The following is a 57671-nucleotide window of genomic DNA, read 5'->3' on the forward strand; positions in this document are numbered from 1 at the left end:
AAATACAAACAGCCATAGTCAAAGGTGATGTGCCATTGATTCAAAGAATTAAAGGTATCGGACCCAAATCTGCACAACGTATGATCCTTGAACTCCAGGATAAACTGAAAAAAGAGGGTCCTGATTCGCTCATCTCCGTTCCCCAGCATACAACGGCCAAAGACGAAGCGCTCTCAGCGTTAGTTATGCTTGGCTTCAACAAGGCTGTTGCGGAAAAAACTTTGAGTCAGGCAATTAATAATTCATCAGAAAATATATCGGTAGAACAATTGATAAAAATTGCCTTGAAAAGCTTATAATTACTCTTCAAGAAAATCTGCAGATTGAAAAACGCTTTTGCTTTTATATTACTGAAAGTATGTTTTTTCTTGGCTTTATCGGTGGGAACGATTAAAGCTCAGAATACTTCCTCTCAACCTGATTCGACCAGGCTCGCTTACCCCTTTAGGGATTATCGGTTGATTCCTTTTCAGCGGACGCCTGGGATTTATATGCCAAATCCTTCCAACGTTCGCCGCAGTGTTGAATTTGACCCTTTAAGCAAACAATACATTATTCGCGAACGCATAGGCGAGCGCCTTTATCGTCCTCCGCAGTATCTAAGCATTGAAGAATACCAGCGGCTGGAAAACCAGATCATTAAAAGAAACTACTGGCGTGAGTTATCAGACCTACCACTCGCGGAGGCGCGGGCGCCTGGTTTTATTCCTCCGGTTAAGGTAAACAGTAAAACTTTCGAAAAAATATTTGGTGGGTCCACAATTGATATTCGTCCGCAGGGATCAGCTGAACTGACATTTGCGGGTCGGTTGAACCGTAATGAAAACCCGCTCTTCAACGAACGTCAGCGTAATCAGGGTAATTTTGATTTCAACCAGCGTATACAAATGAACGTAGTTGGTCAGATAGGTGAGAAATTACGGATTACTACTAATTACAACACAGAAGCTCAGTTCGACTTTGAGAACCAGGTTAAATTAGATTACACCGGTAAGGAGGACGAGATTATTCAGAAAATTGAGGCTGGGAATGTTAGTCTTCCACTTAGTTCGACATTAATTACGGGTAGCCAGGCATTATTTGGTTTAAAGACTCAACTTCAGTTTGGCCGCCTGAATGTGACGAGTGTTTTTTCACAGCAAAAGTCCCAATCTAAAGAGATTACTATCACCAATGGGTCGCAGCAAAATGAATTTCGTATTTCGGCCGATAATTACGAAGCAAACAAACATTATTTTCTAGCGCAGTATTTCAGGAATAATTATAACCGTTCCCTTTCCAACATTCCTATAATCACATCCAATGTAAACATTACCAAAATAGAGGTTTGGGTAACCAATCGCTCCAGCAGTACTGCAGATTCACGCGATGTTTTAGGTCTTTTGGATCTCGCTGAAAATCAACCATATAATACGGCGCAGGTTCAGGGAGGCAATGGCTTTTCAATACTGCCTGCCGGATTTAACGGTCCCGGATTTGCACAGCAGTCAAATAATCTTTTACAGAATCTTCCACCCGGAGTTAGGCTGACTAACACCAATGATGTAAGTGCTTATTTCCAGGCAACCGGCGGGACAGATAACTTTTCCAAGCTTACCTACGCGCGTAAGCTTACCGAGAGGGAATTTACCCTTCATAATCAACTTGGTTATATTTCTTTGAATTCATCATTAAATGCTGACGAGGTTTTAGCGGTCGCCTATCGCTATACTGTAAATGGTGTCGAGTACCAGGTTGGAGAGCTTTCAACGGATGTTCCTGTAGATAATAGTACACCCAGAGTTCTATTCACCAAACTCCTCAAGAACGAAACTTTGAAAACCAATTTGCCTACGTGGGATCTGATGATGAAAAACATCTATTCACTAGGTGCTTACCAGGTAAGTCGCAACGATTTCCGGTTAAATATTTTCAGGTTGGATGAAAATTCTGGTGTCGAGAAGCCGCAAATTACTGAAGGACAGAATACCACGGGCCAATTATGGCTCCAGCTCACCAACCTTGACAACCTAAACCAGCAAAGCGACAGAAAGCCTGACGGCTTTTTTGATTTTATTGAAGGAGTAACCATTGATCCTTTGAATGGGCGGATTACATTTCCTCTCGTCGAACCCTTTGGATCTGACCTATCCGCTAAGTTTAACCCGATAACTGAGCAAAATCTTATCGAGAAATATGTTTTCCAACCACTTTATGATTCAACGAAAGTTGATGCGCAGCAACTTTTTCAAAAACTGAATCGCTATTATATACGCGGAACATACCAGTCGGAAGCGGGATCTGAATTTCAGCTCAACGCGATCAATATTCCTCAAGGCTCTGTCCAGGTTATTGCCGGTACTCTGCCATTGCAGGAAGGGGCAGATTTTACTGTGGATTATAATATTGGTCGGGTCCGGATCTTGAACCAGGCGCTTTTAAATTCGGGCCAACCAATTCGAATTAAATTGGAAAACAACGAGCTTTTCGGGATCCAGCAACGGTCCCTGATGGGGTCAAGGTTTGACTATCGGGTCAGCAATAAATTAAACCTTGGTGGTACACTGATGAATCTTACCGAGAAGCCATTGACGCAGAAGATGAATATCGGTGAGGAGGCTATCTCGAATACGATTTGGGGGCTTGATATGAACTACAGCTCCAATTCACGCTGGCTGACTCGAATGGTCGACAAGCTCCCGTTTATAAGTACAAAGGAAACTTCTTCAATCACTTTTAGCGGTGAATATGCAAATCTTATACCCGGGCACCCCCGGGCACTAAACTTTGCCGGAAGTCGTAATGGGGCCAGTTATCTTGATGACTTTGAAGCCAGCCGTTCGGTAATTGATATTAAGAGTGCCACTCCATGGCAGATCTCAGGAACGCCCCAGCTCTTCCCGGAATCCCAGTTAGTTAATGATTTGGCGTACAATTTTAACCGTGCACGTCTTGCATTTTATAACATTGATCCGATCTTCTTTAGAACGCAAAGTTCAACTACCCCCGATAATATTAAAAGCGATAAATCCGAACTCTCAAACCACTATGTTCGGGAAATATTTGAACGGGAAGTATTTCCATTCAAACAGTCGGTTACGGGCCAACCATTAACTTTGCCGACGTTTGACCTCAGTTACTATCCCGGTTTGCGCGGCCCTTACAACTTTACGGCCACTGGCCTTAATCCGGATGGCAGTCTTGTAAATCCCCGAAGCCGTTGGGGCGGTATTTTCCGGAAGCTTGAAACGAATGACTTTGAAGCACTCAATATTGAATTTGTTGAAATGTGGGTCCTTGACCCTTTTATTTATAATCCGAATAGCCAGGGTGGAGATTTATATTTTAACCTTGGAAATATCTCTGAGGATATCCTGAAGGACGGTCGCAAGTCTTTAGAAAACGGCTTACCTGTTGATGGAGATCTGTCAAAGACTGACCAAACTATCTGGGGTCGGGTGCCTAGATTGCAGCCTGTTATCCAGGCTTTTGACAATAATGTGGATGCAAGGCAGTTTCAGGATATTGGATTAGATGGATTGAGCAGCAGCGATGAAAGACAACAGTTTTCTGCTTTCCTGAACCAGGTAAGGACTCAGGTTAATGCGCAAGCTGCCCAAGCTCTGGAGTCGGATCCCGCATCGGATGACTATCAATATTACAGGGGCGGCAACCTGGATGATTTGAATGCAGGGATTTTGAAACGATATGAGCGATATAATGGTACGGAGGGGAACTCAAAAACTACCCAGCAGTCTTTAGACCAAACTGGAATTGAAAATTCGGCTGCCACACCGTTGCCTGATGGTGAAGATATAAACCGGGATAATAACTCCACCCAGGCTGATGAATATTTTCAATACCGGGTATCAATTCGCCCTCAGGACCTGATGACAGTTGGAAATAATTTCGTTTCAGATATTGTTCCGGTAACTGTAAAGCTCGCAAACGGCAAGCAGGAAAATGTACGGTGGATACAGTTTAAAATTCCCCTAGCGGAATTTCAGCAAAAAGTAGGCAGTATCCAGGATTTTAAATCGATTCGCTTTATTCGGATGTTTATGACGGATTTTGCAGATACAACTATTATGCGATTCGCGAAGCTCCAATTGGTACGAGGCGAGTGGCGTCGGTTCAATGCTGAGAATAGTCCCGCCAAGGTAATAGCTGATCCCGCTTTGATTAATCCCGGACTTGATAACTCCCAGATGGATGTCACAACGATTAACATTGAAGAAAACGGTAAACGCACACCCATACCTTACGTTGTTCCTCCAGGAATTGAAAGAGAACGTGATTTTAGTAATTTCAGGGGTGAAACACGTCAGAATGAGCAATCGCTGGCGGTCAATGTCAGAAATTTACGCGACGGCTATGGGAGAGCTGCCTTCAGGACTACCTTCAATGACTTCAGGTCGTATCGAAGAATGGAAATGTTTATCCATGCCGAGGGTGATCTGCTTCGTGACAATGACGTAAGCGCGTTTATAAGAATAGGTACTGATAACCAGGATAACTATTATGAGTACGATCTTCCACTGAAGGTTACCAATTCTGGGTCGCGTGACCCTAGCGCAATCTGGCCGGAACAGAATCGGCTGGATATTGAGATCCAATTATTTCAGATAGCGAAGACAGCCCGGAATAATGCATTGCTGAACGGGCAGCCATGGCCAATTAATATTCCGTTCATTTACCGGGAAGGGTTAAACACCATAACTGTTGTCGGGCAGCCTGACCTTAGTAAGGTTAGGGTTTATATGCTCGGGGTCCGGAACCCGTTACGCAACCTGGCCAATCCATCACTCGATGACGGGCTGGATAAGACCGCTCAAATTTGGTTTAATGAATTGAGGCTTACGGACTTTGATGAGCGGGGAGGTTGGGCGGCTACCGCACGTCTAAATGCCAAGCTTGCAGACTTTGCAGATATAACACTTTCCGGAAGTAAAAGTACAGTTGGTTTTGGTTCTATTGATAAGCGTGTTAGCGAACGTAATAGGGCCGATGATATACTATTTGACGTTTCCTCAAGTGTAGAACTTGGAAAGTTTTTTTCTGAACGTTCAGGTATTAAAATTCCAATGTTTGTAAACTTTTCCTCACAGATAGGTACGCCGCAGTATGATCCCCGAACTCCGGATCTGGAGCTGAAAACAGCATTAAGAAATTCACCAAAGAATGTGCGCGATTCGATTCGATTTAATACTGAAGATTATACTGCCCGCAGAAGTATTAACTTCACTAATGTTCGAAAAATTCGGACTGATACGGAGGATAGAGTACGATTATGGGATATTGAAAATTGGAGTGCAACATATGCCTTCAACGAATACAATCACCGGGATTTTATAAACGAGAAAACTTTACAGAAGTCGTACCGTGCGGGACTGGCTTATAATTATTCGAATCAACCCAAATCAATAACGCCTTTCGAAAAGCTGATTAAATCCAAAAGCCTCGGTTTAATACGGGATTTCAATTTCAGTTTACTGCCTTCCGTGTTAAACTTCCGCATTGATGTTGACCGCCTTTATTCAGAGAATACTTTGCGGAACAACGATCCGAATAACTTTTTACCGGTTACAAGCAATTTTAACAAGAATTTCTTAATGACTCGTCTATACGGCATTAGCTGGAATCTGACAAAGTCAATGCAACTGGACTTTAACGCAACTAACTATTCTATCATTGACGAGCCCGCTGGCCGCATCGATGCCAGCGCCCGTGATACCATATGGAATAACCTAAAAAGACTTGGCAGGACCACTGATTACGGTCATACAATCAATCTTACTTACAATGTTCCTATCAACAAAATACCAGGCTTAGATTGGGTAAGCTTAGCCGCACGTTATGGTTCGGGATTTAACTGGAAAAGCGAACCTTTATTAACTTTGCGTGATCCTCAGATTGACTTTGGAAATGCTATTCAAAACTCGCGTGTCATCCAGTTAAATCCTACGCTGAGTATGGCAGCCCTTTATAACAAATTCGGTTTTTTAAGAAATGCAAGCGATCCGAATACCAAGGGTTTTGGGAGTTTTTTCTTAAATATTGTTACCAGTTTGAAAAATATTACGGGTGCCTACACTAAAACTGAAGGTACTTTTTTGCCCGGATACCTGCCTGAGACGGATGCTTTCGGGCAGGATTTCGATGCAGGGGCACCAGGCTATGATTTTCTTTTTGGCAGTCAGCGGGACATTCGTGGACGGGCATTAGCAAATGGTTGGATAACTCGTGATTCGCTGCAGAGTCAGCTTTATATCACCAACTACAAGGAAGATATCAATCTGCGGGGTATCCTCGAACCATTCAAAGATCTGCGCATCGAGTTGACCGCTTTACGGGGACGTAGCTTTAATTATTCAACAAATTTCAAGTTTTTACCTTCGCGAAATGGCTTCGAGAATTTAAGTCCGGTTACAACCGGTGATTACAGCGTATCTTACTTCACATTACGAACTGCTTTCAGTAAGGAAGATAAGCTAAACAATTCATCAAAACTCTTCAGACAATTTGAAGCTAACAGAGCGATTATCTCAGCACGGCTGGGAGCAATTAATCCGAATTCAGCAGGCGGAACCGGCGGCTTTGCAGAAGGTTATGGCAAGAATTCGCAGGATGTGGTAATTGCCGCATTCTTGGCAGCCTATACCGGAAAAGACGCCAGTGATGTCAGGTTGGGAGGATTTCCGAAAATACCAATTCCAAACTGGAATTTAACCTACAACGGTCTCACCAAATTCGATTTTTTCAACCAGCTATTTGCATCCTTTGACCTTAATCATGCATACAGATCAACCTATAATGTTAACGGCTTTAACTCACTTGTGCGATATCAGGAAGCTAACGGTGGCGTAAGTGTCAGGGATGCGAATGGAGATTTCTTACCTCGTTATCAATTCTCACAGGTTACTTTGTTCGAGCAGTTCATACCACTTCTAGGCTTAGATATGAGGCTGAAAAATAATATGACCACTAATTTTGAATATCGCAAATCGAGGGCCCTTAGCTTCAGTTTGGCAAACAGCCAGCTTGCACAACTTAAAGAAGAAGCTATTGTGGTTGGTTTCGGCTTTCGTACAACCAAGTTCAGATTTCCATTTGGTTTGTTCAGCGGGTTAAAAATGGACAACGATATGAACTTCAAGCTAGATTTCTCTTTGCGCGACCGGAAAACTGTAATTTACCGCGCTGATGTAGAGGATGCTGAAGTTTCGTCCGGATCTCAAAATATAACTATTAACCCGTCAATAGATTATGTGTTAAATCAGCGCTTTAATATCAGTATGTTCTATGATGGAAATATAACCAAGCCATATACTTCGCAAACATTCAACACCTCGTTCAGCAACTTCGGGGTAAGTTTGAGGTTTACGTTGCAATAGAGCATAGGTGTCAGGTATGAGATAGGTTTTTGAATTAATCAGTTCAAGTTTTCTTCTTAATTTGCAATACGGTTCACTTATTCTATTTTTGAGCAACTAAAAAACTAGCGAAATGAATTTCCCATCAGAATTAAAGTATACAAAGGATCACGAATGGATTCGTGTCGAGGGTGAACTGGCAATTGTTGGTATCACCGAGTTTGCCCAGCGTGAACTGGGTGATATTGTATATGTTGATATTAATACCGTTGGCGAAGATGTCAAAAAGGAAGACGTATTTGGAACTGTAGAAGCCGTTAAAACCGTATCTGATCTTTTTATGCCACTTAGCGGTCGTATAGCTGAGTTTAATAAGAAACTGGATACTAACCCTGAGCTTGTAAATAGTGATCCGTATGGCGAAGGCTGGATGGTGAAGATTGAGATTTCTGAGAAAGGTGATCTTGACGGGTTATTATCTGCCGATGAATATCAAGCTCAAGTAGGCGCTTAATGATTAATACTCTTAAACATCAATATCTGGCCATTATATGGGCGGTATTGGTGTTAATTTTGTGTGATATCCCCGTTAGTACACCGGGAAAGCTTCCCCTTTTTGATGGTTTTGATAAACTCGTCCATACAGGTTTTTTCTTCGTGCTAACTGTTCTGCTATTTTATGGTAAAATAAGGCAACAACTAAGCTACAGCTATCGTATGATGACCGTACTTAAAATTCTTTTGATCACCGTAATATTAGGCGGTGGTATTGAGTTGCTTCAATTGACAGTATTTACATACCGGTCGGCTGAATGGTGGGATTTTATTTGCGATATGATTGGAGTAGGGATGGGTATATTCAGTTACATATTTTTACATAGGTTCCGATTCAATGAAAAACTCGTTTAAGATATTCTTGCTCACATTAATTTGTGTAAGCCTGGCCTCTTGCGGGATCTTTAAAAAGGGTTGTGATTGTCCACATTTCAATAAGACAACGAATACTTCTTTTTCTCTCAAAAAATAAAGTCATTTTTATTTGACAACTTATCCGCTGTTCTTATTTGGATTTATTATAAATAAGACATATTTTTGGCTCAACAATACAGGATATGAAGCTATCGCAACTTGAGCCAGGGCAAACCGGCGTTATTAAAGAATTTACAGATTTAGAAATGTCAGTTAAGTTAATGGAGATGGGTTGTTTACCTGGCGAATCGATTGTTGTTGAACGTTTTGCTCCTTTTGGCGATCCCATGGCTATTACTGTTTCCGGTTATCAGTTAAGCCTTCGCAAGCTGGAAGCTTCGACAATAATATTGCAATAGATTGGTGAACGGCGATTTGAAAATTGCTCTCATTGGTAATCCCAATGCCGGAAAATCTACTCTTTTTAATGTCTTAACCGGGTTAAATCAAAAGATCGGAAATTTCCCCGGTGTTACTGTCGATAAAAAAACCGGCTTCTGTATACTTCCCGATGGCCGTACCTCCCAAATAATTGACCTTCCTGGTACATACAGTCTTTATCCCAAAAGTAAAGATGAATTGATTGTAATGGAGGCGTTGGCTGATAAAAAAAGCCAGGTGCATCCAGACCTGATCATTTTTGTGGCTGATGCTTCTAATTTAAAAAGGAACTTATTACTATATACGCAAATAGCCGATCTGAAAATTCCGGTGATTATTGCGTTAAATATGATGGACCTGGCCAAACGCTCAGGGTTAGAGATTTCGGTTGACATCCTATCAGAAAAACTGGGTGTGCAGGTAGTTCCAATATCCGCCCGCAATAAGCACGGTATTGATAAGCTGAAAGAGGCAATAAGCTATGCAAATAAAATTCCGTTGCAAGTTGATTCAATTGAAGTTGAAGCCCTGGCACCGGAGTTAGTTAGAAAGATCCAGTCTGAAATGCTTGTTGATCTTCCTTATGTGGCTCTACAATTCGCGCACCAGCATGAACAGCTTCACTTTCTAACTTCAGACCAAAGTGATAGAATAGAAGAGATTGAGCAAGAGTTTTCATTTCATTCACAGAAAGCTCAGGCCGCCGAAACAATAGCCCGATATAATTTTATCAATGAGGTGTTATTTGATGCCATCACGAAAAAGGCTGATGCCAGGCAGGAAACATTTAGCAATAAGATCGACAGGGTATTAACTCATAGAGTCTTTGGCTTCGCAATTTTCTTCCTGATTCTTTTTCTTATTTTCCAGTCAATTTTCGCATGGTCGGAATACCCGATGGCCCTAATTGAGCAATTGTTTGTCTGGCTAGCAGAAGCAGGGCATAACTATCTTCCTGCCGGGGTCTTTACCGATCTGCTTATTGATGGAATCCTGGCTGGCTTGAGTGGTGTTTTAGTATTTATTCCACAAATCGCCATTTTATTTGCCTTTATCGCAATTCTTGAAGATACCGGATACATGTCTCGCGTTACGTTCATGATGGATAAAATTATGCGTAAGGTTGGACTCAGCGGCAAATCCGTCATTCCGATGATTGGAGGATTTGCCTGTGCGGTGCCTTCTATCATGAGTACACGTAACATTGAGAGCTGGAAAGATCGCATGATCACCATTATGGTTACGCCACTCATAGCCTGTTCTGCCAGGCTTCCGGTATATACGCTGCTTATCTCGCTGGTTGTCCCTGACCGTAAGATCTGGGGTTTCATTAACATGCAGGGCATGGCGTTAATGTCTATGTACATGCTCAGTATTGTAAGCGCAATTGTGGTGGCCTTGGCGATGAAATATATCATCAAGTCAAGGGAGCGTGGATACTTTATTATGGAGCTGCCGGTTTACCGCATGCCTCGCTGGAATAACGTACTATACACTATGTACGAAAAGGTAAAAACCTTTATTACCGAAGCTGGAAAAGTCATCGTGGCAGTTTCAATCGTGCTGTGGGTACTTGCTTCTTATGGTCCCCCGGGCCGGTTTGATGTCATTGATAAAAAATTTTCGTCGTCTGAAGTTTTACAAAAATATAAACCTGACGAATTAAGAAGGGTAAAAGCTTCAGCCAAACTGGAGAATTCCTTTGCCGGGATATTGGGTAAATCGATTGAACCGGCTATCAGACCTTTAGGTTTCGACTGGAAAATCGGGATTGCTTTGATTACTTCTTTTGCTGCCCGTGAAGTTTTTGTCGGAACCATGGCAACAATATACAGTGTAGATGGCGATGACAGCAACATGAAGTCTGTGACTGAAAAAATGCAGTCGGCACGTGACCCTGAGACGGGCCAGCCTGTCTTTACTTTCGCTGTCGCTTTTTCTCTGATGATATTTTATGCTTTTGCTATGCAGTGCATTAGTACTATAGCAGTAGTTTACAGGGAGACTAAACATTGGAAATGGCCAGCCATCCAGTTTGCTTACATGACCGGAATGGCTTATGTTGCCAGCTTCATCGTTTATCAGGCATTGAAATAGAAAAAGAGAACAAGGAACTGTCAATTAAGGAGTCAGGATTTAAGGTCACAACGGCCCAAGAGCATTCTTAATAGTTTATCTTTGCCAAACTTAAAAGCATCCTCATTTCTGCCCTCTGAGAAAATGGATAAAATTAAAATTCTCGAAAAATATCTTCCCGAAGGAACTGCACCACTAGTGGGGCGCTGGATAGATTACTTTCAATGTGAGTTCAAGATATCCCGGAACCGGGATACGAAGTACGGCGATTATAGGGCACCTTTCAAAGATAGCGGACACCGGATTTCGGTAAACTATGATCTAAATCCTTACGCTTTTCTGGTCACTACGGTTCATGAGTTCGCTCATCTCCTAACCTGGAACGAGCATAAGCGAAAAGCGAAGCCCCACGGAACAGAATGGAAAGCCAACTTCAGGAGAATGATGCGACCATTCTTCGATGCTCATTCCTTCCCTGACGATGTGCAACGAGCTATAGTAACTTATCTTCAGAATCCGTCAGCGTCCAGCTGTACCGACCTTAATTTATTCAGGGTTTTAAGATCCTATGATTCAAAACCTGCGGGTGATCTCAGTGTCAGCGTAGAGAAATTACCCGAGAGCAGCTTGTTCTCAATGAAGAATGGAAGGATATTTAGAAAAGAGGTTCGGATTAGGAAACGTTATCGCTGTGTAGAAGTAAAAAGCGGCGCCGTATATCTGTTTAGTCCACTAGCAGAGGTAACACCTTTGCCTGAGGCGGTTTAGCCCTCCAATTAATACTCGATCAGTCTATTGATATCATTGTGTAGACGCGATTTTGCCAAAAAGGTATCTTCTAATGCTTTATTCATAGGAATAGCGGTGTCCATACTTGCACAGCGTATTACCGGTGCATCCAGGTATTTGAAGCAATGCTCAGCGATATGAGCACTTATTTCGCCGCCAAAACCACTTGTAAGAGTATCTTCATGCAATATTAACACCCTGCCGGTTTTCTTAACTGTAGATTCAACTGCCCGTTTGTCCCATGGCTGAAGGCTCCTGAGGTCGATAAGATCGGCTGAAAGTTCAGGATGCTGGTCCAGGTATTCAATCGCCCAATGAACCCCAAGCCCGTAAGTGATAATGCTAAGCTGTTTACCTTCTCTAACCAGATTTGCTTTCCCTATTTCGATGGTATAAGACTCATCAAAAACGGGTTCGGTGATGTTCCTATATAAATACTTGTGCTCAAAAAAGATTACCGGGTTTGGATCGTTAATAGCAGCTAAAAGCAAGCCTTTTGCATCAGAAGGAAAGGCTGGATAAACCACCTTAAGCCCCGGAGTTTTAGTGAACCAGGCTTCATTACTTTGAGAATGGAATGGACCCGCACCCGTTCCTGCTCCGGTTGGCATCCGTATAACTACGTCAGCCTTTTCAGACCAGCGATAATGCGTCTTGGCAAGGTTGTTAATAATTTGATTGAATCCGCAGGTTACAAAATCAGCAAACTGCATCTCCATTACTGCCTTGTAGCCGTTGATTGACAGGCCAAGCGCGGCTCCTACAATAGCCGATTCACATATGGGTGTATTGCGCACTCTTCCTTTTCCAAACTCTTCCACGAAGCCCTGGGTGATCTTAAATGCACCACCGTACTCCGCAATGTCCTGCCCCATAATAACGAGGTTCGAATGTTTTTGCATGCCCTGTCTTAAGCCATCACTAATAGCATCCAGGTAGCGTATATCTGTTTTTGAAGATGATGCGGGTAACTTAGTTTCCGACTTGAAAGGGTAGTACATATCAGCAACTTCCTTCTCCGGGTTAGCCAGGATATCCCGCTCACTAAAAACTATTTCAATATCCTTTTCAATCTCAAGCTTAATTTCGCTTCGTATCTTATCAATTATCTCTTTAGTAAGAATGTGCTCCTCTAAAAGATATCGTTCAAAATTGTCTACAGGATCTTTTTCTGCCCATTGCTTAAACAATTCGGCAGGAACGTACTTTGTACCGGATGCTTCTTCGTGCCCCCGCATTCTAAATGTCATACACTCAACAAGCACTGGCCGGGGTCTTATCCGGATATCTTCAGCTATATCATTGATGGTGTGGTAAACCTCCAGGATATTATTCCCGTCTATTCGATGGCCTTCCATGCCATATCCCGTTGCCCTGTCAACCAGCCGTTCGCAACGATACTGCTCGTTGGTAGGAGTGGAAAGACCATATCCATTATTCTCAATGATAAAAATCACCGGCAAATCCCAGACGGCTGCCACATTTAGTGCTTCGTGGAAATCACCTTCGCTCGTAGCTCCTTCTCCGGTAAATACAAGGGTAGCTTTCTTGTCACCATTTAAAACGTCAGCCAATGCAATTCCGTCAGCAAGGGCCAGTTGCGGCCCCAGATGCGAAATCATTCCGACGATCTTATAATCCTGAGTTCCGAAATGAAATGAACGGTCACGACCCTGGGTAAACCCTGACATTTTCCCCTGCCACTGCGCCATTAGCCTTGCAAGCGGAATACCGCGACATGTAAATACGCCCAGGTTTCTATGCATAGGAAGAATATACTCTTCAGGTTGCATGGCTAAAGTGCACCCCACCGCAATTGCTTCCTGACCAATCCCGGAGAACCATTTGCCGATACGCCCCTGGCGGAGAAGAATAAGCATTTTCTCTTCGATCATTCTCGGCTTCAGCACTTGCCTGTAAAAGGTCAGAAGGGTTTCTGAGCTGAGATGCTTAGGGTCAAAATTCATATGGGCAGAGTACAGAAAATCGAAGGATCAGTGTAAGGGTCGATAAAATTGGTTAATAAACTTAAATGAAAATTATATCTCAGTTGAGTTCTCTGACCCAGATATTCCGAAAACTGATCGGGGCACTCGGATCACCGTGAGACTGCAATTTTATAGGAGATGGTCCATGTGGTTTATTGTAAGAAGCCTTCCCGGTATATCTGGTAGGTCCCATCAATTCGGTGTTATTTTGAATCAGAACTCCATTGTGAAGAACCGTCACGTGAGCTGGAGTTTTCAAGGTTCCATCACTATTAAAAGCCGGCGCTTTCCAAACAATATCGTAGGTCTGCCATTCGCCAGGTTTTTTAGAAGAATTAACCAGCGGCGGCGACTGCTTGTAGATACTGCCTGCCTGACCATTCACATAGGTCTTATTCTTATAAGAATCCAGGATCTGCAATTCATAACCATCATCGCCGGGACCGGTGGACGCTAAAAATATCCCGCTGTTGCCTTTAGACTGGCCCTCTTCCTTTATATTTTCAGGAATCTTCCATTCAATATGCAACTGGTAACTCTCGAAAGATCTTTTCGTTTGAATATTTCCGGCGCTTTTGTTCACGGTCATTACATTATTTGACACCGTCCAATCCGCAGGAGCATCTGGATTTTTAACTGAAGCCCATTCATCGAGATTCGTTCCGTCGAAAAGAATTACAGCGTCAGAAGGTCGATCATTATTGACTTTGCCTGGCGCAACAGCTACCGGAATAGGAGTCCAGACTTCAGTGTCTTCAGGTTTAGCCTTTTGTGCTTCAGCGAAATTGTGTAATCCGAAAGAAAGTGCAGCTATTAATAGGAGTGATTTATTCATTTGCTTTTGCGATTCGTATAATTAATTATGATTATGCTAAGATTTTCTTGTTGGGGTGCTTACTCTGGATTCTGTTCTTTCCAAAGTTTGCTGAAAGACTTGGGAGCCACTTCAGGCAAACTACGGGTATCTCCCCAGCTTTTCTTAAAGAACATTTTAAGCAGACGGTTCTTCCAGCCTCCTGAAAGCATATCCATCATGCTTCGTTTCATCATTCCCGATTTCCAGCCTTTCCATCCAAATTTCTCGGCTTTCCCAACCATTCCTTCTTCAACCGCATCCCGGCGGTTCAGCAATAGCAATTTATGGATGTCAATTTTAACCGGACACACTTCAGTACATTTACCACACAAAGAAGATGCATAACTCAGGTGCTTAAAATCTTCCATTCCCTGCATGTGAGGTGTAATCACCGACCCAATGGGACCGCTATACGTACTTTCATAAGTATGGCCGCCAATGTTTTTATAAACCGGGCAAGCATTTAGACAAGCACCACAGCGGATACAATACAGCCCCTGCCGTTGTTCTTTTTGAGCAAGTAAATTTGTTCGGCCGTTATCTAAAAGTACCACGTACATCTCCTCCGGGCCGTCAGTTTCGCCTTCCTGGCGTGGACCACCAAGAATAGTGTTATATACGGTCAAATTTTGACCAGTACCATGTGAAGCCAGCAATGGCCAGAAAAGATCCAGATCCGTAATAGATGGTACAATCTTTTCAATCCCGACAACTGCAATATGGATCTTGGGGAATGTAGTAGTTAAGCGCGCATTACCTTCATTCTCGGTTAGAGCAATGCTTCCGGATTCGGATATTAGAAAATTGCCTCCGGTGATACCTACATCAGCATTCGTATATTTTTCGCGAAGGAGTTCCCTCGCTTTTAAAGTAAGTTGTTCTGGTGTTGCATCAATCGGAGTTCCAAATTTTTCATTGAACAGCCTGGCAATGTCCTCCTTGCTGAGGTGCATCGCAGGAGTTACAATATGATAAGGCTTTTGACCAAGAAGTTGAACAATATATTCGCCTAAATCGCTTTCAAGAGTCTCGATCTGATGATGCTCCAGGAATTCATTCAGCTCTATCTCCTCTGTCACCATAGATTTAGACTTGATGACGGTCTTTGCGCCCGCTTTTTTAATAATATTTAAAATTTCCCGGTTAGCTTCCTCGGCATCATTTGCCCAGATGACCTTACCTCCTTTACGCTGAAAATTAGACTCGAATTCCGGTAAAAGCTTATCAAGATTTTCCATTACCTTCCACTTGACTACATGAGCTCTGCGTTTGGAATTTTCAAGATTGTGAAATTTTGTGAGGCTGCGTTCAACAGCGGTATCATACTTGCCGATATTGTAATTGATGATCTTTCGATGATCCAAATCAAAAGATTTGCTTTGCGAAGCAATTGTAAAATCGGCGGCGTATTTAGTCATTAATGCGAATTTAGCTATTTGTTCCTAATCTTGTGAATCGTGCTGTCTTTTTACTGATTTCCGATCTCATGTACTTAAACAATATTGCGCTGGTCTTATTATTTACAACGGGTTGTTATTTATAATCAACAGTTAAGTTCCTTCTCATCTTCGAACTCAAGGGGAAAACTCAAGCTAGTCACGTTATCATCAAAATTGTTTAAAAATCGAGTCGTTCATCTTTAAAAGGCACTATAACTTTATATTAGCAAATATTATTTCCCACCTTAATTTTTCGAATGAAAATTCTACGTTCATTTTTAATCACGGTTTTTCTTCTCAATGCTGGTTTGATATATGCTCAGGATACACTGAGCCTGAATACCATCATAGAAAAAACACAAAAGTTAGCGCATACTTATCCTACAGAAAAAGTATATCTGCATTTTGATAAACCGTATTATGCGCTTGGCGACACCATGTGGTTTAAAGGATACCTTGCTTTAGAGCAAAATCAACCATCCGATCTAAGTAAGGTACTTTATGTAGATATAATTACTGACAATGATTCTCTGGTAAGGTCATTGAAGCTTCAGGTTATTAACACGTCCGCATACGGTAGTATCACACTCGATCCGTTGGTTTACAAAGCGGGTAATTACAGGGTCAGGGCATATACCTATTGGATGATCAATGCCGATAAAGCTTACTTCTTTCATAAAAATATTAAGATTGGTGATGCAATTGATAAAAAGATCATAACCAATATCTCTCTTAAAGGTCACAATGCCGGAAATTCGCCGACAATAGCTGCGAATATTTCATTTAAGGACCCCGACGGTAAACCTCTTACAAACCGAAAGGTTAGCTGGAAAGTTGTTTCCCGATTTGAGGAAGTTGCAAAAGGCAAAGGATCGACTGATGCAGCGGGAAGGTTATCGTTAACATTAACTGCAAACCAGAAAGCATCGCTCGATTCTGGAGTTCTTGAAACAGTGATTGAAGCAACCGATACAAAGACAATTAAATCTAATTTTCCATTAAAGAACTCCTTTGACGGGGCAGATATTCAATTTTTCCCGGAAGGCGGCGAACTTATAAATAATGTTGCCGGCAGAGTGGCCTTCAAGGCGGTTCAGGAGAAAGGACTAGGGGTGGGTGTTAAAGGCGAGATAACAGATAATACGGGCTCGGTTATTAACAAGTTTCAGTCACAGCATTTCGGCATGGGCTCTTTCTCACTCACACCCGAGCCAGGCAACACTTATACAGCAAGCCTTGTTTTCGATAATGGAATCAAGAAATCAGTTTCATTACCTGCTGCCAAATCTACCGGAATTGCATTATCCGCAAATATTGCTAATGCCGAAAACCTGTTGCTCGAGATAGCGGCTGACCCATCATATTATTCTCAGAACCAGAATAAGAGCTATTACATCATTGCGCGCAGTAAAGGAGTTATCTGTTATGCGGCACAAACCAAATTAAATTCACCGTCTATTAAGGCTGCGATTCCTAAAAACAAATTCCCCGAGGGCATAGTGCAGCTTACCCTCTTTTCTGCTTCTGGCGAACCGCTGACCGAGCGTCTGATCTTTCACAAGCAAACAGACGGTTTAACCTTATCTGTCAGTACGGACAAGAAAGCTTACGGAATCCGGAAACCAGTGAAAATGAGTGTGATCGCAAAAACCCTCAACACGCCGGTTGAAGGTAACTTTTCAGTATCAGTTATTAATGAAACCAAAGTGCCTTCCAACGAGGATCAGGAAACAACTATCCTTAGCTCATTTTTACTTTCATCGGAATTGAAGGGATACATCGAGAAACCTAATTATTATTTCAATAAGGCCAATGAAACACGACTTGCAGATCTTGATCTTTTGATGCTTACCCAGGGTTACAGAAAATTTTTATATAAGGACATATTGAGTGATAAAGATCCGGTTATCACCTATTTGCCGGAGCAGGGTATCAGTTATACCGGTACGTTAAGATCTTCTAATGGCATGCCGGTTTCCAAAGGGAGATTAAGACTCGCTGTTCCAGAGAACCGGTTTTACGCAGAAGCTATTACAAACACCAAAGGAGAATTTAAATTTGAGAAGGTTTCAGTTCCCGACTCATCCGAAGTTACTATCAGTGCACGAAGTACCACAGCCGCCCGAAATATGATGATCATGCTGGACGGAAGTGCTTTTCCCGGGATAGATAAAAATCTGAATGCTCCGGATGAAGTCTTAAATATTGACAGCGTTTTAAGCCCGTATCTGCAAAATAGCAAACGGCAATACCAATCGAGTCAAATGCTCGAAGAAGTGGTTATTAAGTCTACGTCAATTGCCAAAACGACTCACAAGGATTATCCAGCATTGTCAGGATTAGGTATGGTAGCTGATCATTTGATTGATGGTAGCAGGTTGCAGGGCTGTACCATGCTCCTGAATTGTCTCAAGACAGCAGCAATGGGTCTAACGTATGCAGAAGAAAACTTTTTTGTAACAAGGGTTTACAACAGCGGCCTTAAAGTTCCGGTGCAAATATTTTATAATGGAATGCCTGTTGACCCCACTTATTTGAACAGCATAAGACCCGCAGATGTTGAAAACATTGAAATCTTTCTCAAAGACGAACTAGGTACAGTAAATCGTACCTACAATACTAATGGCGTTTTAGTTATTAATGGTAAAAAGACCCCTGCAGGTAAACCAGTTACGGCAGAAGAATTGAGAAAGTTGTTCCCACCGGATAATGTAATAACCTTTAATCCTCTGGGCTATCTTAAAAGCAGGGAGTTTTATAGTCCTAAGTACACTCCTGAAACTAGCCGCTCAGTTGGATTGGATCTGCGCACTACTGTTTATTGGAATCCTAAGGTATTTACAAACAAAAACGGTTTGATGTCTTTTGACTTCTATAATAGCGACAACAAAGGCACTTATAAAGCAGTAATTGAAGGAACAGATATCGAAGGTAACCTTGCAAGGTACATCTACCGGTATAAGGTTGAATAATTAATATTACCGCTAAACAAAAACGCTGACAGGGTTCAAAACCCTGTCAGCGTTAGTGTATAATATATAAGTAGTAGAAATTACCTGCTCGCAGGCATATCGTTTTTTACATCAACCACAGGTCGTTTATCCCGGTTCGCTAATTCCCAGCTTGTGTAATAAACCAGTTGAGCACGCTTGGCAAGCAGGGGGAAGTTAATTTTACTTACTTCATCACTCGGCTTGTGATAATCTTCATGTACTCCGTTGAAATAAAAAATAATCGGAATGCCATGCTTTGCAAAATTGTAATGGTCAGAACGGTAATAGATACGTTCCGGATCGTTAGGGTCATTAAATTTATAATCTATTTTCAGATTAGTATAGCGTGAATTGGCTTCTTCGCTTATGCGGTGCAGATCAGTGCTCAATTTATCAGAACCTATCAGGTAGCAGTAATTTGCCGAATCGATATTTCCTTTGTAATCTGTACCGATACGCCCGATCATGTCGATGTTAAGATTGGCGACAGTATTACCAAGCGGATATACAGGGTGCTCGGAATACCACTCAGACCCAAGTAAACCTTTTTCCTCTCCGGTAACAGCTAAGAACAGGATACTTCTGCGGGGACCTTTACCCTTCTTTTTTGCTTTGGAATATGCTTTCGCGATTGCCATTACACCGGTTGTACCAGAACCATCGTCGTCAGCTCCATTGTTTACCTTATCAGCACCACTTGTAGTTAGGCCAACGTGATCATAGTGAGCAGAGATAACCAATACCTCTTCTTTCAAATCAGTGCCTTCAATAAAACCTAGCACGTTCGATGACTTCACATCGGTCATCTTCGGCCCAAATACAGCTCGTATATTCGTTTTTAGAGCTTGTGTTTGTGAGGTTGATTGATTGTCGATTGCGTCTTTTAAACTTTCATAAGTTTTTCCTGATGTCTTCAAGAACTGATTTGCTACAGATGGAGCAATGTTAATTACAGGCGCACCTTTACTCGTAGCAGCCTTGTCTGATTTCAATGACAGTCTGCCATTGCCGGATGCAAATAAGGCGCCGTTCTTTTCAAGTACAACTGCTACGTCGGGATTAACAGCAAGTATGGCAAGAGGTCCTTTGCTTTGAATATATTGTAACCGTTTAGAGCGACTGGTTGACCACTCGGATGTTTCAGCGGTTTTTGTAATCACTGAGATACCGTTTTTCATTGGCTCCCCCTTATTGATCACCATCACGAGTTTTCCACTAATATCAATCCCTTTCAAGTCACTGTAGTTTTCGCTGTCAATTCCATAGCCAATAAATACAAGCTCAGTCGTGTTTATAGTTTTCGAATCGGGTGTGCCATTAAAGTAAAAATCCTTTCCATAAGTTAAAGATTCATTATTAACAACAAATGACTTTGACTCTATGGATCCCTGTACCAGGCTTACTTCCTGAAAGTACGATCCGTTTACCGGAGCGGTTAATCCGAGTTTCTTAAACTCCGCCGCTATGTAATTTGCCGCTTTTTCTGCACCCGGCTTTCCGGTTTCCCGTCCTTCGAATTCATCGGAGGCCAAAACGCTTAAATGCTTCTTCGCATATTTTGAACTGATTTGCTTAGCGTATTTCTGCGCTTTTTGATCCTGCGCAGTTGCCTGAACAGAAATACTAAGAGCTAACGCCCATAGAAAGTGTTTCTTCATTTTTGATTGGTTACATTAAGAATTAGCAGGATATTTTCTGCACGCGGTTATCATGACGACCACCTTCGAAGGATGTATTAAGGAACTTCGTTATTATACTTTTAGCAAGTTCTGCAGAAACATGTTTTGCCGGTATACACAACACATTTGCATTATTATGGCTTCTGGCTAGTTCAGCGAGTTCTTCATTCCAACAGATTGCAGCCCTGATTCCCTGATGCTTGTTGGCAGTCATAGCAACGCCGTTAGCGCTTCCGCAAATCAAAACACCAAAATCTTTTTCACCGTTTTCTACAGCACTCGCAACTGGATGAGCAAAGTCCGGATAGTCTACCGAATCCGCACTATACGTACCATAATCTTTTACGTCATTATCTTTCAGCACTTCAAGCAACATTTGCTTGTATTCAAAGCCTGCGTGATCAGCCCCAATTGCTATCGATTTATTAATCATCCTTGTAAAATTATAATTATTACTATATGTTAAACGTAACTTATTTGTGAGGATCGTTAATCGTTATAAAAATCAACTTCCGCTTTTAATCTTCGATTTTCAACGCGCGCCGAAATATAGATGCTCACCTCATAAAGCAGGAACAGAGGGAAACTAACAGTTAGCATCGTCAATAAATCAGGTGTAGGAGTCACTATCGCAGCGATGATCAGTATAATAACGGCGGCGTACCTCCTTGACGAGCGCATAAACGCGGGTGTCATAATACCCAATTTTGATAGAATAAATATGACGATGGGTAACTCAAAGATAATACCTGATCCTATTGTTAGCGTGGCCACCGTTGAAAAGTATGAATCAATAGTGATCTGATTATTGATGATATCACTTACCGTATAACCTGCCAGGAAGCTGATTGATAAAGGCGCAATTATGTAATAGCCGAATAAAATACCAATCAGGAAAAGCATAGTAGCATAGAAAGTGAAACCGCTGGCAGATTTCCGTTCTTTTTCATGCAGTGCGGGCTTCACAAAACGCCAGATCTCAAAAAGCAGGTACGGGAAGCCCAGAACTATACCGATCATCAGTGAAGAGTTCATTTGCAGGGTAAACTGCCCGGCCATTTCTGTATTGATAATGTTAAACGGTATTTTGGTTATACAAAAGTCGGGCCCCAGGTCAAACCTTTCGCCTATTGCGCACATCATCCGATAGGTCCAGAAATCCGGACTTTTCGGAGCCATGATGATCTTGTCGAATATGAAATCGTAAAATCCGAAAGCCAGTCCTGTAAAAACAAGAATAGCGAGCGATGCCCGGATCAAATGCTTACGCAGAACGTCGAGGTGATCAAAAAATGACATCTCGGCTTCCAGGTTCTTGCCTTTCTGTTTTACGGCTTTTATTAATGAACTATCTGTTTCGCTCATAAAATTTTAAACAAAAATACCATCCTTTAATATAGAGAATGGTATTTACGATACTTTTTGTTTTTTGGATCTCTACTCTGTTAGGTCGAACGTCTCCATGAATTTGGTAGTGAAATTACCAGCCCTGAAATTTGCATCCTTCATCAATCTTAAATGGAATGGGATCGTGGTTTTTATTCCTTCAATAACGAATTCGCTTAACGCTCTTTCCATTGTGCAAATAGCTTCTTCGCGGGTTTGCGCCACGCAAATAAGTTTAGCGATCATTGAATCGTAATAAGGAGGGATCTGGTATCCGGCATAAACGTGTGTGTCAACCCGTACTCCATGTCCGCCGGGCGAGTGAAAGTGTGTTATCTTCCCGGGTGATGGTCTGAAATTATTAAACGGATCTTCAGCATTAATACGGCATTCGATAGCATGCATCGTAGGTTCGTAATTCTTACCCGAGATGGGAATACCGGCTGCAACTTTTATTTGTTCCTTAATCAGGTCGAAGTTAATTACCTCTTCAGTAACAGGGTGTTCTACCTGGATCCTGGTATTCATTTCCATGAAGTAGAAATTACGATGCTTATCAACCAGAAACTCAACTGTTCCAGCCCCCTCGTAGTTCACAGCCTGAGCACCTTTTATTGCAGCGATCCCCATCTTTTCCCGAAGTTCTGGAGTCATGAAAGGAGAAGGTGCTTCCTCAATTAATTTTTGATGACGGCGCTGAATAGAGCAGTCACGTTCCGATAAATGGCAAACCGTCCCATACTGATCTCCAATAACCTGGATCTCAATATGACGCGGATCTTCTACGAATTTTTCCAGGTAAAGTCCATCATTTCCGAAAGCAGCCCCTGATTCCTGACGTGCTGAATCCCATGCATTTTCGAACTCTTCATCTTTCCACACGATACGCATCCCACGTCCACCACCCCCGGCAGTAGCTTTCAATATAATAGGATAACCAACTTCGTTCGCTATTTTAATCCCTGTTTTAACATCAGCAAGTAAACCTTCTGAACCGGGAATGGTAGGAACACCAGCCTTTTTCATCGTTTCCTTAGCAGATGCCTTATCACCCATACCATTTATTTGGTCGGCTGTTGCACCAATGAACTTAATGCCGTACTCATGGCAAATAGCAGAAAATTTTGAATTTTCAGAGAGGAAACCATAACCAGGATGAATAGCATCGGCATTGGTTAACTCAGCAGCTGAAATGATGTTAGGAATATTTAAGTATGAATCTTTACTTGCCGGCGGACCTATGCAAACGGCTTCGTCAGCAAAACGTACATGTAAGCTATCACGGTCAGCGGTTGAATATACTGCCACAGTCTTCACACCCATTTCTTTACAGGTTCGGATAATTCGAAGGGCTATTTCTCCGCGATTGGCAATGAGTATTTTTTTAAACATAGAGTATGATTTGTCAATGAGACAATTTGCTGATTTGTCAATAAATAGCTTACGTTATACTAATTGCCAAATTAACACATCAGCAAATTAGCATATTATTTACGCAGGCTCTACTAAAAATAAGGGTTGGTCGTACTCAACTGGGCTTGAATTATCTACAAGCACTTTAACGATCCTGCCCGATACTTCAGACTCAATCTCGTTAAACAGCTTCATTGCTTCTATAATACAAACTACCTGTCCGGTCTTTACTTCGTCGCCAACATTTACAAAAAATGGCTTATCAGGGCTTGCTGAACGGTAGAATGTACCGATCATTGGTGATTTAATGGTTATGTATTTTGATGTGTCGTCAATTGCGGGTTCAGCAATCGCCGGCTTTATTTCTGTTGCTAATGCAGGAGCAGGAGCGGCGGCGGCAGCCAGTGGCGGCGCTTGAGCCGGCGGCACACTGGCAGTTACGTAAGTAGGTGCCTGGTTAGTTTTGATGGTAATTTTAAACTCTTTCTGTTCAATTGAAACCTCATTAACGCCAGATCTGCTGACAAATTTGATGAGTTCCTGAATTTGTTTAATATCCATTTTGAGGGGTTTAGTTTAAAAGAAAATTGGTGAGCTAAAATTATGATAAAAATATAAAGTAAGGACTCTATTTTAATAGGCCCATCTAAGGTATATAGATCCCCATGTGAAACCTCCGCCAAATGCTGCCAGAATTAAATTGTCGCCCTTTTTAAGTTTGCTTTCCCACTCCCATAAGCATAGTGGAATAGTTCCGTTCGTGGTGTTACCATATTTTTCAATGTTTACCATTACTTTCTCAGAGCTCAAACCCGTACGGTTTGTGGTAGCATCAATAATTCTTTTGTTGGCCTGATGCGGAACCAGCCAGTCCACGTCTTCGGAACTAAGGTTGTTGCGTTCCATCACCTCAGCCGCTACGTCGGCCATGTTAGTGACAGCAAATTTAAAAACTGCCTGGCCTTCCTGGTAAAGGTAATGCTCGCGGTTGTCAATAGTTTCGTGCGTTGCAGGATTTAATGATCCACCAGCTGTTTGGCGAAGATACTGGCCGCCCGAACCATCGCTTTTTAAAATGGAATCTATCACTCCATAACCTTCAGTATTGGGTTCCAGAAGAACGGCACCGCAACCATCACCAAAAATGATGCAGCTCGTCCGATCCTGATAGTTAATTATTGAGGACATTTTATCACCCCCAACGACCAAAACTTTTTGGTGCTTGCCCGATTCAATGAATTGTGATCCGGTTGTTAAACCAAAAACAAAACCTGAACAAGCGGCATTAAGGTCGTAACCCCAGGCATTAACCGCTCCAATCTTATCCGCCAATACATTGGCTGAAGCTGGGAAAGGCATATCAGGAGTAGTGGTACAAAAAATGATCAGGTCAATTTCTGCTGCACTGATACCCCGTTTCTCCAGGAGGCCATTTACAGCATAAACAGCCATGTCTGAAGTGCCAAAATGACCTTTAAGTATACGGCGTTCCTTGATGCCTGTCCGGGAAGTTATCCACTCATCGTTAGTGTCAACCATTCCCTCTAGTTCTTTATTGGTTAATATATAGTCGGGTACATACCCGTTAACCGCGGTAATTGCAGCATGAACTTTTTGCATACGGAAATGGATTAGATTATTTATTAAAAGCTTCCGTGATCTTATCGATCAATTTAGCCTCGATCAATATTCTGGAAAGTAAAACCATATTTTTAATAGCCTCCGGACTCGAAATACCGTGACCTATAATAACCGGCGCATTTACTCCCAAAATTGGGCTTCCACCATATTGCTCGTAGTTAAACCGATCAAAAAATTCGTCTTTAAATCCTTTTTTTAATGTCAGACTATAAAAACTTTCAGCGAGTTTTAATGTCACGTTGCCAGTAAATCCATCGCAAACAATAACATCCGCCTTATCATTAAAGAGATCCCGGCCTTCAATGTTTCCGACAAAATTAAATAGACTGGTTTCTTTCATCAAAGGAAAGGTCGCCTGGGTAAGCATATTACCTTTCTCTTCTTCCTCACCTAGATTCATTAATCCCACTTTAGGATTATCCATCTTATAGATATGCTCGGCGTATAAACTTCCTAATACTCCAAATTGGAGTAACACGTCAGGTTTGCAATCGGCATTTGCGCCGACATCAAGCAAAATGCCGAACCCGCTTTTTAACTTAGGTATGTTGGATGCGATCGCCGGACGGGAAACGCCAGGTATTGTTTTAACACTAAACATGGCCCCAACCAGCATAGCACCAGTGTTACCAGCAGATGAAAAAGAGTCAATTTTACCCTCTTTCAAGTACTGAAAGCCTAAGCTTATACTTGAGTTTGGTTTTTGAAAAACTGCTTTGGTTGCATGTTCGCCCATACCGATTACCTCAGTTGTATGAACATATTCAAAAATATCTGGAGAGATGCCGTGTTCAGAAAGAAGAGGCAGGATTTGATCTTTATCCCCAAAAAGAACAAGCTTTTGATCAGCAGTTAAGGCTTTCTGGGCTGCAATTGCTCCCAAAACTGTTGCTTTGGGAGCGTAATCTCCGCCCATAATATCTAAGCCAATTCTCATTCGGTTATATTAATATTAATTGGCGAAGAAATGAGCATGAATGATACATTCATTTTTAAGGTCGTGAAGATCTGCAAATAACATAATGATCGCATAGTATAGTAGATTCCAGTATGATTTTTTTCACCCCAAAAAAGGGCGCCCGTGAAACACATAACACTAAACTAGGAGCTGTGTTTCTATGTCGGTTAATTCATGCCGGAATTCAACTTATGCAATAGATGTATTTTCAATAACCATTTTGCCATTGTAATACAGGTTACCGTCAACGTTATATGCACGATGAGGTAAATGTATGGCTCCGGTAGTCTGGCAGGTAGTTAAGCTAGGTGCCACCGCTTTATAATGCGTTCTTCTTTTGTCTCTTCTAGACTTAGATATTTTCCGTTTAGGATGTGCCATTGTTGTTAATGTTAATTATTTACTTTTTATGTTCTTTAACGCTTCCCAGCGTGGGTCGTCAGTACTATTATTTTCTTCTTGATTCTCACCGGAAAGTTCATCCAACTTTCGGATCATTTCTTTATCACACCATTCGGTGTTTCCTTCATCATCACAACGGCTTATATAGGGCACCGCCAGATTAATGTACTCGTAAATAAGGCCGGATACGTCGACCTCGAACTCATTACGATTTAACATAACGATTTCTTCTGTGTCGTCTTCGAGATTCTCATCACCGGTAAACTTCACTATCTGACGTTCTTCAATGTTGATGGCCGACGGATAATCAGCCAGGCAAACATCACAGCTTAAATGGATATTTCCGCTAATCGTGAACAACAGGATCAGTAAAGTTTCTTGCTTATCCATCTCCAGGTCAACCGTTAGGTCTCCGGATTTTACTAATGAATATTCAAACTCCTTAAAAAAAGCTTCTGTAACCTCGAATTTGAAGTTATGCTTGCCGATCTTAAGACCTTTAAATGGGATTCTGTATTCCTGTAACGATTTCAAAGCAACCAATTAAGCCCGCAAATTTAGGAAAAATAATTTAGTTGAAAATGCTTTTTTGTAAAAGGGAGCGGGATTATGACCCAGTTAGTCGCAAAGGTTGGAATAGAGCATTTAAAGCAGGTTTTTATTTAAATTCGGAGCGTTTCTTTCTCCATCTCCTCGCCATGTTAAAAAAATCATGGTCTATCTCTGAAAGGCTTCATTCCTTCAGAAAACCGTTGAGCATGCAAAATCAATCCCGGTCCTTTGACAGACGGCTGATCTTCAGAGGATTGGCAGTGAGCTCTGCACTTTCTCTGCGTCGCTTTACAATGTTCACAGCAGTAAACAGTGCTTCTCTGAAAGATTGTTCGGAAGCCAGATTTTTTCCGGCAATGTCATAGCCTGTGCCATGATCGGGCGAAGTACGAACCACCGGCAAACCTGCTGTAAAATTTACCCCATTGTGGAAGCTGATCTGTTTAAAGGGAATTAATCCCTGGTCATGATACATGGCTAAAACAGCGTCGAACTGTGAATAGGTACTATTAGCAAAAAAGCCATCTGCTGAATAAGGGCCAAACGCGAAAAGCCCCTGGCTATTAGCTTGTTCTATTGCAGGGATGATGGTTTCAATCTCCTCATTGCCGATCAAGCCATTGTCACCTGCATGGGGATTTAATCCTAACACTGCAATTTTTGGTTTCTGGATCCAGAAGTCTTTTTTCAAACTCTGATGCATCAGGTGCAGCTTTGCAACAATATTTTCAATGGTTACTTTCTGCGGAACCTCAGACACCGGGATATGCCCGGTCACCACGCCAACACGAAGATCCTCGCTCACCAGGAACATTAGTGAATCAGCAGAGCTGGTTTTAGCCTGGATATATTCAGTATGGCCGGCAAACTGAAAATTTTCACTTTGAATATTATGCTTATTAATCGGCGCAGTTACAAGTGCGTCAATATCGCCCGAAAGCAGATCTTCCATAGCCTTTTCCAGGGATAGGAAAGCATATTTTCCACCGGTTTCTGTTGTCTGGCCCAGTTCTATTTTCACATCTTCTTCCCAGCAGTTAATCATATTAGGCCTTTTGTCATGTGCCTGAGAAGGATTGTTGATCACATTGAAACTAAAATCAGCTATAGATAAAGTCTTGCGATGAAAAGAGGCAACTTTAGTATGGCCATATACTATCGGCGTACAGAAGTCGAGTATCTTAGTATCGATTAAAGTTTTAATGATCACTTCTAAGCCAATCCCGTTTACATCGCCTATAGATATTCCGACTTTAATTTTATTACTCATATGTTCATCAACTTAATCCCCGTTGCGGGGATCTTGCAAAATAAAGACTTTAATTTATTTATGAAGCCATATGGGGAAGAAGATTGTCTATGGCCATTCAAATATGGCAATTCTCCCACGTTTTTTGCCTTAATTTGCACTAAATACAGAAAATGAGTGTAGTAAAAGCCAAGAAGCATCTCGGACAACATTTTTTAACCGATAAAAATATTGCGGAAAAGATTGTCGGCAGCCTTCAGAAAACTGCAGAATATGGGCAGGTACTCGAAGTAGGGCCAGGGATGGGAATCCTGTCAGATATCCTGCTGCAGCAGACAGATTATCAAACTCACCTGATCGACATTGACATTGAATCTTTTAATTTTCTGCAGAAAAAATATCCTCAACTTGGCGATAAGTTAATAAATGGTGACTTCCTTAAGCTGAATTTTCCGGATGTGTTTCCAGGCAAATTCGGGATCATTGGCAATTTTCCGTATAATATATCTTCGCAGATCTTATTTAAGATCCTTGATAATCGTGATCAAGTTGTGGAAGTAGTTGGCATGTTTCAAAAGGAGGTTGCGCAGCGTTGTGCTGAAACTCCCGGAAGTAAGGAGTACGGTATACTAAGCGTTTTTCTCCAGACATACTATAAAGTTGAGTATCTATTTACCGTTAAAGCAGGTGTGTTTAATCCACCGCCTAAAGTACTTTCGGCTGTCATTCGCTTAACGCGAAACGATGTGGGGAAAATTGACTGTGATGAGAAACTTTTCTGGCAGGTAGTGAAGGCGGGTTTTAACCAGAGGCGAAAAACCTTGCGAAATGCCCTCGCATCTGTCGTGAACAAAGACCAAATGGGTGACGATCCGGTATTTGACCTTCGCGCAGAGCGTCTGGGAGTAGCCGAATTTGTAAGATTAACAAACCTGATCGGCTCTGCCCGCAACGCATCTAACAGTTAATATTAAATGAGCTCGAAAATCCTGATAGTGGATGACCTTCATCCCGCCTTCAAATTGGCGGCAACAAAATTAGGCTATCACTGCGATGATCAACCCGGGCTTACAAGAGAAGAATCCTTAGCTATCCTGGGCGATTATGAGGGACTGGTCATTCGCACTAAGTTCCAGGTTGACCGTGAAATAATTGACGCGGCACCTAAGTTGAAATTTATTGGGAGAGCTGGGGCAGGCATGGATAATGTTGATGAGGAGTATGCCAAATCTAAAGGCATTGCTTGTATTAATGCTCCGGAAGGTAACCGCGACGCCGTTGCAGAGCATGCTATTGCGCTATTGCTAGCTTTGGCAGTAAATCTCCGCAAAGGAGATCAGGAGATCCGAAATGGAATATGGGACCGCGAAAGTAATCGTGGCTGGGAGTTAAAAGGCAAGACCGTTGCCTTAATTGGTTACGGTAATACCGGTCAGGCGATGGCTCGCAAACTCTCTGGCTTTGATGTGGACATTATAGCTTTTGATAAGTACAAAACCGGCTACAGCGATGCATATGTTAGAGAGATGAGCATGGAACAGATCGTTAAACTGGCAGATGTATTAAGTTTCCACATTCCCTTGACCCGCGAAACCAGGCACATGGTAGATGAGGAATATCTTTTTCATTTCAAAAAACCAATCTTTCTCATCAACACAGCCAGGGGCGAAGTAGTGGATACCCAAGCGGTACTTAATGGAATTCAATCGGGAACCATATTGGGAGCCGGGTTAGATGTATTAGAAACGGAGAAATTTCCGGCTTTATCTCAAAAACCCTGGTTTGATGATCTCAAAGGAACCAGCAAGGTGATATTAAGTCCGCATGTAGCTGGCTGGACTTTTGATTCCTATCGCAAGATCTCGGAAGTATTAGCCGAAAAACTTAAAAATTTGGAAATCTAAGTAGTAAAATATTATCTTCGTGAAACACAAAACAAGACTATATTGGCTTAGGCCCGCATAGTCTTGTTTGTTTTTTATACTAGTATCAATTAAAACAAAAACACATGACCGAGGTAACTTATTATACCCAGGAAGGATTAGAAAAACTTAAAGAAGAACTACACTTCTTAAAGACAGAAGGAAGGGCGCAAATAGCAAAAGCAATTGCAGAAGCGCGGGATAAAGGAGACTTGTCGGAGAATGCTGAATATGATGCGGCCAAAGAAGCACAGGGACACCACGAATCAAAAATTTCCAAATTAACCAATGTGCTTGCCACTGCCCGATTAATTGATGAGTCTAAAATGGACACGTCAAAGGTGCTGGCCTTATCCATCGTAAAGATTAAAAATCTGAGCAATGGTGCCACCATGACCTATCAGCTGGTTTCAGAAACAGAGGCCGATATGAAAACCGGGAAGATTTCCGTGAAATCGCCTATCGCCCAGGGATTATTAGGAAAATCAGTTGGCGATAAAGCAGAAATTGCCGTTCCGGTAGGAGTGATTGAATTCGAAATTTTAGAAATAACAAGATAGGTTAGAGAGTTGCAGGTTTTAGGTTGCAAGTTGTAAGAAAGTTGCTGGTTATAAGTTGCAGGCTGTAAGTAAAAATTATCACAACTTATAAACTTCATCTCTAAACTCATTACCTGCCACTTGCAACTTAAAACTCTCTTTAAAACTTGCAACTAACAACTTAAAACTCTTTTCTATGGCTTCCATATTTTCAAAGATCATTTCGGGCGAAATTCCCTCTCATACCGTTGCAGAAACTGTAGACTTCCTGGCGTTTCTCGATATTCAGCCGTTAACCCGCGGGCACGTGCTGGTGATCCCGAAAGCAGAAGTTGATTATATCTTTGATCTGGATGACGAAGCATATGCCGGCCTGTGGATATTTGCACGCATTGTAGCCGATGGAATTAAACAGGCTATTCCCTGCAAGAAGGTTGGAATTGCAGTCATTGGATTAGAAGTTCCTCATACCCATATTCACCTGATCCCAATGAACAGGGTGGACGACATGAACTTCAGTAAACCGAAATTAAATCCTACAGATGAAGAACTCGCAGAGACAGCTGCACAAATTCGCGAGCGACTAAAAATTATTACCGAAGAATAGTTCTATTTGATCCTCTTCAGGTTGTCTTTTGCAAAAGCATCCCAGCCTGAATAGGACTTTTTCCCCGGATCAGAAGTCATTTTCTGAAAGCTATGGCATACTGCTACGGCCAATCCGTCGGTAGCATCTAAAAACTCAGGGCTTTCTGTAAACTTTAGCAAGGTTTTAAGCATAGCTGCCACCTGCTCTTTACCCGCATTTCCGTTTCCGGTAATCGATTGCTTTATCTTACGAGGCGAGTACTCAAAAATCGGAAGCTGACGAGAGAGTGCCGCTGCCATAGCTACGCCCTGTGCACGGCCAAGCTTGAGCATAACCTGTATATTTTTGCCATAGAACGGTGCCTCAATCGATAAGCAGTCAGGCTGGTATTGATCAATTAAAAGAACTGTTTTTTCAAAGATCTGCTTCAATTTTGAGGGATGATCATCGAGGTGTTCCATCCGTACTACCCCCATACAGATAAGGTCTACCTGCATTTTTACTTCTTTGACAATACCATAACCCATTACACTGGTTCCGGGGTCGATTCCTAAAATTACCCGCTCTTTTGACTTCTCTTTTAACACAAGACAATATTACAGGTTTTTAAAGGGGTTTTCGTCCACCAGCGAAGCCAAATTTGCAGGTTGCCTCAATAATTCAAATAGCCATGAATTGAGCTCACCTAATTTTTCATTTTCGTTTCGATTAGGTGCGAATACATTTGTCTTTTTCGATGAACTTCAACCCTCGATGAATTGACATGGGTTTGGACTGGTTCGTAACATGTTCGTATCAGGCCGTCAAAATGACGGCCTAACCGGAAGATGGGTAAAGGAAGGGCAGAGTCGAATAACTTCGTCCACGATTAACTTCTCAACGAAAGAAGTATCCGCGGAAATTAAAATTATTTACAAATTGTACCTCTCTATAGCTAATCCTTAAAAATTCGAATTAAGAAATCGCTTTTCTTAACATTGCAGTAAACTAGCCATTCGTTGAACCAAAAGAGCAAAAAGTATTTAAGCATTGTTTTTAAAGCCGCGATCTTAATTCTGGCGTTCTGGTTTATTTATAAAAAGCTGAGCGATAACGAAAATATCAGCAACTTTAACTCGCTGGCCAAAGCCTTATCGCCAAAAAGCGTATATCTTGTTCTGTTCGCAGTCTTCCTCCTCATGTTCCTGAATTGGTTTCTGGAGGCTTTAAAGTGGAAATTTTTAGTACAACGCATTGAAAAGATTAGCCTTTGGAAAGCGGTTGAATCAGTTTTTTGCGGCTTAACATGGGCTGTATTTACTCCCAATCGTATTGGTGAATATGGAGGAAGGGTATTTTTTCTTTCTCCGCGTAAGCGGGTTATCGGAGCAATCGCGATGGGAGTGGGTGCCATTGGTCAAATGGTAATCACCAATATCCTGGGGGCTCTCGCATTGTTGTGGTTCATCGGAAAGTTTTTACATCCCAACATTGTGGTGTATTATGCCTTGATTTTTTTAGTAGTTATTTTCTGTGGATTTTTCCTGCTCTTTTATTTTAATATCCGCTGGCTATATGGATTAATATCCCGAATCAGGTTTCTGAAGCCTTTTCAAAGGTTCTTTAGCATTTTAGGACGGTATAGCAAAAAGGAACTTTGGCAGGTCTTTCTTTACTGCATTTCCCGATTTGCGGTATTTACCACTCAGTATTGTCTTCTTATCTTTTTACTTATACCCGAAATCGCCCTGTTTGACATGGTGATGATGATCTTTATTTTATTCTTTGTCCAGTCGGCTTTACCTTCATTGGATCTGCTTGATATCGGCGTGAGAAGCATGACGGCGACGTACTTCTTTTCTTTTATTACTGGCCAGGATATAGCGATTATGGCCGCCACCGCTTGCATCTGGCTGGTTAATCTGATTATTCCTGCTATTTTAGGCTCCGTTTTCGTCTTAAAACTCAACTTTTTTGGTAACAATCGTAACTAGTGTTCTTACAGCCACTCTTACTCTATGGTATGTAGGTGTTGTATTTTATCTGCGGAAAGGCTGGCTAAATCTGCCGGATTACCAAAGCTCCGGCCGGAAGCCAACAAGCCGCATCACCGTTATTATTGCTGCCCGTAACGAGGAAGATAAGCTGGATTACACTATTCAGGATATACTAGCGCAGGATTTCCCGAAAGAGCTTTTAGAAATAATTGTTGTTGACGACCATTCTACAGATCGTACCTCCGAGATCATCTGTTCGTACTCAGACCAGGGTGTAGTCCTGCTAAAGTTGAACGAAGATAGACCTCTAAACTCATATAAAAAGAAAGCAATATCTGAAGCGATAAAAATTTCAACCGGCGAACTGATTGTAACTACAGATGCCGACTGCAGGATGGGGTCGCAATGGTTAAGAACGATTTCTGATTATTATCAGCAGCATAATTTTAAGATGATCTCGTCGCCTGTGGCTTTTTTCGAGGAGAAGAATTCTTTCGAAAAGATGCAGACGTTGGAGTTTTTGTATCTCATCGGATTAGGTGCTGCTACCATCGGACAGAAGATGCCATCTACCTGTAACGGTGCAAACCTCGCTTATCGTAAAGATGTCTTTTATGAAGTGAAAGGTTTCCGGGGTATTGATGATCTTGCTTCCGGTGACGATGAGCTGCTTCTGCACAAGGTGGCTTCCCATTACCCGGATGGAATAGGCTTCTGTAAATCACAAAACGCGATCGTTTACACGCATGCTAAGCCAAACCTGAGAGCTTTTATACAACAACGGAAACGGTGGGCTTCTAAAAGTACCAGGTATAAAAATAAAGGAATAGTGGCTTTAGGTGTTTCCATCTGGCTATTCAACCTGTTTATAATCGTTAACACGATTCTGGGATTTTATGATCCTGCTTTTTTCTGGCTGGCTGGTTTAAGTATTTTACTTAAATGTATCGCGGAACTCGCTTTTCTCATACCTATGAGCCGGTTTTCACGCCGTCGGGGTTTATTGCTTTTTCAGCCCATGCTGTCCATTATTCATGTTTTTTATTTCGTTTATATTGGTGTAGCCGGAAACTCCGGTAAATATAACTGGAAGGACAGGATGGTCAGGTAGGCTGACAGGTTGCCGAAGCGGGGCGATTGTTAGTCGGTTAGATCACTGGGCTTATCACGAGAACTTTGGGTAGTTTGGCCTTGAGTTCATAAGTTTACACCATACGCGGAATAACAATAGCACCTAACTAAAAACAATATGGATTACTCGCCTGCACAGCGGACATGGATAAGATTTAAAAGGAATAAGCTTGCAGTAAGTGGCGTTGTGATTATTGTTGTCATGATGTTAACAGGCTTTTTAGGGTACATAGTAATGCCCGATAAATCGCCAATGGCAAATAACATGCTGCTACAACTCAGCATAAAAAAGCCGGGGTCTTCATTCACCATCCTGAAGATAAATCAGAATCGGAAAATAGAAACGTTGAATTTTTTTCAGCAGATGCTTTATGGCCAACCACTTTCATATCGACAGGTGCCTATTACTTCTTATAGGTTCAAAGCAGATTCGATCATCGTAAGGGAATATATAGGTGACGAAGAGGTAGCTGAAGAAACCGGTTTTTCGTTAAAGCAGGTTCTGGGAGTAAATTATCGGATTGCTGGCAGTGATATCAAGCAGCGGCAGAAATTAATAAAAGAGCAACAGATAGTTGAAAAGACTTTCTGGCTGGGTACAGATATCTATGGCCGTGATCTTTTAAGCCGGCTAATTCTCGGTATCCGCATCTCACTATCTGTAGGGGTAATGGCTGTTTTTATATCTCTTTTTATAGGGATCACTTTGGGAGCAGTGGCAGGATACTATGGCGGTCGCGTGGACGCTGCCATCAGCTGGCTGATGAATGTAGTCTGGTCTTTGCCTGCATTGTTATTGGTCATAGCCATTTCATTTGCATTAGGAAAAGGCTTCTGGCAGATATTCATAGCCGTAGGTTTATCTATGTGGGTAGAAGTGGCCAGGTTGGTACGGGGTCAGATGATTGCACTGAAGCAGGTTGAGTATGTGGAGGCAGCAAAAGCATTAGGTTTTACCGATGGCCGGATCATCATGAAACATATACTGCCCAATTTGGCGGGACCGATACTGGTAGTTGCATCTTCCAACTTTGCGTCTGCCATACTACTTGAAGCCGGTTTAAGTTTCTTAGGTTTTGGCGCTCAGCCGCCCATGCCAACGTGGGGTGGAATGATTAAAGAACATTATGGTTATATTATTATTGATGCAGCATATCTGGCCATTTTGCCGGGATTAGCAATAATGCTGATGGTTTATGCATTTAATTTAGTCGCAATAGGCCTTCAGGATGCCTTTGATGTAAAATCACAAAATACAATTGTGTAACATTCTCATATAATTTTATAAATTTAGCGTTCACACTAACAGAAGCGTTTGTATTGGTACACTTTCAAACTTCAAGTCAAACAGACGAAGGGGAATTAATTCAACTTCTACTCAAAAGACAGGCAGAGCTTAATTCGCTTCTCGAGGTTACACAGGCTATTAACAGAAACAGTCCGGCAACCGTGTTATTTGAAATGCTTCAGGTTATCCTGAACGTTCACTTAAAGATTGGCAAAATGAGACTTCTAATAAAAGAAGGAGGTCATTTTTATTGTGCCACTCGTTTCGGTGGTCCAAAGGAAAATGCCAAAGTGCTGCAGCAAACATGCCTTGTATTGCAGGATACCAGCGGTATAAATGAACTGAAATCCCACCCCGATCCACTAGTAAACGTCTACGACTATTATGTGCCCATCTTTCACAAGGAAGATTCGCAGGCTTTTGTGCTTTTAGGTGATTTTAACATCAAACCTGAACTGATAGGAAATGATCTGAGTTTTATCCAGACGCTCATCAATGTAATTGTGGTGGCATTGGAAAATAAGAAACTCTTTAAAGAAAGTGTGCAGCGGGAGCTTATGCAGCGTGACATGGAGCTTGCCGGTGAAGTTCAAAATATGCTCGTGCCCCAGGTGCTGCCAAAAACTGGATCAGTAGAAGTGGGAGCAACCTATCTGCCTAACCAAAATATCGGGGGTGATTATTTTGATTTCATCAAGACCAACCCCGGCGAGTTTATGTGGTGTATCGCTGACGTTTCTGGTAAGGGAGTGTCTGCAGCGTTACTGATGGCGAATCTCCAGGCTAGCCTGCGAGCCTGGGCTTCTGTAGAAGAGGATCTGGCGAAGATTGTTACCAAGCTGAATGAAATTGTTTCCTCCAACACCAATGGAGAACGGTTTATTACCTTGTTCTTAGGTCGCTACAAAGAGGCAAACCGCGAATTGCAATATGTTAATGCCGGGCATAATGCACCAATACTGATTAGCGGCAAAGAGATTAAATTCTTGAAAACCGGTACCACTATTATAGGTGCCTTCGACAACCTTCCTTTTATAGAAACCGGAAATGAGGTTTTGCCTCCCGGAAGTTTGATTTTCAACTACACGGATGGCCTGGTAGAGAGCGATGATGAGAATGTTTTTATATCTGACGATGAACTTGTTGGATACCTTAAGAAATCGGTTTCCCTTCCGGTAGATGATCTGAATAAGAAAATTCTCAGTAGTATAAAAAGCAGCTACAAAGCAGAGATGAATTCAGACGACATCACAATCCTATCTATCCGCATCCTTTAAAAAGGTTTTAAAAACATCAGGGTTTTCTTTTGTAAGCATTGTAACTTTACGGTCTCCGTTTTACGTGTTTTTGCTATAAAAGATTTTAAATGCTATTACCCTGTTACCAATACGAATTGATTGAAGCCGGTTGCGATGAAGCGGGCCGCGGCTGTTTGGCGGGTCCTGTATTTGCAGCAGCCGTTATTCTCCCTAAAGATTTTCAGCACGAGGTTTTAACCGACTCTAAGCAGCTCAACGAAAAAGAGCGATATGAGCTTAGAACATATATAGAAACTGAAGCATTGGCATTTGCTGTGGCACAGGTAGATCACCTCGAAATAGACCGCATTAATATCTTAAACGCATCTTTTCTGGCAATGCACAAAGCGTTGGAACAGCTAAAGATATGTCCTCAGCTTATCTTAGTGGATGGCAACAGATTTAAGAAGTATAAGGACATTCCTCATGAGTGCATTATACAGGGCGACGGCAAATATTTCTCGATTGCAGCCGCTTCTATACTTGCTAAAACCTACCGGGACGATTTTATGCATGGCTTATCAAATGAATTTCCTGAATATCATTGGTTCTCGAACAAAGGATATGCGACTCTCAGGCATCGTGAAGCAGTAATGGAACATGGTATGTCGCCCTATCACAGGCGAACTTTTCGTATTACCGATCCCCAACTGGATCTTTTTGAATAGGCTGTCTGCTGCTTATAGCAAAGTATTACAGGGTGTAAATTCGTATTTATTCGAAAGTGTAATCCGAATACACTAGTCAAAATCGTTTTAATGAAGATATTATACATTACTAACCGCGTTCCGTTTCCGCCTCAGGGCGGTTACCCGATTGTGGTGTATAATTCGATCAAAGGCGCGGTAAACGAGGGTGCCGATGTGACCCTTTTCAGTCTGAACACCAACAAGCACTATGTGCCTGTCCGGAATTTGAAAGATCCCTTGCTGGATCAAATCTCCTTTGTTACCTGTTCCATAAACATCGACGTAAATAGCTGGGATGAAGTGAAAAGCGCGATGTCTAAAAGATCGCCTAATGTATTCAGGTTTTTTAAAGCTGCTGCGGTAAGTCAGCTTAAAAACATCCTTCGGAAAAATCAGTACGATATCATTCAATTTGAGGGATTGTTCGTCGGTCCTTATTTGCAGGTTGTGCGCCAGCTAAGCCAGGCAAAAATAGTGTACCGGGCTCATAACATCGAATATCAGGTATGGGAGCAACTTGCCATCGCGGAAAGGTCACCTATCCGCAAATTGTACTTGGCCCATATATCCAGGAAGCTGCGCCAGTACGAGTTCGAGAATATGAATAAGTTCGATGCCGTAGTGACCCTGAATGATGCTGATCTGAGAGAACTTAAGTACCAGGGTTGCAATGTTCTTATGCAGAACTTTTCTGTAATGCTTGACCCTGAAGACTATTTACCACATCCTGAGCAGGCTGAAGCTCTCTCGATTTTCCATTTGGGCTCAATGGATTGGTTACCTAACCAGGAGGGATTGAGTTGGTTCCTTGATAATGTTTGGGATGATCTTGAAAAACTAAATGTCGGTCTTACTCTTCATATTGCAGGATATAATATTCCGCAGGAGATCATGGATCTTGCCGGCAGAACAATAAGAGTTTATCCAGACCTGGACGACGCTAAGGATTTTATGAATTCGAAGTCGATCATGGTAGTTCCGTTGCTGGCTGGCAGCGGCATGCGGGTGAAAATTATTGAAGGCATGGCGATGAAAAAATGCATTATTTCCAGTTCGCTCGGCGCTGAAGGAATTCGATACGAGCATGGCAAAAACATACTGATCGCCGACACAGCCGATGATTTTTATCGATACATTCTTCAGTGCACTACAGACGCCGGAATGGTCGAAAGGATCGGCGAGTATGCACGGTTATTATTTGAGAAAGATCATCATATCCAGGGAGCCACAAAGCGAATGATGGACTTTTATCAGAAGTTGATCCTCGAATAAGCCTTTCGGCTTTTTTAGTTACTTTTGCCGCAAATAAAATTCCGTAACCTATACACATGAAAACAATAGCACTAAATGATAAGCACCATGCTTTGGGCGCTAAAATGGTTCCTTTTGCAGGCTTTAATATGCCCGTTCAATATGCAGGGGTAAATGCCGAACATGAGACTGTACGTAAGGCTGTAGGTGTTTTTGATGTGAGCCATATGGGCGAATTTATTTTAAAAGGCGAGGGTGCCTTAGACCTGATTCAGAGGATAACTTCTAACGATGCATCCAAGTTGTTTGACGGAAAGATTCAATATTCCTGCATCCCAAACGAAGAGGGTGGTATTGTAGACGACCTTCTTGTTTATCGTATCGATGAGAAAACATACATGTTGGTAGTTAATGCATCAAACATTGAGAAAGATTGGAACTGGATCTCCAAATACAATACGAATAGTGTGGAGATAAAAGATATTTCAGACCGCACCTCTTTATTGGCCGTTCAGGGGCCTAAAGCAATAGAAGCTTTGCAAAGTCTGACCGAGATAGATCTCGCATCAATGGAATATTATACCTTTAAAAAGGGAATTTTCGCAGGGGTTGATAATGTATTGATCTCTGCTACAGGCTATACTGGCAGCGGTGGGTTTGAACTTTATTTCGATAACGATCACGCGGAGGAAATCTGGAATAAAATATTTGAAGCCGGCGAACCTTACGGAATTAAGCCCATCGGCTTAGCTGCCCGTGACACTCTCCGACTGGAAATGGGATTTTGTCTTTATGGTAATGATATTGATGAGACTACATCTCCGCTTGAAGCTGGCTTGGGCTGGATCACTAAATTCACAAAAGATTTTGTTAACTCAGAGAACCTTGCCGCTCAAAAAGAAAAGGGCGTTGAACAAAAGCTCGTGGGTTTCGAGATGATCGATCGAGGCATCCCACGCCATGATTACGAGATCCTTGATGCTGATGGAAACAAGATAGGAAAAGTCACTTCCGGAACGCAGGCGCCAAGCTTGCAGAAAGCAGTGGGCTTGGGGTATGTGCAAAAGGCTTTTGCTAAAGAAGGATCAGAGATATTCATCAATATCCGGGATAAGAAGGTAAAGGCTCAAGTTGTAAAATTCCCTTTCAAATAACCCGATGCCCATATTAAAAAGCAAAGTATTTTCATTCGTGCTCATTTCCGGGCAGCCGCATTAACAAATATGAATAAACGTAAATTGGAAGTGTGTCTGACCCCGGCATTGCTTCATTTGTATGATATTCGCGAAAGTATTGTTGTGGTTATCGATATTTTTAGGGCCACGTCTTCCATCTGTTACGGCATAGATAATGGAGTGGAAGCAATTATCCCCGTTGCAACCATTGAAGTTTGTGAATCCTACAGGCATACTGATTACTTGCTGGCGGCTGAAAGAAATGGAGAAGTTGTAGATGGTTTTGATTTTGGGAATTCACCCTTTGCTTACTCCTGCGATAAAGTTAAGGGCAAAATAGTTGTTTTAACAACAACAAACGGTACTCATGCGATCAATGAGTCAAGGGCTGCCCGTCAAATTGTTATCGGTTCATTCCTTAATCTCACCGCCTTAAGCAACTGGCTGCGAGTTCAGCCCCACGACGTCCTTCTGCTTTGCGCCGGATGGAAAAACAAGTTTAACCTCGAAGATACCTTGTTTGCCGGCGCTGTTATTAATAAACTTAAGGATGAAGCATATTCGCTTGACGACTCGTCTATCGCGGCTGAAGATCTCTACATAGCGGGAAAGAATGATCTGGATGGCTACCTCAAAAAGACGTCGCATAGTGAAAGGTTAAAGCGACTGGGCATTGAAGAAGATATACGCTTTTGCTTAAACGTGGATATTACTACCTCAATCCCGGTACTTGAGGGAGACAGGCTTGTTAAGATGATCTGTCACTAGTCTTTCTTACTTCAGTTTATTGTTATTCTTATGCCTCTCCGCATCGCGGATGCTTTTCTTTTCGAGATTTTTATGCAAGGCTTGCGTCAAATCGATTCCCGTTTGATTAGCGAGACAGATCAGCACGAAAAGTACATCAGCAAGTTCATCACTAAGATCTGCGGCTTCATCCGATTTCTTAAATGATTGTTCTCCGTATTTTCGGGCTATAATTCTGGCTACTTCTCCAACTTCTTCAGTCAGCATAGCCATGTTGGTTAACTCACTGAAATACCGAACCCCGGTAGTAGTAATCCAGTTGTCGACGGCTTGCTGGGCTTCTTCGATAGTCATTAGAAATTGTCTTTATCTTTCGTGTTCATAATTATTGTAACAGGGCCGTCATTCAGCAGGCTGACTTTCATATCAGCGCCAAATATTCCTTTCCGGGTAGGCTTGCCGATATGCTGTTCGAGTCTGGCAGCCATCAATTCGTAAAGAGGTATTGCTTTTTGAGGTTTTGCGGCCTGGGTGAAGCCGGGACGATTGCCCTTTTTAGTTTGCGCGAATAGTGTGAACTGAGAAATTAACAGGATCTCTCCGTTTACAGCTTCCAGAGATTTGTTCATCTGCTCATTTTCATCATTAAACACCCGCAGATTGGCAATCTTTTGTGCAAGCCATTTAACGTCCTCTTCCGTATCATCCTCAGCTATTCCAAGTAATATTAAAAAACCGGTATTAATCTGCCCGGTTGTTTCTCCATTCACTTTTACTGAAGCTTCTGACACCCGCTGTATAACTGCTCTCAATGGTAATGTGTTAATGTGTTGATTTGCTAATTTGTTAATGGTGGTAGTTGTCGAGATTGAATTGTCAAATCGACAAGTAGGTTCATTGCTTCATTGATTTCAACTCCTCGTTTCATTCCCATGATAAATACTCAGGTAACTGTCATACCGTGATCCGGCGATCTCCTCATCTTCTACGGCTTGAAGGACGGCACATCCGGGTTCGTTGATATGACGACAATTATGAAATCTGCATTGACTCATTAATTCCCGCATTTCCGGAAATAATGGTCCCAGTTCAGCTTTCTCAATATCTATCACCCCAAGTTCACGTATCCCGGGGGTATCGATCAGGAAACCTCCATGGGGCAATGTAAACATTTCGGCGAAGGTGGTGGTGTGTTTACCTTTATCGCTCCAGTCAGAGATCTCGCCAGTTTTAAGTTCTGAACCTGGCAACAAAGCGTTGATCAGCGTTGATTTCCCAACGCCTGAATGGCCGGTGATCAATGTAACTTTGTTGTTGAGCATCTCATTGATCACATCAAGGTGGGTCTTTTGTAAGGCTGACACACTGTAACAAGGGTAACCGATATTTTCGTAAAGCGACTGGTATTCTGCAAGTATCTCCAGGCCCTCGTCACTAAATAGATCCAGTTTGTTGAAGATCAGCTTTGCGGGAATATGATAAGCTTCAGCGGTAACCAGGAAGCGGTCGATAAATCCCAAAGAAGTTCGGGGAGAAGCTAAAGTAACAATTAGAAAAGCCTGGTCCAGATTAGCCGCTATGATCTGTCCCTGCTTTGAAAGGTTTATAGATTTGCGGATTATATAATTTTTACGTTCATGAAGATTAGTGATAATACCGGTCGCCTGATCGGGCTCGATTTCGTAGTCTACAATATCGCCGACAGCCAGCGGATTAGTTGTGGTGATACCCTTCGTTCTAAACTTCCCCTTGATGCGGCTGTCTATTTCATTCCCGTCTTCTGCTAAAATCCGGTACCAACTGCCTGTTGATTTGATTATTAATCCCTGCATGAATTGGTAAAGTTATAATTTGACCATGGATTTAAATCCGTTTTTTTTAGCATTGATATATTCTTGATGCTTTCGTTGCAATCTTTCTAAAAGTGACGCTTATTGTTGATAACTTAATAAGAAAGCCCTTACTTTACAAAAGTAGCAATATCATGAACAACACAATTTATACCATCATTACGCTTACATCCACAACGTCAGAAATGATGCGGCGGAAGTAACCTTTGGTGTAATTTAAAATAAAGCAATTTAACCAGGCCTTCCTTCAAACAGGGAAGGCCTTTTTTATTAGGTCATTATTATGAAGATTTTAAAATTTGGTGGTACCTCGGTAGGTTCAGTTGAAAGTATTCAATCCCTCTTGCAAATAATTCGTCAGGAAATACAGTCATGCGGTAACCCGGTGATCGTTCTTTCGGCTATGGGCGGGATTACGAACCTGCTCGGCGTAATGGCTGAGAATGCTGCCAACGGGCAGAACTATGAACAGGAGCTTAAATTACTTGAAGCACGGCATTTCGATGTGATTAAGGCTTTCATAGATCCCCAACGTCAAAATCCTATGTTTACAAGGCTGAAGTTGCTCTTCAATGATCTGGAAGACATCTTACAGGGCGTGCAAAGCCTTTCAGAACTTACGCCCAGAACCCGTGATTTGGTATTAAGTTATGGGGAACGCTGTTCTACTTTTATGCTCAGCAAAATTGCAGAAGAGTCGATCCCTCAAGCCCTTTATACCGACGCTTCCCTGCTGATCAAAACAGATAGCACCTTCGGCCAGGCGAAAGTAAATACTGAAATGTCGGAGATGCTGATCCAAAGCTATTACAATGAAAATCCCGGCAGGGTGCTGTTTGTTACAGGATTTATTGCCAGTAACGGCGAAGGTAAAGTAACTACGCTGGGTCGTGGTGGGAGTGACTATACTGCCTCGATCTTCGCGGCAGCCTTACATGCCGAAGAAATACAGATCTGGACAGATGTAAACGGGATGCTAACTGCCGATCCACGAATTGTAAAAGAGGCCTTCCCGCTTACCGATCTATCATATATCGAGGCGATGGAGTTATCTTTTTTCGGGGCGAAGGTTATCTATCCGCCTACTATGATACCGGCGTTTTTGAAGAAGATTCCTATTGTTATTAAAAATACTTTTCAACCTGATTTCGAAGGAACAGTAATAAAGGCCAACTGCAGTCGCTCGAACTTGCCTATAAAAGGTATATCATCAATCAACGAGATCAGTATATTGAATTTACAGGGAAGCGGAATGGTGGGAAAAGCCGGTTTCAGCGGCCGGTTATTCTCGATGCTAGCCCGTGAGATGGTCAGCGTGATCCTGATCACCCAGTCGTCATCAGAGCATAGCATCACCTTCGCTGTTAATCCGCAGGACGCTTTAAAAGCAAGGCAGTTAATCCTAAGTGAATTTGATCTGGAGATTCAAGCCCGGAAGCTCGATGAGCCAGTCATTGAAAGTGAACTTTCGGCGCTGGCCATCGTTGGCGAAAATATGCGTCATACTCCCGGCATTGCCGGACGTTTGTTTCATGCACTTGGCAGGAACGGCGTTAACGTTCGTGCGATCGCCCAGGGCTCCTCTGAATATAATATTTCCGTTATTGTGAGCAGGGAAGATCTCGCGAAAGGGTTGAACGCAGTTCACCAGGCATTCTTCACCCAGCTTAAAAAGACTCTGAATGTGTTTTGCCTGGGAACAGGACAGATTGGAACTACCCTTTTTCAACAGCTGCACTCTCATAGCGACTTTCTCAGGGAGCACAATGATATACAGGTAAGGATCATTGGAATTTCCAATACCCGTCAAATGCATATCAATCCGGAAGGGATCTGCCTGCAGAATTGGTCGCAGGAATTAAACGCCAAAGGTGAAACAGCGAATCTGGATACATTCATTACCAGGATGATCGAATTGAACCTGCCGAATTGTGTGCTGGTAGATAATACCGCCAGCAAAGAACCTGTTGTGCATTACGAAAAAGCTTTATGTGCAAGCATTTCTGTGGTCACCTGCAATAAGGTAGGCAACAGCGGTCCTTACGAGCGATACCGCCGTTTTAAAGATGCTGCCCGAAGCTATGGAGTGGATTTCTATTATGAGACGAATGTAGGTGCCGGTTTGCCCATTGTCAAAACCCTGAGAGATTTGATGATCAGCGGCGACCGGGTTCGGAAAATAGAAGCAATTCTTTCCGGAACGATCTCATTTATATTTAACAACTTCAAAAACGGCGCAGATTTTCATGATATAGTAAGGATGGCTCAGGAGAAAGGATTTACCGAACCTGACCCCAGGGATGATCTCAGTGGCATGGATTTCATGCGCAAGATGCTCATTCTTGCCCGCGATGCCGGTTACCCGCTCGAACCCGATGAAATAGTTATAGAAAACCTGCTCCCTGTTGCATGCAGGGAAGCTAAATCTGTCGAAGATTTTTATAAGCAGTTGAAAGCGTCAGCGTCCTACTTTAATGAATTGAAAGCGAAAGCAGAAAAGGACGGGAAAGTGCTTCGTTACATAGGTAAACTTGAGGACGGTAATGTTGAGATATCCCTGCAAATGGTTGATGAAAATCACCCGTTTTATATGCTTTCAGGGAGTGATAACATTATTTCCTTCACTACTGACAGGTACTCGGAACGGCCGATGGTTGTTAAAGGTCCGGGTGCCGGTGCTGAAGTCACTGCCGCAGGGGTTTTTGCTGATCTGATTAATGTAGGAGCCGAATAGATGGAAACAATCAAAGTTTTTGCCCCTGCTACAGTCGCCAATGTGGTCTGTGGATATGATATATTAGGATTTGCAGTGGATAATCCGGGTGATGAAGTGGTAATGCGCCTCTCAGATAAGCCGGGCATTCGCATCAGCAAAATCAGCGGTGATGACGGTCGTCTATCGCTTGATCCTGCAAAAAATACAGTCGCAGTAAGTGTTCAGCATTACCTGGCTGCCATCGGTAACCCTGATGCGGGTATTGAGATAGAACTTCATAAGAAAATGCCTATTGGCAGCGGATTAGGTTCAAGCTCGGCGAGTACGGTGGCTGGGTTGTATGCGGTAAATCAGTTGTTTTCAAGCAAGCTTTCCTTGACTGATCTACTTCCGTTTGCGATGAAAGGCGAGGAGATAGCTTGTGGTACAGGGCATGCGGATAACGTAGCGCCGGCACTTTTTGGCGGCTTTGTACTAATAAGAAGCTATGAGCCGCTGGATATAATTCGACTTCCTTATCCGCCGGATCTGCATTGCGCCATTGTTTTCCCGGATGTAGATGTGCCCACACGTGATGCACGACAATTGATCCGTAGCCGGGTACTATTAAAGGATGCTGTCACTCAATGGGGGAATATAGCAGGTTTGGTGTCCGGACTGTTTATGCAGGATACCGATCTGATTGGCCGCAGTATGCAGGATATTATTATTGAACCAGCAAGAGCGATGCTTATTCCTGGTTTTTATAAGCTGAGGGAAATAGCTATGCAGAATGGAGCCATTAGTTTTGGTATATCAGGTTCAGGCCCCTCTGTTTTTTCTTTTACGAAAAACGAAGATGAAGCAGTTCGTATAGCCCAAGTTCTGACCGAGTATTTGTCGTCAATCCATATTAACACTAAATCATATACCTCAGCCATCAACAGCGCAGGACCTAAAATTATAGATTAATGCAGTTATATAGCACCAACAATCCTACGCTGCGAGTAGAGTTCCAGGAGGCAGTTTTCAACAGTCTGCCGGCTGATAACGGGCTCTATATGCCGGTAAACATTCCGGCACTTGACGCAGATTTTCTCCAGAATATTGATCGCTATTCGATGACACAGATCGCGTTCAAAGTGGCTCACGCATTATTGGAGGATGCGATCCCGGAAGACACCTTGCGGTCAATTATTGATGATGCCATAAACTTTCCCGCACCTGTAGTGCAATTGGAAGACAAGACCTACGTGCTTGAGCTGTTTCATGGTCCGTCATTAGCCTTTAAAGATTTTGGAGCTCGCTTCATGAGCAGGGTAATGAGCTATTTCTTGAACGAAGGGGAACAAATGCTCGATATCCTGGTCGCAACTTCCGGCGATACCGGCGGCGCTGTAGCGGCCGGCTTTTTGGGAGTGCCGAACACACGGGTGACTATCTTGTATCCACAGGGTAAGATTAGTAACATTCAGGAACTACAAATCACCACTAATGGACAGAATATAACCGCAATTGAGGTTGAAGGGACGTTTGATGACTGCCAGGCCTTAGTCAAAGAGGCTTTTAATGATGTCGAGCTTAACAAAGCTTTGCGGTTAACCTCAGCCAATTCAATTAATATATCCAGGCTGATACCGCAGACGTTCTACTATTTCAACGCCTATGCTGAAATGAAGCGCAACGGCGTTACGGACCTTATTTTTTCAGTGCCCAGCGGCAACTTTGGAAACATAGGAGCAGGGTTATTAGCCTGGAAGATGGGACTGCCTGTCAAGAAATTCCTGGCAGCAACCAATTTGAACGATACCGTTCCCTCATTTCTTGAGACCGGAATTTATGAGCCCCGGAAGTCAATCCAAACGATATCTAATGCCATGGACGTCGGAAATCCAAGTAATTGGGTTAGAGTTTTAGACTTATTTCACAATGATCTTGAGAGCCTCAGAAAGATGGTGAAAAGCTACAGTTTCAATGATGTGGATACATTGGGAGCCGTTGATCAGATTTACAATCAGTACGGATACATTGCCTGCCCTCATACAGCAGTAGCATGGCTGGGTGTGCAATCATGGCGCAATGAATTTCCGCAGGATCAGTCTTCAGCGATATTCCTGTCAACTGCACACCCATCGAAATTTCCGGAAACTTATGAAGGGGAGATGCGCGAAAAAGTCTCAATTCAAACCCAGTTCTCCAATGATGCTGAAAAGAAATCTGTTAAGATGACACCGGATTTCAAGTCTTTCAAGCGCTTTCTATTGTCAACAAAATAGCCTGAACGCTTTGAATCGTATTCAGGCTAAAAAAGTAATATCCTAATATTGTTTGTGACTGGTATTGATGTTAACACTATTTAAAGGAAAAAAGCCGCTTTCTTAAAATATAGCTTCCGCTATTTGCTTAGTCGGTCCGGGGTTACTCATTGTGTAGAAGTGTAAAACAGGCGCTCCAAACTTCATTAGCTCCTTGCATTGCTCAATCATAAACTCAATGCCGACCTGTTTTACGTCCTTTTCTGACTTACATTTTGAAATTGCATCACTGAGATCTTCAGGAATATCAATATGGAATACTTTCGGAAGATTAATCAATTGTTTGGAGGAAGTTATTGGCTTCAAACCGGGAATAATCGGCACGTTAATTCCGTTTTCACGACACCGGCTAACAAACTCGCAATACTTGCTATTATCAAAGAACATTTGAGTCACAATAAATTCTGCACCCATGTCTACTTTCTGCTTCAGGTACCTGAAATCAGCTTTTAGGTTTGGCGCTTCAAAATGCTTTTCAGGATATCCGGCCACACCGATACAAAAGTTGGTGCTGAACGAAGTGTCATGGTCTTCATGCAGGTAACGTCCGTCGTTCATGTTGCGCACCTGGTTCAAAAGATCGCAAGCGTAAGCATGTCCGCCGGGAGTAGGAATAAATGACGCGTCGGCTTTACGGGCATCCCCCCTCAATACCAACACATTGTCGATACCTAAGAATTGAAGGTCAATAAGAGCGTTCTCCGTCTCCTCTATTGTAAACCCACCGCAAATTAAATGCGGAACTGCGTCAACCTTATAGCGGTTCATTATGGCAGCGCAGATGGCTACCGTACCCGGACGTTTTCGATATGATACCTTTTCGAGCAAGCCATTTTCATGTTGCTTATAGATATAATCCTCGCGGTGATAGGTTACATCAATAAAAGGCGGTTTGAACTCCATCAACGGATCAATAGCGTCATAAATTCCCTGGATGCTTTGCCCTTTAACAGGCGGTAGCAATTCAAAAGAGAAGAGCGTCTTGCCGTTTGCGTTTTTTATGTGGTCTGTTATTTTCACTTAGGTTGTAGGTTGTGAGTTGAGGGTTGTAAGAATTGAATTCTGGTAATATCTTATGAAACCATTAAGCAGTTTCTGGTTTGTTTCTAAAAGAGTTAAAATTGCGTTAAGCTCTGCCTCCGACAAATAGTGCAGATCATAACTTAGATAAAGCTGAGTTTCCAATTCATAAATCGATCCTCTTGCTATAAAGAAAACTGAAGGCTGTCTTTCTTGTGATTTCTTCCACAGCCTTCTGCAATATTGGAAGATATTGACCCGCTGCACCTGGGCATTTGGCTTATGAATCCAAATTGTTCGTCTCTGGCGAAGGTTTTAGTTGCGGAATAAACAGTAGCGACAAGCTTCTGTGCCTCTGTCCACACCTCCAAATTGGTGTACTTCTTATATTGTTTTTCCATAACCTATAACTTTCAACCTATAACCTTCAACCCTCTACCTTAGTACGCCAAATTAGGGCTAAGCCATTTCTCCGCTTCTTCTATAGTCATGTTCTTTCGTGCCGCGTAATCTTCCACCTGATCTTTGGTAATCTTTCCTAAGCCAAAATATCTGGATTGAGGATGGGCAAAATAGAATCCGCTAACCGCTGCGGTAGGATACATGGCGAAGTTGTCTGTTAAATGAATTCCTGCCTTCTTCTCAGCCTTCAGGAGGTCAAACAACGTACGCTTTTCAGTATGATCCGGACAAGCCGGATAACCTGGAGCGGGACGTATTCCGGCATACTTTTCTTTGATCAGCTCATCATTAGCCAGATGCTCTTCAGGAGCGTAGGCCCAGAATTCTTTCCGTACCCGTTCATGCATCCTTTCTGCAAAGGCTTCAGCAAGCCTGTCGGCAAGGGCCTTAGTCATAATGCTGTTATAGTCATCATAATCCTTTTCAAACTGTGCTACCAGCTCATCGCAACCTATACCGCTGGTCACGGCGAAGCCGCCCCAATAATCGGCAATGCCTGTTTCTTTTTGAGCCACAAAATCCGACAAGGCGTAATAGGACTCACCGGCTACTTTCTCCGATTGCTGCCGTAACGTATGTATGGTAGCCTGGACTTCAGTTCTGGTTTCATCTGTATAAAGCTCAATATCGTCTCCAACAGCATTTGCCGGCCAGAAACCGATTACCGCATTCGCCTGCAGGAGCTTTTCATCTACAATCTTCTTTAATAAAGCCTGCGCTTCGTCGAATAGCTTCTTAGCCTCTGTTCCAACGAATTGATCTTCAAAAATGCGCGGGTAGCTTCCTCTCAGTTCCCATGTGTGGAAAAATGGCGTCCAGTCGATGTACGGAACCAATTCCTCTAAAGGATAGTTTTCAAACACTTTGGTCCCGAGAAAGGCCGGTTTGGGAGCTATCTGTCCGTTCAGCTTAATCTGAAACTTATTTTCGCGAGCCTCAGCAATGGACTTAAACCGTTTGTCAGACTTTTTATTGAGGTGTGCAATCCGTGTTTTTTCGTAATCGTCACGGATATTGGCAATATAAACATCGCGGTTTTCCTCATTCATAAGGGCACTGCAAACAGTAACACTGCGCGAGGCATCCAGAACATGTATGGTTGGTCCGGTATACCCGGGAGCAATTTTAACTGCCGCATGAATTCGCGAAGTGGTGGCTCCGCCAATGATCAATGGAACCGTAAATTCCTGCCTTTCCATCTCTTTGGCGAAATGGACCATCTCATCCAGTGACGGAGTTATAAGTCCGCTGAGCCCAATAATATCTACGTTTTGAGCCTTTGCTTCTTCAATAATGCGCTGGGCCGGGACCATCACGCCAAGATCAATTACCTCGAAATTGTTGCAGGCAAGTACTACGCCTACAATGTTCTTCCCAATATCGTGTACATCACCCTTCACAGTCGCCAGCAATACCTTTCCCGCATTTTTACGCTGATTACTATCGGCGTTCTTCAGTTTTTCTGCTTCAATAAATGGCAGCAGATAGGCTACTGCCTTCTTCATTACCCGGGCAGATTTTACAACCTGCGGTAAAAACATCTTTCCAGAACCAAAGAGGTCCCCAACTATGCCCATGCCATCCATTAGCGGTCCTTCGATTACCTCAAGCGGCTTTGGATATTTCTGACGAGCTTCCTCAACATCTTCATCCAGGTAGTCAATAATACCTTTTACCAGGGAATGAGAAAGACGAGCTTCAACACTATCATTTCGCCATTTTTCATCCTTTTCAATTACTTTTCCTTTGGTCTTTATAGTCTCTGCAAACTCGACCAACCGTTCGGTAGCATCCGCACGGCGGTTCAATAATACATCCTCAACCAGTTCCAACAGGTCTTTCGGGATTTCCTCGTATACCTCAAGCATACCGGCGTTAACAATTCCCATATCCAAACCAGCTTTAATAGCATGGTAAAGGAATGCGGAGTGCATGGCTTCCCTGACGGTGTTATTGCCACGGAATGAAAACGAAATATTGCTGACACCACCGCTTACTTTAGCTAAAGGAAGGTTTTGCTTAATCCAACGGGTAGCTCCAATAAAGTCGACTGCGTAATTATTATGCTCTTCTAATCCTGTAGCAACTGTTAGTATGTTCGGATCGAAAATGATGTCCTGTGGTGGGAAACCAACTTCGTTCACTAAAATATCGTAAGAACGCTGACAGATTTCAATCCGCCGCTCTAACGAATCCGCCTGGCCCCGCTCATCGAAGGCCATAACGACCGCGGCAGCTCCGTATTGGCGGATCTTTAACGCATATTCTTTAAAGCTTTCTTCGCCCTCTTTTAATGAGATAGAATTAACAATGCCTTTTCCCTGTAAACATTTCAGCCCTGTTTCAATCACCGACCATTTGGAAGAGTCGACCATGATTGGAAGCTTTGAGATATCAGGCTCTGAGGCAATCAGATTCATGAACTTCTTCATTGCTGCTTCAGAGTCCAGCATTCCCTCATCCATATTTACATCAATGATCTGGGCTCCGCCTTCTACCTGCTGACGGGCGACAGATAATGCACCCTCAAAGTCACCGCTCAAAATCAGCTTAGAGAATTTGGGGGATCCCGTTATGTTGGTTCGCTCACCTATATTTACAAAATTAGTTTCAGGTGTTAGAGTCACTGGCTCCAGTCCGCTTAATCGAAGATAAGGCTCTACTACCGGCGGAATTCTGGGCGCATACTTCGCTGCCTTCTCGGCGATACACTTGATGTGCTCAGGGGTAGTGCCGCAACAGCCACCTACGATGTTAATAAAACCGCTGGCAATAAAATCCTCAATTAAATGGGCTGTCTGGTGTGGAACTTCATCGTATTCACCGAATTCATTGGGCAAGCCCGCGTTGGGATAAGCAGAAATATAAGTGGTCGACTTAGCCGAGAGTTCTTCTATGTGCGGCCGCATTTCCTTTGCCCCTAAAGCGCAGTTTAAACCAATGCTCAGAAGATTGGCATGTGACACCGAGTTTAAAAAAGCTTCAACTGTTTGACCGGACAACGTTCGTCCGCTGGCATCAGTAATGGTGCCTGATATCATCACCTCCAAAGGCCTCACCTTAGATCCATCTCCAGTGGAGAGAGACTTTTGATGAAGTTCGTTTTCATATCTTTTAATCGCGAATAGCGCTGCCTTCGCGTTTAACGTGTCGAAGATAGTTTCAACCAGCAAAACATCTGAACCTCCGTCCACCAAGCCCCGGACCTGTTCATAATATGCTTCAACCAGGTCATCGAAAGTTACTGCCCGAAAACCGGGATCGTTAACATCGGGTGATAGGGAAGCTGTACGATTGGTGGGGCCGATAGCACCGGCTACGAATCGCGGTTTTCCCGGATTGGCTTGGGTAAACTCATCCGCCGCTTCACGTGCAAGGCGGGCACCTTCAAAACTTAGCTCATAAGCCAAAGGCTCCATTTTGTAATCCGCCAGCGAAATGCGCTGGGTGCTGAAGGTATTGGTTTCGATAATGTCAGCCCCTGCTGCCAGATACTCGGTGTGAATTGCTTTAATGATATCCGGCCGGGTAAGGTTCAGCAGATCATTGTTCCCCTGCACATCGCATGGATGATCTTTAAATCGTTCTCCACGGAAGTCAGCCTCCTTCAACTGGTAACGTTGAATCATGGTACCCATGGCTCCGTCAATTACCAGTATGCGTTTATTTAGTTCTTCTCTGAGAGTCATAGTTATTTTGATATGAGATTTGAGACGTTAGATTTGAGATCAAGAGCAATAAAAAAACGCTCAAAACTTCAACAAAGAGTTGAGCCTCTCGTATCTAAAGTCTCACATCTAAAATCTAAATCAGGCTTATCTTCGAAAAGTCGGGTAATAATGGACTTTCACTTATCTGTTTCCGGAGTAACCGGAATAGAATGTAGCACCTTGTAAGCACAGGTTGCTAAGACTTCGCAGGGTCTAATCCCTCCGTCTTTCTTAATAAGCACTGCAAAAATGCAGTGTTTTTTGTTCAAATGCAAATAATAAGAAGCAGTTAGCGAAATAATGTACCGATTGGTGGGTTTTTAGATAGCCTTTTAGGAATTATCTTTGGCAGTTAGGCAAACCGGAGCTTAGATAGTCGTGACTTCAAATTGGTAAAGTAAACGCCATCTAACATAAAATGTCGATACCCGTGACGGCTAATATTCAGGAAGCTTCTCCGGAGTTCAATTGATATCTTGCTAATTTCTATAAACACGTGGCACCTCCGGAGCCTTACGGAGGTGCAGGTCATTGAAATCAAATTAGCCCACAATCAATTCGACATCTTGAGACTTGAAGTTCTGTCTGCCACTAGCTCCAGCGGAGCTAGCTGTCTATAGACATTACACCCCCTTAAAACCGTAGCTCCGGGGGAGCTTCCGTGTTAAGCAACAAACGAAATGCCCTATGTTCCATCAAACAAATCATCAATAAGTTAGTGAATCGAATGAACCTGGGAGATGATCTGAAGGGAGTCTGGAAAAATGATATGGAACGAAAAAGCCGTCTCGGGTTTGATACCCAGGACGGCTATAAAAAATTGTAGCTAATAGTTGGTTCAGCAACGATGCTGATTATTTCCGGCTTCCGAACAGACGCAATAACATCAGGAAAAGGTTTATGAAATCAAGGTATAAAGTTAGCGCACCCATGATCACCATTTTACGGGCAGATGCATCACCGTATTCAAGACCTTCGCCTATCCGTTTAAGCTTTTGAACATCGTAGGCTGTTAATCCTACAAAAACGGCAACGCCTACAAAACTTATGATATAGTCAAGCTGGCTGCTATTTAAAAACCAGTTTACGACACTCGCGATAATAACTCCTACTAAGAACATCATTAAAATAGAACCGAACTTAGTCAGGTCCTGGTTAGTAGTGTATCCGGCAACTGCCATTACCCCAAATAAAACGGATGCTGAAATGAAGCAGGTAAATATGGACGAACTGGAGTAGATCAATAAAATAAAGCTTAGGCTAATTCCCGTGATGGCTGCATAGGCTGTAAAAAGAAGAGCCAGAACCGGAAACGATAATCTGTTTAAGCCGAAAGACATGAGCATAACAAAGGCAAGCGGCGAAAACATGGCTACTTTACCCAGGGTGGTCATGGAGCCGGTGGTGGAGTTTACTAAGTAACGCATCAACGTTTCGTCAATCGAGAAATAGTAAGCACAGGCTGCCGACAAGCCGAGCGCAAGGAACATCCAAAGAAAAACATTAGGCAGGAAATTTCTGGCTGTTATACCCCCATCATACTGGACTACCGAATTAGGATCGAATTTGTAAGAGCTATCTTGTTGTGACATTATGGATTTTTTTTTTTCTAAAATAATAAAAAGGATGGGTTGAGCCAAACCGGAGTATTAGCTCAACCTTTTAACAAGCTGTTCTTCTACCAGCTTGAAGAATTGTACGGGTTTTAAATTTCGCCAGTTCATGTCGTCGAGCACACCGCCAAAATTGATATAATAATCCAGATTGTTTCGTTTAAACTCGCTGATCACGTGGTCGCGAAAATTAATGCCGGCTATCCAGCCATCTTCTACGTCCTGAAACCATTCTTCGTAATAGCAGTCGTCCGAAGAGTGGAAGTTTAATACATTTTCGCCGATCAGGATGAATTTATTAAGCCCTTCGTCTATCATCAGTTCAAGAATTTCGCGCTTCAGCAGCATGATGTCATTATGAAGGGCATCATTCCATTCACCTATAAACTCTATGATGGCGTACCCGCGATGGTAATCTGCATAGATCACTTTTAGGTAAAGCGTTTGAGAACCGAAAAAATCCCATTGTGGGTGGATATAATAGTTGTAGATCTGCTTATCGTAGGTGAATTCGCTATACTGAGTTTCGAAAAAAGGCGAGCGATTGTCTTCAGCTGCAATGTAATCGTCTCTCCACCGGTAATATGGTTCTATATCATGCATTACTCCAGCCCTCCCATTCTCCCCGTAAAGGGTTTAATCGTTATTTAACTGTGTGATAATTTTCGACCGCTTTACGTACACTGCCGTATTTTTCTAGAAGCTGACGAGCAGTCTCCCGGTCTGAATCTGTAGATTCCATGATCATATTTACAGCACGACCCACCAGTTTATCGTTAGTTAACTGCATATCGAACATTTTGTTGCCCTTAACACGTCCCAACTGAATCATTACAGACGTACTGATCATGTTGAGTACTAGTTTCTGGGCAGTCCCGGATTTCATGCGGGTAGAGCCCGTTACGAATTCAGGGCCAACCACTACCTCAACAGGATATTTAGCTTCGGCAGCAACAGGGCTTCCCTGGTTACATACTATGCAGCCGGTTTCGATACCCATTTCGGTGGCTTTACGCAAACCACCAATAACATAGGGGGTAGTTCCAGAAGCAGCAATGCCAATCAGTACATCCGCAGGACTAATATTATAGGCCAGTAGATCCTGCCAGGCCTGATCCACGTCATCTTCAGCATTTTCTACCGCTTTACGGATGGCCGTATCCCCACCCGCAATGATGCCAACTACCATATCAAAGGGAACGCCGTAAGTTGGCGGGCATTCAGATGCATCCAATACACCCAGACGTCCGCTGGTACCCGCTCCGATATAGAATAAACGGCCGCCTGTCTTCATCTTTTCCGAAATAACTTCGACTAGTTTTTCAATGCGGGGTATCTCCTTTTCAACAGCGTAGGGCACTGATTTGTCTTCTTTATTCATTCCCTGAAGTAGTTCGCTTATCGACATTTTTTCAAGGTCGTTATAATACGAAGACTGTTCAGTAATCCTTTTCATGGTTCAATAATATCAGTAAAAATCGGAATATTATCTAAAAGCAAAAAATTAGGACTTAATAATGTTGGTTAGCCGATAGGTTTAAGCTTAAAAGAACAATGGTTAGACAGTTATAAAACTCTCGCTATCATTTAATTGTTTCTGTGTTTAGATCATTCGGATTTCTGTAAGGACCACGTTGATTTTCCCACGGTTTTCCTAGTAGTTTCCTAGTAGTTTGGTAGTAGTTTCCCAGTAATATGCTAGTAGGTTATTACTACCAAACCTTTAGGGTTCTACAACGAGGACTTAAGAGGCCATTGGCAATATGTTTACCTGATTAGCTTATGTTACAATGAAGGGGAAGCGACAACCTTCCCGGTAATATCATCTATAGGCAATTGAGCAAATTAACAACCGATTAATAAATTGATACTTAACAGATTCATGTATTCAATTATATTTTTGATTATGGCTGTTTGCTTACATATTTTGTAATGAAAGTTTAATATTTTTGAATTTTAGAGGAGCATGGGACCGTTGACAAGAAAAAATCTACTAATTGCGGCAGCATATGCTTCAGTATTAATTATCGGGATGGTATTGGGTCCCAAGTTTGCCAAAGAAAATGCCAATACCAGGAACGGATCGTTCCTCCCGTTTGGCCTGGGCGACAGGTCTCCGAAAATTGAAAGGATTTTGAGAACGATTGATGAAAATTACGTTGATTCGATCAGGGTAGATACTCTTCAATATAAAGCTATTGAAGAAATTGTTCAGCAGCTTGATCCACATACAGCCTACCTACCTCCTGAGGAAGCCCAACTGCTTACAGAGGATCTTGAAGGGAATTTTAATGGCATTGGTATCGAATACTATATCTTGAATGACACTATCCTGATCACCTCGGTTACTCCAGGCGGTCCGGCATATGACGCCGGCGTGTTACGTGGTGATAAAATCTTAAAGATAGATAATGTTAAATCGTCGGGCACAAGCATCAGTGCGAACAAGATTGTTAAACAAATTCGCGGTAAAAGTGGCTCTATAGTTCGTTTGAGCCTGCTGCGCGGTAGTCAGTTAAAGACGGTTGACGTAGTTCGTGGTAAGATTACGATAAGCAGCATCGATGTCGCTTACATGCTTACCCGGGAAACCGGCTATATCAAAATCAGCCGCTTTGGCGATCAGACGGACGAAGACTTTATAACCTCGATAAAGCAACTTCAGAAACGCGGACTTAAGAATTTGGTGCTCGACCTGAGACAGAATGGGGGCGGCTACCTTAATTCGGCAACCGAATTAGCTGACCAGTTTTTGGGCGATAAGAAGTTGATTGTTTACACTCAGGGCGCACATGAACCGCGGACTGAATATTATGCTACTGCTAGCGGCGCCTTTGAACAGGGCAAACTAATTGTTCTGATTGACGAGAACTCTGCCTCGGCCAGTGAGATAGTAGCCGGCGCCATTCAGGATCTTGATCGCGGAACGATTATCGGGCGTCGTTCTTTTGGAAAAGGACTTGTACAGGAGCAGTTTGACTTTGGTGATGGATCGGCTTTAAATCTTACTGTTGCCCGCTATTACACCCCTTCAGGAAGGTCAATACAGAAATCCTACAAAAAGGGATTAGAGGATTATTACGACGAAGTGGGTCTAAGGATGAGAAACGGTGAACTCACCTCGGACGGGAAACAGGTGAGTGATACCGGGTTAGGTAAGCAAAAAACTTATACCACCTCATCCGGCAAGGTAGTTTATGCCGGCGGGGGAATAATGCCTGATATATATGTACCTGTTGATACCAGCGGATACACTCCGTATTACTACGAATTAAGTG

46 protein-coding genes, 1 pseudogene and 1 riboswitch (2 of these 48 cut by a window edge) are annotated in these 57671 nt (G+C 42.6%); of the genes and pseudogenes, 24 read left to right on the forward strand and 23 right to left on the reverse strand.

Going from position 1 to position 57671, the window contains the following annotated elements; all coding sequences use genetic code 11:
• The 7 genes from ruvA to AC1MCB_RS18450 form a co-directional block, all read left to right on the forward strand.
• On the forward strand, positions 1–299 hold the 3' portion of the coding sequence (gene ruvA, locus AC1MCB_RS18420) for a Holliday junction branch migration protein RuvA (RefSeq protein ID WP_479966186.1). 286 nt of this gene lie to the left of the window's left edge; only the last 299 of its 585 coding nucleotides appear in the window; the start codon falls outside the window, past its left edge; it ends in the stop codon at positions 297–299.
• Between the two features lie 24 nt (positions 300–323).
• Positions 324–7373, forward strand: coding sequence for a T9SS outer membrane translocon Sov/SprA (sov, locus tag AC1MCB_RS18425; RefSeq protein WP_479966187.1), 7050 nt, complete (start codon positions 324–326; stop codon positions 7371–7373).
• Between the two features lie 112 nt (positions 7374–7485).
• Positions 7486–7866: a glycine cleavage system protein GcvH gene (gene gcvH / locus AC1MCB_RS18430; RefSeq protein WP_479966188.1), complete on the forward strand. Its 381-nt coding sequence runs from the start codon at positions 7486–7488 to the stop codon at positions 7864–7866.
• Positions 7866–8261, forward strand: a complete 396-nt coding sequence (locus tag AC1MCB_RS18435; RefSeq protein ID WP_479966189.1) for a VanZ family protein — start codon at positions 7866–7868, stop codon at positions 8259–8261. Before gcvH ends, AC1MCB_RS18435 begins: the two co-directional genes overlap by 1 nt.
• A 203-nt stretch (positions 8262–8464) precedes the next feature.
• Entirely contained in the window at positions 8465–8680 is a 216-nt protein-coding gene (locus tag AC1MCB_RS18440) for a FeoA family protein (protein WP_479966190.1), read from the forward strand.
• A 16-nt stretch (positions 8681–8696) separates the two neighbouring features.
• On the forward strand, positions 8697–10799 hold the full coding sequence (gene feoB, locus AC1MCB_RS18445) for a ferrous iron transport protein B (protein ID WP_479966191.1): 2103 nt from the start codon (positions 8697–8699) through the stop codon (positions 10797–10799).
• A gap of 123 nt (positions 10800–10922) precedes the next feature.
• The gene (locus AC1MCB_RS18450) at positions 10923–11546 is read left to right on the forward strand and encodes a SprT-like domain-containing protein (protein WP_479968761.1); all 624 of its coding nucleotides are present in this window, start codon (positions 10923–10925) and stop codon (positions 11544–11546) included.
• A gap of 8 nt (positions 11547–11554) precedes the next feature.
• On the opposite strand, the gene AC1MCB_RS18455 is transcribed toward AC1MCB_RS18450, so the two are convergent.
• From AC1MCB_RS18455 to AC1MCB_RS18465, 3 genes are all read right to left on the reverse strand, one after another.
• Positions 11555–13534, reverse strand: a complete 1980-nt coding sequence (locus AC1MCB_RS18455) for an alpha-ketoacid dehydrogenase subunit alpha/beta (protein WP_479966192.1) — start codon at positions 13532–13534, stop codon at positions 11555–11557.
• 79 nt (positions 13535–13613) lie between these two features.
• Positions 13614–14390 carry a 3-keto-disaccharide hydrolase gene (locus tag AC1MCB_RS18460; RefSeq protein WP_479966193.1) on the reverse strand — a complete coding sequence of 259 codons (777 nt, stop codon included), beginning with the start codon at positions 14388–14390 and terminating at the stop codon, positions 13614–13616.
• A gap of 59 nt (positions 14391–14449) precedes the next feature.
• Positions 14450–15829 carry a LutB/LldF family L-lactate oxidation iron-sulfur protein gene (locus AC1MCB_RS18465; protein ID WP_479966194.1) on the reverse strand — a complete coding sequence of 460 codons (1380 nt, stop codon included), beginning with the start codon at positions 15827–15829 and terminating at the stop codon, positions 14450–14452.
• A 278-nt stretch (positions 15830–16107) separates the two neighbouring features.
• On the opposite strand from AC1MCB_RS18465, the gene AC1MCB_RS18470 reads away from it, so the two are divergent.
• Positions 16108–18822 carry a carboxypeptidase regulatory-like domain-containing protein gene (locus AC1MCB_RS18470; protein ID WP_479966195.1) on the forward strand — a complete coding sequence of 905 codons (2715 nt, stop codon included), beginning with the start codon at positions 16108–16110 and terminating at the stop codon, positions 18820–18822.
• A gap of 80 nt (positions 18823–18902) precedes the next feature.
• Here the strand turns inward: AC1MCB_RS18470 and AC1MCB_RS18475 are convergent, their stop codons facing one another.
• The 10 genes from AC1MCB_RS18475 to pdxA all read right to left on the reverse strand — a co-directional run bounded on the left by AC1MCB_RS18475 (position 18903) and on the right by pdxA (position 28144).
• Positions 18903–20501, reverse strand: coding sequence for a M28 family peptidase (locus tag AC1MCB_RS18475; protein WP_479966196.1), 1599 nt, complete (start codon positions 20499–20501; stop codon positions 18903–18905).
• A 22-nt stretch (positions 20502–20523) separates the two neighbouring features.
• Entirely contained in the window at positions 20524–20955 is a 432-nt protein-coding gene (rpiB, locus tag AC1MCB_RS18480; RefSeq protein ID WP_479966197.1) for a ribose 5-phosphate isomerase B, read from the reverse strand.
• A 56-nt stretch (positions 20956–21011) separates the two neighbouring features.
• Complete coding sequence (gene tatC, locus AC1MCB_RS18485; protein ID WP_479966198.1) at positions 21012–21887, reverse strand: twin-arginine translocase subunit TatC; 876 nt, start codon at positions 21885–21887, stop codon at positions 21012–21014.
• Positions 21888–21959: 72 nt separating this feature from the next.
• Positions 21960–23300 carry an acetyl-CoA carboxylase biotin carboxylase subunit gene (gene accC, locus AC1MCB_RS18490; RefSeq protein WP_479966199.1) on the reverse strand — a complete coding sequence of 447 codons (1341 nt, stop codon included), beginning with the start codon at positions 23298–23300 and terminating at the stop codon, positions 21960–21962.
• 99 nt (positions 23301–23399) lie between these two features.
• Positions 23400–23882, reverse strand: a complete 483-nt coding sequence (gene accB, locus AC1MCB_RS18495) for an acetyl-CoA carboxylase biotin carboxyl carrier protein (protein ID WP_479966200.1) — start codon at positions 23880–23882, stop codon at positions 23400–23402.
• Positions 23883–23954: 72 nt separating this feature from the next.
• On the reverse strand, positions 23955–24941 hold the full coding sequence (locus AC1MCB_RS18500; RefSeq protein ID WP_479966201.1) for a beta-ketoacyl-ACP synthase III: 987 nt from the start codon (positions 24939–24941) through the stop codon (positions 23955–23957).
• Between the two features lie 16 nt (positions 24942–24957).
• Positions 24958–25899, reverse strand: a complete 942-nt coding sequence (plsX, locus tag AC1MCB_RS18505; RefSeq protein WP_479966202.1) for a phosphate acyltransferase PlsX — start codon at positions 25897–25899, stop codon at positions 24958–24960.
• Between the two features lie 210 nt (positions 25900–26109).
• Positions 26110–26301, reverse strand: a complete 192-nt coding sequence (gene rpmF, locus AC1MCB_RS18510; RefSeq protein ID WP_479966203.1) for a 50S ribosomal protein L32 — start codon at positions 26299–26301, stop codon at positions 26110–26112.
• A 15-nt stretch (positions 26302–26316) separates the two neighbouring features.
• A complete protein-coding gene (locus tag AC1MCB_RS18515) occupies positions 26317–26856 on the reverse strand; it encodes a YceD family protein (protein WP_479966204.1) in 540 nt (179 codons plus the stop codon).
• 232 nt (positions 26857–27088) lie between these two features.
• The gene (gene pdxA / locus AC1MCB_RS18520; protein ID WP_479966205.1) at positions 27089–28144 is read right to left on the reverse strand and encodes a 4-hydroxythreonine-4-phosphate dehydrogenase PdxA; all 1056 of its coding nucleotides are present in this window, start codon (positions 28142–28144) and stop codon (positions 27089–27091) included.
• A gap of 152 nt (positions 28145–28296) precedes the next feature.
• On the opposite strand from pdxA, the gene rsmA reads away from it, so the two are divergent.
• From rsmA to AC1MCB_RS18540, 4 genes are all read left to right on the forward strand, one after another.
• Positions 28297–29091, forward strand: coding sequence for a 16S rRNA (adenine(1518)-N(6)/adenine(1519)-N(6))-dimethyltransferase RsmA (gene rsmA, locus AC1MCB_RS18525; RefSeq protein ID WP_479966206.1), 795 nt, complete (start codon positions 28297–28299; stop codon positions 29089–29091).
• A 6-nt stretch (positions 29092–29097) separates the two neighbouring features.
• Positions 29098–30027, forward strand: coding sequence for an NAD(P)-dependent oxidoreductase (locus tag AC1MCB_RS18530; protein WP_479966207.1), 930 nt, complete (start codon positions 29098–29100; stop codon positions 30025–30027).
• A gap of 104 nt (positions 30028–30131) precedes the next feature.
• On the forward strand, positions 30132–30605 hold the full coding sequence (greA, locus tag AC1MCB_RS18535; RefSeq protein ID WP_479966208.1) for a transcription elongation factor GreA: 474 nt from the start codon (positions 30132–30134) through the stop codon (positions 30603–30605).
• A 175-nt stretch (positions 30606–30780) separates the two neighbouring features.
• A complete protein-coding gene (locus AC1MCB_RS18540; protein ID WP_479966209.1) occupies positions 30781–31191 on the forward strand; it encodes an HIT family protein in 411 nt (136 codons plus the stop codon).
• Between the two features lie 2 nt (positions 31192–31193).
• Here AC1MCB_RS18540 and ruvC read toward each other — a convergent pair whose 3' ends face one another.
• Complete coding sequence (gene ruvC, locus AC1MCB_RS18545; RefSeq protein WP_479966210.1) at positions 31194–31760, reverse strand: crossover junction endodeoxyribonuclease RuvC; 567 nt, start codon at positions 31758–31760, stop codon at positions 31194–31196.
• Between the two features lie 411 nt (positions 31761–32171).
• Here ruvC and AC1MCB_RS18550 point away from each other — a divergent pair, with 411 nt between their 5' ends.
• The 8 genes from AC1MCB_RS18550 to AC1MCB_RS18585 all read left to right on the forward strand — a co-directional run bounded on the left by AC1MCB_RS18550 (position 32172) and on the right by AC1MCB_RS18585 (position 40749).
• The gene (locus tag AC1MCB_RS18550; RefSeq protein WP_479966211.1) at positions 32172–33146 is read left to right on the forward strand and encodes a lysylphosphatidylglycerol synthase domain-containing protein; all 975 of its coding nucleotides are present in this window, start codon (positions 32172–32174) and stop codon (positions 33144–33146) included.
• Positions 33127–34260, forward strand: a complete 1134-nt coding sequence (locus tag AC1MCB_RS18555; protein WP_479966212.1) for a glycosyltransferase family 2 protein — start codon at positions 33127–33129, stop codon at positions 34258–34260. The genes AC1MCB_RS18550 and AC1MCB_RS18555 overlap by 20 nt, the downstream gene beginning before the upstream one ends.
• 138 nt (positions 34261–34398) lie before the next feature.
• Entirely contained in the window at positions 34399–35547 is a 1149-nt protein-coding gene (locus AC1MCB_RS18560; RefSeq protein WP_479966213.1) for an ABC transporter permease, read from the forward strand.
• Between the two features lie 53 nt (positions 35548–35600).
• Positions 35601–36845, forward strand: coding sequence for a PP2C family protein-serine/threonine phosphatase (locus AC1MCB_RS18565; RefSeq protein WP_479966214.1), 1245 nt, complete (start codon positions 35601–35603; stop codon positions 36843–36845).
• Positions 36846–36934: 89 nt separating this feature from the next.
• On the forward strand, positions 36935–37534 hold the full coding sequence (locus AC1MCB_RS18570; RefSeq protein ID WP_479966215.1) for a ribonuclease HII: 600 nt from the start codon (positions 36935–36937) through the stop codon (positions 37532–37534).
• Between the two features lie 90 nt (positions 37535–37624).
• Positions 37625–38827 carry a glycosyltransferase family 4 protein gene (locus AC1MCB_RS18575; protein WP_479966216.1) on the forward strand — a complete coding sequence of 401 codons (1203 nt, stop codon included), beginning with the start codon at positions 37625–37627 and terminating at the stop codon, positions 38825–38827.
• 56 nt (positions 38828–38883) lie between these two features.
• Entirely contained in the window at positions 38884–39960 is a 1077-nt protein-coding gene (gcvT, locus tag AC1MCB_RS18580; RefSeq protein WP_479966217.1) for a glycine cleavage system aminomethyltransferase GcvT, read from the forward strand.
• A gap of 69 nt (positions 39961–40029) precedes the next feature.
• Positions 40030–40749, forward strand: coding sequence for a 2-phosphosulfolactate phosphatase (locus AC1MCB_RS18585; RefSeq protein ID WP_479966218.1), 720 nt, complete (start codon positions 40030–40032; stop codon positions 40747–40749).
• A gap of 6 nt (positions 40750–40755) precedes the next feature.
• Here AC1MCB_RS18585 and AC1MCB_RS18590 read toward each other — a convergent pair whose 3' ends face one another.
• The 3 genes from AC1MCB_RS18590 to rsgA form a co-directional block, all read right to left on the reverse strand.
• On the reverse strand, positions 40756–41082 hold the full coding sequence (locus tag AC1MCB_RS18590) for a nucleotide pyrophosphohydrolase (protein WP_479966219.1): 327 nt from the start codon (positions 41080–41082) through the stop codon (positions 40756–40758).
• Positions 41082–41540 (reverse strand): D-aminoacyl-tRNA deacylase, encoded by a 459-nt coding sequence (gene dtd / locus AC1MCB_RS18595; protein WP_479966220.1) that lies wholly within the window; start codon positions 41538–41540, stop codon positions 41082–41084. Before dtd ends, AC1MCB_RS18590 begins: the two co-directional genes overlap by 1 nt.
• A 99-nt stretch (positions 41541–41639) precedes the next feature.
• Positions 41640–42560: a ribosome small subunit-dependent GTPase A gene (gene rsgA / locus AC1MCB_RS18600; RefSeq protein WP_479966221.1), complete on the reverse strand. Its 921-nt coding sequence runs from the start codon at positions 42558–42560 to the stop codon at positions 41640–41642.
• A 301-nt stretch (positions 42561–42861) separates the two neighbouring features.
• On the opposite strand from rsgA, the gene thrA reads away from it, so the two are divergent.
• The 3 genes from thrA to thrC are packed head-to-tail and all read left to right on the forward strand — an operon-like array spanning position 42862 to position 47549.
• A complete protein-coding gene (gene thrA / locus AC1MCB_RS18605; RefSeq protein ID WP_479966222.1) occupies positions 42862–45312 on the forward strand; it encodes a bifunctional aspartate kinase/homoserine dehydrogenase I in 2451 nt (816 codons plus the stop codon).
• A complete protein-coding gene (locus tag AC1MCB_RS18610) occupies positions 45313–46245 on the forward strand; it encodes a homoserine kinase (protein ID WP_479966223.1) in 933 nt (310 codons plus the stop codon).
• A complete protein-coding gene (thrC, locus tag AC1MCB_RS18615) occupies positions 46245–47549 on the forward strand; it encodes a threonine synthase (protein ID WP_479966224.1) in 1305 nt (434 codons plus the stop codon). The genes AC1MCB_RS18610 and thrC overlap by 1 nt, the downstream gene beginning before the upstream one ends.
• Positions 47550–47651: 102 nt before the next feature.
• Here thrC and metF read toward each other — a convergent pair whose 3' ends face one another.
• The 6 genes and pseudogenes from metF to murQ all read right to left on the reverse strand — a co-directional run bounded on the left by metF (position 47652) and on the right by murQ (position 55849).
• A complete protein-coding gene (gene metF / locus AC1MCB_RS18620) occupies positions 47652–48608 on the reverse strand; it encodes a methylenetetrahydrofolate reductase [NAD(P)H] (protein ID WP_479966225.1) in 957 nt (318 codons plus the stop codon).
• Positions 48609–49009, reverse strand: a pseudogene (locus AC1MCB_RS18625) (four helix bundle protein).
• Between the two features lie 39 nt (positions 49010–49048).
• A complete protein-coding gene (gene metH, locus AC1MCB_RS18630) occupies positions 49049–52759 on the reverse strand; it encodes a methionine synthase (RefSeq protein ID WP_479966226.1) in 3711 nt (1236 codons plus the stop codon).
• A gap of 159 nt (positions 52760–52918) precedes the next feature.
• Positions 52919–53021, reverse strand: a riboswitch (SAM riboswitch).
• A gap of 613 nt (positions 53022–53634) precedes the next feature.
• Positions 53635–54372, reverse strand: a complete 738-nt coding sequence (locus tag AC1MCB_RS18635) for a Bax inhibitor-1/YccA family protein (RefSeq protein ID WP_479966227.1) — start codon at positions 54370–54372, stop codon at positions 53635–53637.
• A gap of 57 nt (positions 54373–54429) precedes the next feature.
• Positions 54430–54996, reverse strand: coding sequence for a hypothetical protein (locus AC1MCB_RS18640; protein WP_479966228.1), 567 nt, complete (start codon positions 54994–54996; stop codon positions 54430–54432).
• Positions 54997–55036: 40 nt separating this feature from the next.
• On the reverse strand, positions 55037–55849 hold the full coding sequence (murQ, locus tag AC1MCB_RS18645) for an N-acetylmuramic acid 6-phosphate etherase (protein ID WP_479966229.1): 813 nt from the start codon (positions 55847–55849) through the stop codon (positions 55037–55039).
• A 510-nt stretch (positions 55850–56359) separates the two neighbouring features.
• On the opposite strand from murQ, the gene AC1MCB_RS18650 reads away from it, so the two are divergent.
• On the forward strand, positions 56360–57671 hold the 5' portion of the coding sequence (locus tag AC1MCB_RS18650) for a S41 family peptidase (protein WP_479966230.1). 320 nt of this gene lie beyond the right edge of the window; the window shows 1312 of its 1632 coding nt (coding positions 1–1312); it begins with the start codon at positions 56360–56362; the stop codon falls past the right edge of the window.

Source organism: Daejeonella sp. AP26 (assembly GCF_056680515.1).

Bases quoted from the DNA above. Each gene is read 5' to 3' on its own strand.
- gcvH (WP_479966188.1), top strand. From the start codon at position 7,486: ATGAATTTCCCATCAGAATTAAAGTATACAAAGGATCACGAATGGATT.
- AC1MCB_RS18435 (WP_479966189.1), top strand. From the start codon at position 7,866: ATGATTAATACTCTTAAACATCAATATCTGGCCATTATATGGGCGGTA.
- AC1MCB_RS18440 (WP_479966190.1), top strand. From the start codon at position 8,465: ATGAAGCTATCGCAACTTGAGCCAGGGCAAACCGGCGTTATTAAAGAA.
- AC1MCB_RS18450 (WP_479968761.1), top strand. From the start codon at position 10,923: ATGGATAAAATTAAAATTCTCGAAAAATATCTTCCCGAAGGAACTGCA.
- AC1MCB_RS18455 (WP_479966192.1), bottom strand. From the start codon at position 13,534: ATGAATTTTGACCCTAAGCATCTCAGCTCAGAAACCCTTCTGACCTTT.
- AC1MCB_RS18460 (WP_479966193.1), bottom strand. From the start codon at position 14,390: ATGAATAAATCACTCCTATTAATAGCTGCACTTTCTTTCGGATTACAC.
- AC1MCB_RS18465 (WP_479966194.1), bottom strand. From the start codon at position 15,829: ATGACTAAATACGCCGCCGATTTTACAATTGCTTCGCAAAGCAAATCT.
- AC1MCB_RS18470 (WP_479966195.1), top strand. From the start codon at position 16,108: ATGAAAATTCTACGTTCATTTTTAATCACGGTTTTTCTTCTCAATGCT.
- AC1MCB_RS18475 (WP_479966196.1), bottom strand. From the start codon at position 20,501: ATGAAGAAACACTTTCTATGGGCGTTAGCTCTTAGTATTTCTGTTCAG.
- rpiB (WP_479966197.1), bottom strand. From the start codon at position 20,955: ATGATTAATAAATCGATAGCAATTGGGGCTGATCACGCAGGCTTTGAA.
- tatC (WP_479966198.1), bottom strand. From the start codon at position 21,887: ATGAGCGAAACAGATAGTTCATTAATAAAAGCCGTAAAACAGAAAGGC.
- accC (WP_479966199.1), bottom strand. From the start codon at position 23,300: ATGTTTAAAAAAATACTCATTGCCAATCGCGGAGAAATAGCCCTTCGA.
- accB (WP_479966200.1), bottom strand. From the start codon at position 23,882: ATGGATATTAAACAAATTCAGGAACTCATCAAATTTGTCAGCAGATCT.
- AC1MCB_RS18500 (WP_479966201.1), bottom strand. From the start codon at position 24,941: ATGCAAAAAGTTCATGCTGCAATTACCGCGGTTAACGGGTATGTACCC.
- plsX (WP_479966202.1), bottom strand. From the start codon at position 25,899: ATGAGAATTGGCTTAGATATTATGGGCGGAGATTACGCTCCCAAAGCA.
- rpmF (WP_479966203.1), bottom strand. From the start codon at position 26,301: ATGGCACATCCTAAACGGAAAATATCTAAGTCTAGAAGAGACAAAAGA.
- pdxA (WP_479966205.1), bottom strand. From the start codon at position 28,144: ATGAGTAATAAAATTAAAGTCGGAATATCTATAGGCGATGTAAACGGG.
- rsmA (WP_479966206.1), top strand. From the start codon at position 28,297: ATGAGTGTAGTAAAAGCCAAGAAGCATCTCGGACAACATTTTTTAACC.
- AC1MCB_RS18530 (WP_479966207.1), top strand. From the start codon at position 29,098: ATGAGCTCGAAAATCCTGATAGTGGATGACCTTCATCCCGCCTTCAAA.
- greA (WP_479966208.1), top strand. From the start codon at position 30,132: ATGACCGAGGTAACTTATTATACCCAGGAAGGATTAGAAAAACTTAAA.
- AC1MCB_RS18540 (WP_479966209.1), top strand. From the start codon at position 30,781: ATGGCTTCCATATTTTCAAAGATCATTTCGGGCGAAATTCCCTCTCAT.
- AC1MCB_RS18560 (WP_479966213.1), top strand. From the start codon at position 34,399: ATGGATTACTCGCCTGCACAGCGGACATGGATAAGATTTAAAAGGAAT.
- AC1MCB_RS18570 (WP_479966215.1), top strand. From the start codon at position 36,935: ATGCTATTACCCTGTTACCAATACGAATTGATTGAAGCCGGTTGCGAT.
- AC1MCB_RS18575 (WP_479966216.1), top strand. From the start codon at position 37,625: ATGAAGATATTATACATTACTAACCGCGTTCCGTTTCCGCCTCAGGGC.
- gcvT (WP_479966217.1), top strand. From the start codon at position 38,884: ATGAAAACAATAGCACTAAATGATAAGCACCATGCTTTGGGCGCTAAA.
- AC1MCB_RS18585 (WP_479966218.1), top strand. From the start codon at position 40,030: ATGAATAAACGTAAATTGGAAGTGTGTCTGACCCCGGCATTGCTTCAT.
- AC1MCB_RS18590 (WP_479966219.1), bottom strand. From the start codon at position 41,082: ATGACTATCGAAGAAGCCCAGCAAGCCGTCGACAACTGGATTACTACT.
- rsgA (WP_479966221.1), bottom strand. From the start codon at position 42,560: ATGCAGGGATTAATAATCAAATCAACAGGCAGTTGGTACCGGATTTTA.
- thrA (WP_479966222.1), top strand. From the start codon at position 42,862: ATGAAGATTTTAAAATTTGGTGGTACCTCGGTAGGTTCAGTTGAAAGT.
- AC1MCB_RS18610 (WP_479966223.1), top strand. From the start codon at position 45,313: ATGGAAACAATCAAAGTTTTTGCCCCTGCTACAGTCGCCAATGTGGTC.
- thrC (WP_479966224.1), top strand. From the start codon at position 46,245: ATGCAGTTATATAGCACCAACAATCCTACGCTGCGAGTAGAGTTCCAG.
- metH (WP_479966226.1), bottom strand. From the start codon at position 52,759: ATGACTCTCAGAGAAGAACTAAATAAACGCATACTGGTAATTGACGGA.
- AC1MCB_RS18635 (WP_479966227.1), bottom strand. From the start codon at position 54,372: ATGTCACAACAAGATAGCTCTTACAAATTCGATCCTAATTCGGTAGTC.
- AC1MCB_RS18640 (WP_479966228.1), bottom strand. From the start codon at position 54,996: ATGCATGATATAGAACCATATTACCGGTGGAGAGACGATTACATTGCA.
- murQ (WP_479966229.1), bottom strand. From the start codon at position 55,849: ATGAAAAGGATTACTGAACAGTCTTCGTATTATAACGACCTTGAAAAA.